The sequence below is a fragment of the Polaromonas sp. P4_F9 genome (assembly GCF_056401235.1).
This window is the reverse complement of the sequence record NZ_JBFUJT010000024.1, coordinates 1-56072: the sequence shown is the minus strand read 5'-3', so window position 1 is coordinate 56072 and position 56072 is coordinate 1. Positions and strand designations below refer to the sequence as shown.

Sequence of the window (56072 nt, the reverse complement as noted above, 5' to 3'; positions counted from 1 at the left end):
ATGCGGTCGGGCATGGGTGCGGCCGGCTGGCCGGTGATGGCGTACTGCAGCATGTGCTGGCCGACCAGAAACACGTTGTTTTCAAACAGGGCCGACTGGACCTCCATGCCCTTGCCGGTGATGCCGCGCTGAATCAGCGCGCCCAGCACGCCAATGGCGCCAAACATGCCGCCCATGATGTCGTTGACGCTGGTGCCGGCGCGCAACGGATCGCCGGGGCGGCCCGTCATGTAGGCCAGGCCGCCCATCATCTGCACCACTTCGTCCAACGCGGTGCGGTGGTCGTAGGGGCCAGGCAAAAAACCCTTGTGGCTGGCGTAAATCACGCGCGGGTTCGCGGCGCTCAGGGCGGCGTAGTCAAGTCCGTACTTGGCCATGGTGCCAGGCTTGAAGTTTTCGGCCACCACATCGGCGCTGGCGCAGAGCCTGCGCGCCACTTCCGCACCGGTGGGGTCGTGCAGATCGATGCCTATGCTTTTCTTGTTGCGGTTGAACATCGGGAAAAAGCCCGAGCCGGCGCCCAGCAGGCGGCGGGTCCGGTCGCCGTCGATCGGCTCGACCTTGATGACCTCGGCCCCCATGTCGGCCAGCACCATGCCGCAGGTGGGGCCCATGACCATGTGGGTGAATTCGACGACGCGCAAGCCGGCCAGTGGCTGGGGGGCGGCTGAGGCTGAGGTTTGATTGTTTTGCATGCCGCTATTCGTTCTTCGTTGATCTGGAGTGTTGATCTGGAGTGGTTATGCCGTGGCGGTGGTCCGCATGGTTTTCGGCAGGCCGGCGCGCCACAGGGTGCCGTGCAGGGTTTCGCCTTCCAGCCAGTGGGCAACCTGGGTGCGCAGGGCCATCAGCCTGTCGAAGTCGATGCCGGTTTCAATGCCCATGCTGGCGAACATGTAGGCCAGGTCTTCGCTGGCCACGTTGCCGCTGGCGCCCGGTGCGTGCGGGCAGCCGCCAATGCCGGCCAGGCAGGCGTCGAAACGCGTCACCCCTGTTTGCAGCGCGGCGTACACATTGGCTACGCCCATGCCGCGCGTGTCATGAAAGTGGCCGCAGGCCAGCCGGTCGCCGGCTATGGCGAACGCAGCCTCGAACAGGTCTTGCACCATGGCCGGGTCGGCATAACCCACGGTGTCTGCCAGGCCGACCCGGTCCACCCCGGCGTCCAGCACCAGCTGCAACAGGCGCAACACCTCGGACGGCTCGACCCGGCCCTGCAGCGTGCAGCCAAACGCCGTGCTAAAGCCCACCTCAATCAGGATTTTTGAGCCCGAGGCATCACGCGCCGCACGGATGCGGCCAATCTCCTGCACCACTTCATCGGGCGTCTTGCGCAAATTGGCCAGGCTGTGGGCATGGCTGGCCGACAGCGGCAGCAGCATCAGGTCGGCGCCCGATTCGATGGCGCGCTCGGCGCCCCTGAGGTTGGGCACCAGCACCGAGGTGACGAGTCCAGGCAGGGTTTTGGCATAGGCCACCAGCTCCGCCGTGTCGGCCAGTTGCGGCAGCAGCCGTGCCGGCACAAAAGAGCCGACTTCGATTTCGCGCTGGCCGGCGTCGTAGGCATCACGGATCCACGCCAGCTTGCGCGCGGTGGGCATGACGGTGGCAATGCTCTGCAACCCGTCGCGCAGGCCTACTTCGCGAATGCTGACTTGCCGAGGCAGGGCGGGCTTGGCGGATAGGGCGGACGGGGCGGCTTGGGGGGAAACCGAAGCGCTTGAAAGCATGTTCACTGACTGTCTCCAGGTATTTTGAAATTTAGAGGTGCAGTTTAGAATTTCCCGATTGGTTGTGGTTATCAATTTTGGAACCTTCTGCGTTCCGTATCAGAATATCTAAAGCGGATAAACGAGTCCTGCGCAACCGGAGCTGCCCCATGAGAGACCTGGACATGACCACTCTGCGGCTGTTTGCCGCCGTGTGTGAAACGCGCAGCATCGCCCGGGCGGCCGAGCAGGCCAACATCGTCGGTTCGGCCATCAGCAAGCGGCTGGCGCAGCTGGAAGACACGGTGGGTACCTCGCTGCTGGTGCGCCGGCGCCGCGGCGTCGAGCCCACACCCGCCGGTGAGAGCCTGCTGGAGCACGCGCGTACCATGCTGGCCAGCGCTGAGCAGATCGAGCGCGACATGGCCGCTTATGCGCTGGGCGTGCGCGGCCAGGTTCGCATCCTGGCGACGGCATCTGTCATGGCGGAGTCGCTGGCCGATGATGTGGCGGCCTTTTTGCAGGTACCGGCGCATCACGATATCCAGGTCAGCATGGAGGAGCGTGTCAGTCCTGACGTGATTCGAGGCATCAAGGAGGGCGTGGCTTCGGTCGGTATCTGCTGGGATGCCGCCGACCTGACCGGCCTGCAGTCGCGCGGCTACCGCCGCGACCACCTGGCCATCGTGGTCCATCCGTCGCATCCGCTGGCCCGGCACGAAACCCTGAGCTTCGAGCAGACGCTGGATTACGAGCATGTCAGCCTGCCGGTGCAAAGCGCCGTGCAGATGCTGCTGCAGCGCGCAGCCGCACTCAAGGGCAAGGCCATCATGCACCGCGTGATCGTGTCCAACTTTGAAGCCGTTTTGCGCGTGGTGCGCGCCAACCTGGCCATCAGCGTGGTGCCGCGCGAAGTGGCCGAGCCATATGCCCGCACTTATGGGTTGCGCGTGGTGCCCCTGCTCGATGCCTGGGCCAGTCGCCGCTTTGCCATCTGCTTTAGAGATGCATCCAGCCTGTCAGCGGCGGCGCAACTGCTGGTGAGTCATTTGGCCGCAAAGGAGAACGAGGGGGCGGAGTAGCGGTTTTATGGGGAAAACCGGTCAAAAAGCGGTGGGCGGCCCACGATGCACCATGCTCCTGCACCTCCGGTGGCCGGGGTCGCCGATACGGCTGAAAAGACCTGCTCCAAGCCGGGGAAAGCGGCCGAATTGCTTTTAGCGGTAAAATTGGTCTCCAACCCATGGCAGACAAGCACCGGAGGCTATAAAAAATATAGCATTCAGGGCACACCCAGACTATGCCGAAATGGCTCTGGCGACCGGCACAAGTAAACATGCGCCGGTGCTGCAAGTGCTTGTATTTGGGGAAGGAACCCCCAGTTTCTTTTCATGAACGCCACCAAATCACAGCCTCCCAAAACCAACCTCACGGTAACGCACGTGCTGGCCGAACTGCTTGAGCGGCTGGAGCACAGTGCCGAGCCGGTGGGTGCCGAGCAGTACCTGTCCGTGGTGCAGCACCTCGTCAATGAGCTCAGCGAAGTTGAGCCCGGCGTGGCGCTGGGCGCCTTGCTGGATACCCATCCGGCTGCCGCTGAACTCTATGAAAACGTCAACTACCAGTATGCGGGCCTCTGCCGCTCCGCACTGGACGCCTCGCTGGCTGCAGAGCGCGAGGCTAAAGCGGCCATTCATCAGGCCATGAACCGTTCAACAACCCAACCCAAGGAAGATCCAAACCATGGCAAGAGCTGACGCCAAAACCGCTGTCCTCGCTGACGGCCTGCGCTACAAGTCCAAGGTGTCGGGATCGCCGTTTGCCGCCACCACGTCTTTTGGTGCTGCCACCATGTCGTGTTTCATGTGCGGCAAGCATCGCGCCCGCTCCCTGATGGGCACCCGAAAGGTGCTCGGCAAATCCCAGGCGGTGTGCTCCCCCTCGTGCAAGGCGCTGGATGAGGCGCTGGAGAATGCGGCCGGCTAAGCCCCGCATTGATGCATTGATCATGGGGCTGCCCCTGGCGCATACTGCCTGAAAAATGCACAGATAAAGGCGCACGTAAAAGGTGACTGCCATGAAAACCCGGGACTCGCTGCTAGCTCCTGACGGGGCAACCGATCACATCCGTGGCCAGTCATTCGCCGCTGTCACGGTGATTGAGTACGGCGATTTTGAATGCGCGCTATGCCTGCAGGCCTACGCGGGGCTGAAGGTGATGCTCCCGCATTTCGGCCAGCAGTTGCGCTTTGTATTTCGCCACTTCCCGCTTCGGGAAATGCATCCGCACGCCGAGCTGGCCGCTGAAGCGGCGGAAGCGGCCGGCGCCCAGGGCAAGTTCTGGCCCATGTACGAGCTGCTTTTCACGCACCAGCAACACCTCACGGAAAAGCACCTGCTCGACTACGCGGAACAGGTGGGTCTGGACATGCCGCGGTACCGGAACGAAATGAGAGACCATGTCTACCTGCAGCGCGTGCAGGAGCACATACTGGGCGCAAGGCATCTGGACATACGCTCGACCCCCGCGTTTTATGTCAACGGCGTGGTCACCGATGTTTCATTTGGCCTGCAGCACCTGCACGAGGCAATCGACAAGGTGCTGCTGGCCGCCTGACGCTCTTCGCAGCTCAGCGAGCAGGCGCCACCAGTGCGTCGGCCAGCGCGGCATTCCTGCTGTGCAAACGTCGCGCCTGCAGTGTCGCGCCAATGAAGAACAGCACAAACAGTACCCCGGTCAGCACCTTCAGTTCCGGCGCTTCCGCGTTGGCCAGCAACGGTGCACCCAGCGGCAGGCGGGTCGATGTTTCAGTGATGGCGGGGATCAGGTGAAAGAGAAAAGTCGCCGAGTAGCTGACGGTTTCCACATAGGGCGATGCACGGCCCAACAGTTTGCCGCGGCCCGCCACGGCCGCCAGCAGTAATGCCAGCAGTGTGATGACGCCCAGCACATGGGGCTTGCCGAAGCCGCCATGCTGGAAGATGCCAAAACCGGTCAGGCAGGTGAGGATGGTGGTGACCACATAGACCTTGCCGAGCGTGGACCTGGCCAGAATTTCCTTGTCGCGGAAAAAAGCCATCACACCCGCGGCGACAGCAACCAGGCTGATTGCGGTGTGAATGGTTCCTAGAGGCGTTAAACCGAGCATGTCAATCTCCTTTGATAAAGGAAGTCGCGAGGTGCACAGGGCACGCGAAATCGCAAGCAAACCCTGTGCCGGGCAGATTGTGGCCTTTGCTGGCTGTTTGGCCTAGACCCGTGCCAGGGGCCGATAATCGGGTTCTTTTGAACCAGGCTGCGCAATTTTGATGCGCCTGCCGGCGGCATTCGCCACACACCTGACACACCAATGACACACCAGGGATACCCGTGAGAAAAACGTACCAACTCAACATCGAAGGCAAGAACCGCGACCGCCTGCTCGACGCCGCCAAGCACGACATCCGCAAATACATCAAACGCGAACGTGCCAAAGCCTTGCCGGCGGGCGTTGATTTCTGGGACTTTGACTGCAAGTCAGGCGCCAGCGAAGCCACGGCTTCCGGGGTGCCGTTTGCTGACTTGATCAGTTCCGTGGATGCCCTGGTGAAAGAGGGCGGCGACCAGTTTTATGTGGAGGTGGTGAGAAAGCACGGCCACCGCGCGGCCCGGCCCACCGCTGCCGGGAGCGAAGCCGATACGCAATAGGCGCAGCTTCGCTGTCCGCCTTGCTATTTATCCTGCGTCTGCGCGCGTGCGGCTGCTTCGCGCAGCTTGTCTTTTTTGCTCGGGCGTTTGCCCTTGATACCGCCGGTTGAGGCGGGATCAGCAGCGTTGGGCGCCTGCGTCTCAAGCGGTTCAAACCCTGCAACCTGTTCACGTGGCACCGTGATGCCCTGGCGTTTTTCGATCAGCTTGAAGTGCGCTTCAGTGCCCGCACTCACAAAACTCACAGCCAGCCCGCTTTCACCCGCCCGCCCGGTGCGGCCGATGCGGTGCGTGTAGTCCACCGCTGAGCGGGGCAGGTCATAGTTCACTACCACCGGCATCTGCGCAATGTCAATGCCACGCGCGGCCACGTCGGTAGCCACCACCACCTGCACGGCCTTGATCTTGAAGTCCCGCAAAACCTGGGTGCGTTTGCCCTGGCTCAGCTCGCCATGAAAGGGCTCGGCCTCGATGTGCACTTTACGCAGTTTGTCTGCAACGATTTCTGCGGCGTGTTTGGTCGCCACGAACACCAGCACACGCTCCCACTTTTCGGTTTGCACCAGGTGGCGCAGCAGTTGCGTCCGGCGGCTGGCATCGACCTCAATGGCGCGCTGCGCGATGTCGGGCTTGGCCTCGGGTGTCGCCTGCACTTCAATGCGCAGCGGGTTGTGCAGCATGCTTTCAGCCAGCGCCTCGATGGCTGGCGGGAACGTGGCCGAGAAAAACAGGTTTTGGCGCCGGGGTGGAAGCTGCTCAAGGATGCGGCCCAGTTCTTCGCCAAAGCCCAGATCCAGCAGGCGGTCTGCCTCGTCCAGCACCAACGTGCTCACTTCAGAAATTTTCAGTGCGTTGTGTTCAAGCAGGTCGATCAGGCGCCCCGGAGTGGCCACCACGATGTCCGCGCCACCGCGCAGGTTCATCATCTGCGGATTGATGGACACGCCGCCAAACACCACAGCTACCTTGACGCGCTGCGGCAGGTATTTGGCAAAGCCGGCGATGGCTTCACCCACCTGCGCCGCCAGCTCGCGCGTGGGCACCAGGATCAGGCCCCGGGTAGGCCGTGGTGTTCCAGTGGGCGCGTTTGCCAGTTGCTGCAGCATGGGCAATGCAAACGCGGCTGTTTTGCCCGAACCGGTTTGGGCCGAGCCCACCACGTCGCGCCCCAGCAGGATCGCCGGAATGGCTTGCGACTGAATGGCGGTGGGTGCACGGTAGCCTTTGTCGCCAATGGCGCGCAGAAAAGCCGGCAACAGCGCCGGCGAGAAGCCCAGTGAAGAAAATGGCATAGACAAAGGCTCAGGAAGGTGAAAGACGGGTGCGGGCCGACTTGCGGCGGGCGAGTGTGGTCGTCGGCTGGCGCGGTTTGTGGCCCCAGGGCAGGGGCGATACATTGCCGCCCGAAGCTGTGAGTTTAAGTCCGGTGCCCGCGGTGCCCAAACAGCGTTGGCATAAATGACGGCATGGGCGGCATGGGCGACATCGAGGTGTCATTTTCCTCGTGCAAGATTGAGCCTCGTCATTTTTTTTGTTTCACATGCTTCCCGCAATTTCTACCGTTGTTTCCCGTCTCATGATTCGTACACGCTCCATTTCCGTCAAAGAAGCTTCCATCATCGCCGTTGCCGCCTTGGACGACCTCGTGAATGATCTTGTCAAAGCGAGTTGCCTCAACATGTCGCCGGCGTTTCTGGATTGGGTAGCCGACGAAGCGACACCGCTGGTGGATCGGTATGTCGCGCATTTTTTCAATAGCCCGCGGTTTGCCAACAGCCTTCGCATGGGTGACCCGAGGATTGCCATGGCCCGCTGGGTGCGCCACTGGGTGTGCCCGTGGATAGTGGTTAATTTCGACCAACTGGCCGGGTACCTGCCGGAGTTTGCAGAAAGCCGGCCTGCGGGCTTGGCTTCAAGGGCGCCGGCTGCCGCATCATTTGCATGAATTGCCACGCCGCCGCCGCGCTGCGGCAGCGGGTCAGCTAGCGATTGTCGTGGTAAGTGAGGTCGCTGTGGGGCGCCGCCATGAATTCCGGCAGTTGCTCCGCCTGCAACGAGAATTCACGCAAAGCGGGGTAGCGGGTCATGGGTACCACTTCCGGATGCATCGCTTGCGTGAAGTGCCACGCCACCGCCGCGCTCACGCCATCCTGGCCGATGGTGTCGCGGCTCACTGCCAGCGGCTTGCGCTGAAGTTCCGACTCGAGCAAGTCGTAAGCCGCCATTAACTGGCCGGTGACGCGCGCCACCCAGGGTTGATGCAATTTTTCGGCAGGCCGGAGCTTGCGCTCATAGACGATCTGGACGCTTTTTTCACAGGCAGCGAGGGCCAGGCCGATCACGCGCAGGGCCTGCTGGCGTTCTGGAATTGCGGCGGGCATGAGGCTCTTGCGCGGGGCGGCGATCGCTTCGGCGTAGTCGATGATCAGCGTGGAATCCATGAGGACCTGGCCGTCATCACAGACCAGCGAGGGCGCTTTGACCACGGGGTTGATCTGCTGAAACTGGGCGAAGGTGCTGAACACGGAGACCGAGCGATGCTCGAAACGCAGACCGAGAAGCTGCAGGGAAATAGCTACGCGGCGAACGTAAGGTGAGTCAAGCATTCCGATGAGTTGCATGGTTTCTCCTGTTGGAACCGGTCACAAGGATTCAGGGCTTGCCGGCAATGGCGGGCTTGTCTTTTTGCGGAAGTGGCGACGACTGAACAATGAGATCGCGCATCGAACCGAGGGCCAGCGCCAGGAACGCGGCGGCGCACAGTTTGTAGGTGGCCTTGGCCCACCGCGTACCTGCGCGACGAAAGATTCTGTCAACAACTGCCGCGCAGAAGAAAGCCCACACCACCGACGACACCATGAACCCCAAAAAGAAGATGGCGTAGTCGGAGGCCTTTGGTTCATGGATGCCGATGGCCCCAAGGGCGCTTCCCAGGGCGGCCCAATAGGCAATGTTTTGCGGGTTGGTCACGGACAGGAGTACGCCGGCACGCATGGCCCGTTTGGGCTCGACCGTCGCCGAGCCGGTTAAAGAGAACTCCTGGCTGGCGGAAACCCAGGAATCCCGGGCAAGCCAGAAAAGGTACACAGCCCCGGCGATGCCGACGGGCCAGCGAATCCATTCCAATTGAAGGAGCAGTCCTATGCCTGCCAGCCCCAGCAGGGCCCAGAGCGCATCTCCAGCCAGCGATCCGATTTGCACGGCAAGGGCAGGCCGGAACCCGCCGCGTACGCCCTGGCGCACGGTTTCGGCAAACACGGCGCCGGGCGGGGCGTTGAACAGAAGCCCGAGCAGGAAAGCGGAGATGAAGAGGGCGGCCATGAAGATGAGGTGAAAAAAGAAGACCCGACGTTTATACCGCGCAGGCCGCGGCCAGCTCCTTGAATTTCTCAACCTGCCACGCGAACTCGCCCTCAAAAGCCGTCGGATCGGTGACCGCATAGCCGCCATAGCCATAGACGGCAGCGTAAGCCGCGTAGCTGGCCGCTTCAAGGGCACGGCCGGCCAGCGCGTTGGCTACGGCGTAGGTAGCAGAGACGGCCGCATGCGCCGAGCCGTCAATGGAGTTGGAGCCCCGGTGGCTGTTGGCAAGCGCGGCAATTTCCTGCGCGGCCTGTGCCAGGGCGGGCCTATCCAGTTTGCCGTCAACGATGGCCTGAAGCGTAGCAAGGTAATCGATGGCCTTGGGGTCTTCCAGCAGGTGCTGCACACGGGTGGCACAGGCAAGGCCAAAGGCCAGACGAAGCGCTTCGTGGCGTGGTTCATTGATGTGGATGGCGGCCGCTAGGCGCGATAGCTCGTGGTTCATGGCAATTTCCCCGGAGCATTTTGCCGAAATGATGGGCTGAATTTTCGGGGCAGGACTAGTGCCGCCAAATGCCGCTGGCGCCTGGTAATTTCCAGGATGAACAATGGGAGCAGCACGCCTGCGGCAAGGCTTGCCGCACTGTTGAGGTGGCCGTTGTGGCTGATGCGGGAAAGTATCAGGAAGGTCCGTCCCTGAGCGAGGTAATGAAACACCAGGATGAGCAGGCTGCCTGATCCTATGTAGGTCAGCGGACGCCGCAATACCGCATATTTCTGCAACAGCGAAGAGGTGCAGAGAACAATGTAGATGCCCAGGGCAGCCTGTAAGGAAGAAATGAGCGGGTCGCCGTAGAACCTCAGATTCAAATCCATGGTTTCGTCAAAGTAGTAATGCAGCAAGGCGAATGTGGTGGTCGAAACAAGAAACCCGATGGCGCTGAAATGCATCGATATCACCCGTTTCCTGAGCAGGAATCCGAACAGGATACAGGCCGAGCTGATGAATGTCAGGTCAAGGCTCCACGGAAGCCCGGGCAATCGGTTCAGGCCCATGAACGGCAACTGCGAGGTATCGATTTGCCAGAACCAGTCTATGAGCCGTATCCCGGTTACCAGAAGGGCCGAGGCAATCAGGAAGATCCAGGCCCGGCGGTTCCCGGCGGCCGTGGTGGCGCGCAGGATTGCCATGGACACGAGCGACGCCACGAAGAGATGCGGCAAAAACCATAGCGGCGCCCACGCGATGGTGGAGGCGGTGGCATAAATGACACCGGAAAAATAAGCAAGCGGGGATGCATCGGCTGTTGGGACGGCTGCCGGATCGAATGCCTCTGCGATGCCCAGAAATATCAACACAACGAAATACGGCTTCAAAAGGGCGTCTGCCCGGGACAGCGCAAACTTCCCCAGGCGGTCGGAGTCCTTGAGAAACAAGCCCGAGAGAAAAAAGAACAGGGGCAGGTGAAACGAGTAAATAACCCGGAAGAGCTCGCCCTTGTCCTGCAAAACCGCCCAGTTATGACCAAGCACAACCAGGATGATTGCGATGCCTTTGGTTATGTCTACGGTGGCGTTACGGCTGGTCATGGCGAGCGGTCAGTCAAGTGTCGTCATTTCATGCGCGCCAAGCCTCGTGGAGGCGGTGGCGGTAGAACTTGGACACACCATTTTTCCCCAGCTGGGTTTTTCACGGGATGGGCGGCCGATTCACCGTATTTAAATACTGCGGAAAGGGCACAGGCACAGGCGCTGTCCTGCTTTGCAGGAATTGCATTTTTGATACAAACTACTTAATAATCTATTCAATCTATTTAATATTCTTTTGAGTTTTGATGAGATGCCTCTAAATTCCCTACCTGTTCCAAAAAAAGAGCCCACCACGCTTGCGTAAAAGGTGAGGGGCATAACGGGTTTTCATGATCGAGCTCAAGGGTATTTTTCAAACGTACAAGGGGTCCACGGGCCCGGTCGAGGCGTTGAGGGGCGTCGACCTTCAAATCAATCCCGGCGAGGTATACGGCATCATTGGCCGCAGCGGTGCGGGCAAAAGTTCGCTGGTGCGGGTGATCAACCTGCTGAACCGGCCCACCGCCGGCCAGGTGCTGGTGGATGGCCGGGAACTGACCTCGCTGAACGGCGATGCATTGCGTGTGGCGCGGCGCGACATCGGCATCATTTTTCAGCACTTCAATCTGCTCTCGTCGCGCACGGTGTATGGCAACGTGGCCTTGCCACTGGAAATTGCGGGCCTGTCCGCTGCGGACATCAAGGCCCGCGTCGAACCGCTGCTCGACCTGGTGGGTCTGTCGGCGCTGGCAGACCGTTACCCGGCGCAGATCAGCGGCGGGCAAAAGCAGCGGGTGGGCATTGCGCGTGCGTTGGCCAACCGGCCCAAGGTGCTGCTGTCCGACGAGGCAACGTCTGCCCTGGACCCTGAAACCACGCGCTCCATCCTGGGTCTGCTCCAGCAGATCAACAAGGAGTTCGGGTTGACGATTGTGCTGATCACGCACCAGATGCAGGTGATCAAGCAGGTGGCCGACCGGGTGGCGGTGATTGATGCCGGGCGCATTGTCGAAAGTGGCCCGGTGATTGACGTTTTCACCCGCCCGCAACATGACACCACGCGCAGCCTGATTGCCGAGATCGTGCCGCAGGACTTGCCCGAGAGCGTGCTGGCGCGCATACGCACGCTGATGAGTGCCGAGCACCCCGAAGAAGGGCAGCTGTTGCGCCTGGCGTTTGCGGGCGACGAGTCTGACAGGCCCTTGTTGTCGGACGTGATTCGCCGCTTTGGCATTGACCTGTCCATCGTGCATGGCCAGATCGATGAGATTCAGGGCAAGCCGTTTGGCACGCTGGCGGTGTTTGCGCGCGGTGCGCGCGAGCAGCTCAACGCCGCGGTGGCGCATTTGCGCGGCGCCGGCGTGTATGTCGATCAGGTCCACAGCGCATCAACTTTGGAGCTCAGCCATGTTCAGTAATTTTTCGCAGGCCCTGCTGGAGCTGTTTGTCAGCTCGCTGTGGGAAACCATCGTCATGGTCGGCATTTCAGGCCTGGTGGGTGCGTTGATCGGCGTTCCGCTGGGCGTTTTCCTGCGGCTGACGGACGAGGGCGGCGTGCTGCAGAACGCGGGCGTGAACCGCGTGGTCGGCGGCATCGTGAACGCGGTGCGCTCCACGCCTTTCATCATCCTGCTGGTGGCCATCATTCCGCTGACGCGCCTTCTCACGGGTTCATCCATTGGCACGGCGGCAGCCGTGGTGCCGCTCACGATTGCGGCGGCGCCTTTTATTGCGCGGCTGGTGGAAACCTCGCTGCGCGAGGTCGATCACGGCCTGATTGAAGCGGCGCTGGCCATGGGCGCGACCACGCGGCAGATCGTGCTCAAGGTGCTGCTGCCCGAGGCGCTGCCCGGCATTGTGGCGGGCCTGACGATCACCTTTGTGAGCCTGACCGGCTACTCGGCCATGGCCGGCGCCATCGGCGGCGGCGGGCTGGGTGACCTGGGTATTCGCTACGGCTATCAGCGCTTTTTGCCGGAAGTGATGCTGGCGGTGGTGCTGGTGCTGATTCTGTTTGTGCAGGCGGTGCAAAGCCTGGGTGACTGGGCCGTGCGCAGGTTGAGCCACAAATGAATCTGGTCTTGAATTGGTTTTTCTCCCTCTCCCAAGGGGGAGAGGTGGCAAGACATGAATCGGCATTGCCACAGCGATGTTGATGAATGGTCAAGTTCCTCCCTCTCCCTCTGGGAGAGGGCAGGGGTGAGGGCCGGCGGCAGTCGATCTGCTGCCACCGGTGCCAACGCCGCGAACCCTCACCCCAACCCTCTCCCAGGGGGAGAGGGGGTAAGACACAACAATTTTTCAATCATCCAAAGGAAACACCATGAACAAACGCACCCTCATCCAGTCCGCCATCGCGCTGGCACTTGCAAGCTCCTTCACCGGCGCCGTGCTCGCGCAAGACAAGCCGCTGAAAATCGGCGTCACCGCCGGCCCGCACGCGCAGATTTTTGAGCAGGTCAAAAAGATTGCCGAAAAAGACGGCCTGAAAATCCAGATCGTCGAGTTCAGCGACTACATCCAGCCCAACGCCGCGCTGGCCGCCGGCGACCTGGACGGCAACAGCTACCAGCACAAGCCTTTCCTCGACCAGCAAGTCAAGGACCGCGGCTACAAGATCGTCAACGTCGGCTACACCGTCAACTTCCCGATTGGCCTGTATTCCAAAAAGGTCAAGAGCCTGGCTGAGTTGAAGGAAGGTGCGCGCTTCGGCATCCCGAACGACCCGACCAACGGCGGCCGCGTGCTGCTGGTGCTGCAGGACAAGGGCCTGATCAAGCTCAGGCCTGAGGCCGGCCTCAAGGCCACACCGCTGGACGTGATCGACAACCCGAAAAAACTCAGGTTTGTGGAACTGGACGCGGCGCAACTGCCGCGCTCACTGGACGACCTGGACGCCTCGGCCGTCAACACCAACTACGCGCTGTCAGCGGGGCTGAACCCCGCCAAGGACGCGATTGCGCAGGAAGCGGCCAAATCACCTTACGTCAACCTGCTGGCTGTGCGCGAGCAAGACAAGGACAAGCCCTGGGTGGCCAAGCTGGTCAAGGCCTACCACTCTGAAGAAATCCGCAAGTTCATCCAGACCGAATTCAAGGGGTCGGTGCTGGCCGGGTTCTGACAGGCCCTAGTACTACAACCCGAAAATATCGAAACATGAAAGCGCGTCTTCGCACCCATGGCGGCGTTGCAATTTTTGCGAAGGCGTAAAGCCTTCGCTGCAGCTTGCGCCTTGCCCTGGGCACGAATCCATCGCTTTCATTATGTTTCGCTACTTCCGGGTTGCAGTACTAGCGTTTTGTAACCGGCGCGGGTGCAGGCGATAAAAACATGGCGGCACAGGCTGCCGAGGCCAGCGCGCACAACACGGCTGCCAGCACCACCCAGCGAAACGCGTGGATCAGCGTAGGCGCGGGTGCGCCGTCCAGGGGCCCGCCCAAGGCTGCGGCAAACACCACGCCCAGCACGGCCACTGCGAGCAAGCCCGCCACCCGCGCCACCGCGTTGTTCACGCCTGAGGCCACCCCGGCGTGGGCCGACGACACCGCGTTCATCACGGTGGTGGTGAGCGGTGCAATGGCAATCGTCATGCCCAGGCCCAGCACCACCATGGCCGGAAAAAAGCCCGCCCAGTAAGACCAGCCCACACCCGGCAGCGCCATCAACGCCAGGCCGGCAGCGGCGATCACCGGACCGCAGATAAGCATGAGCCTGGCGCCAAAACGATCCATGGCCTTGCCGGCCGCAGAGGACAGCAAGCCCAAAATGATGGAGAAGGGCAGCAGCGTGGCACCCGCTGCGGTGGCCGAATAGCGGAAGGCGCCAATCAGCACAAAGGGCAGAAAAAACAGCACGCCGACCAGCGCAAAGTACAGCAGCAGTGTCAGCAGATTGGCACCGACAAAGTCGCGCGACCTGAAAAGCGCCGGCGGCATCATGGGCGCACGCACCCGCGCCTGCGCCACGGCAAAAGCAGCCAGCCCGACTACGCCAAACACCAGAGGCCACAGCACGCTCGCGTGGCCCCATCCGCGCTCGGGCGCCAGCGTCAGCCCATAGGTGAGGGCACCCAGCCCGCTGGCCACCAGCAACACACCGAGCCAGTCGAAATGCCGCGGCGCATCGGGGTCGCGGCTGTCGGGCACGGCATAGACGGCCAGCCAGATGGTGGCCACGGCCAGCGGTACGTTCAGGAAAAAGATGGCGCGCCACGACACTGCATCGACCAGCCAGCCGCCCAGTACCGGACCCGCCGCACCCGTGATGGACGCCCAAGCCGCCCAAGTGCCAATCGCCTTGCCGCGTGCGTCGCCTTCAAACACGTTGCCAATAATGGCCAGGCTGGCAGGCACCAGCAGCGCCGCGCCCACGCCCTGCAGCGCCCGCGCGGCAATCAGGGCCAGCGTGCCGGAGGCCAGCCCGCAGGCCGCCGACGCGGCGGTAAAAAGCGCAATGCCGGTGATGAAAATGCTGCGCCGCCCGAACCTGTCCCCCAGCGAGCCACCCACCAGCACTAGCGAACCCAGCGCCAGCAGATAGGCGTTGATGACCCACTGCATGGCCGCCAGGCCGGCGCCGGCGCTACTGGCAAAGTCGCGCTGGATGGCGGGCAGGGCAATGTTGACGACCGAGCCGTCGATGAAGGCCATGGACGAACCGAGGACGGTGGCGGCCAGGGCATAGCCTTTTCGGGCGGCGGCGTCTGCACCGGCAGAAGATGGCTGCGAAGTCAGTAGGGAAGAGGCCGAGGAAGTGCTGGGCAAGCAGCGTTGTGCCTGAATGACTCCTTTGTCACAAGGAGATTGCGCGTTACCCAGCATGGACTTTTTCGTTATTGGGGAGTTAAGTCGGGCATAGAACCGACAGCAGGCGGGAAGGCTCTGAATGCGCAGAACGCCCGAGCGCTGTGGCAGTTCTTTTGGGATTATGTCGGCGTCATGGCGGCGCTGTCTATCGCGCGCAAGCGTCGCGGCCCTCGTCGGCCAGTCAGCTGCCATCAAGCTTTTCGCCGTGCTTTTCAAGTTCCCACTTGAACGGCGTGCCGCTGGGCAAGCGGCTGCCTGATTGATTGAACGTGAATCAGCGTGATGAGGCGTATTGTTAGCTTCAGTCCTACAAAGCACTTGCTCGAAGTGCTTTACATATGGGGGCTGTCATTTCCATTCAATCAACGTCTGATCGATTTCCTGGAGAATCTCATGGCCAAATACACCATTGCCGTCGTCGTCGGCAGTCTTCGCAAGGATTCCTTCAACAAGAAACTCGCCAAGGCGCTGGAAAAGCTGTTTCCGGCCGAGTTCAGCTTTACCCATCTGCGCATTGACGATTTGCCGCTGTACAACCAGGACGACGACGGAAACCCGTCCGAGCAGGTCAAGCGCATCAAGGGCGAGATCGCCGCGGCGCAGGGTTTGTTGTTTGTCACGCCCGAGTACAACCGCTCACTGCCCGGCGTGCTAAAAAACGCCGTTGACCACGCTTCGCGCCCCTACGGCCAGAACGCATGGGCGGGCAAGCCCGCGGGTGTGATCGGAATCTCCGTCGGCGCCCTTGGCACGGCACTGGCCCAGCAGCACTTGCGCAACATCCTGGCTTACCTCGATGTGCCGGTACTGGGCCAGCCCGAGGCGTTCGTTCAGGCCAAAGAGGGGGTTTTCAATGCGGACGGCAGCGCTGGGGATGGCATCAAGAAGTTTTTGCAGGGCTGGGTGGACCAGTATGTAGCCTGGGTGAAAACGCACGTGGGTTAAGCACATGGGTTAATTTGATCCCGGTGGCAGGCTCGCTCGGACATGCAAAAAAAAAGCCCGCAACCGCAGGCTTTTTTGTGGGTGCCTGAAGACGTCAGGCGGCCAATGCGGCCAGGGGCTGGTTGGCTGCCACCGTGGTTTGTGCCTTGATTTCAACTTCAGCCGCTGCCAGCGCTGCGGCCTTGGCCCCTTCGCCCATGGCCAGACCTTCGGCGCGCACAAAGCGTACGTCGGTGATGCCGAAGAAACCAAACACCACCTTCAGGTAGCTTTCCTGGTGCTCCATGGCGCTGGCAGCGTCGCTGGTGGAGTACACGCCGCCACGGGTAGAGGCAACGATCACGGTTTTGCCGCCGGCCAGGCCAACAGGGCCTGTGTCGGTGTATTTGAAGGTGCGGCCAACTTGTGCCACGCGGTCAATCCAGGCCTTGAGCTGGCTGGGAATGGCGAAGTTGTACAGCGGAGCACCGACCACGATCACATCGGCCGCCACAAACTGGGACACCAGGGCTTCAGAAATGGCGTTTTCACGTTTTTGCGCGTCGTTCAGCTCAGCACCGGCAGGGGCCCGAAAACCGAGGGATTCGGCCGACAGGTGGCTGGGGGTCTCCATCGCCAGGTCCAGGTAGCTGACTTCAGTGCCGGGGTTGCTGGCGCGCCACGAGGCGACGATTTGTGCCGTGAGTTGGCGGGAAACCGAGTTGCCGCCAAGAATGCTGGAGTCGATGTGAAGCAGTTTGCTCATGATGAATTTCCTTGGGTTGAAGTTGAATCAGGTTGTTGGCCGTATTCACCATGAATCGCAGCCATGGATAGATTGTGCGGGTGTGTCGATTGTTTGATAAGTCGGCAAAAATGCGATAGATTGTCCTGCCTATGTGGCTAATCTGTGCCCTGAATCCCGCTACACCCGCTACACCCGCTACAAGATCAAAAACGGAGGAATTTCATGCAGGACCTGAATGACATGCTGTACTTTGCCGAGGTGGCAGAGCGGGGCGGTTTTGCAGCCGCGGGGCGCTCGCTGGGCCTGCCCAAATCGCGCCTGTCGCGTCGGGTGGCCGAGCTGGAGCTGCGACTCGGCGTGCGACTGTTGCAGCGCACCACCCGCAAGCTCTCGCTGACAGAAATAGGCGAGATCTACCTGCGCCACTGCAGTGCCATGCGGGATGAAGCCCTGGCGGCCGCCGAAGCGGTGGCCCAGATCCAGGTGGAGCCCCGCGGCACCGTGCGCATTACCTGCCCGGTCACGCTGGCGCAAAGCACGGTGGGCTACCTGGTGCCGCGCTTCATGGCGCTGCATCCCCAGGTCAAGATCGACATGCGCGTGACCAACCGGGTGGTGGATCTCGTGGAGGAGGGCATAGACATTGCGCTGCGGATAAGGCCCACGCTGGAAGACAGTGGCAGCCTGGTGGTGAAAAACCTGGGGTCGAGCGGCGGCGAATTGCTGGCCAGCCCAACGCTGCTGGCCCGCCAGGGAAGACCCGAAAAGCCCGAAGACCTGATGAAGCTGGACACCGTGGCCATGTCATGGGTGGATGGCCGTTCGTCCTGGACCCTGCTGGGGCCCGAGGGGCAAGAGTTCGTGTTGCAGCACCAGCCGCGCTATGTGGCTGACGATTTACAGACGCTCAAGCTGGCCGTGCTGGCGGGTACGGGCATAAGCTTTTTACCCAATTCGCTTAGCGCCGCAGAGCAGCAGGCCCAGTTGCTGGTGCCCGTGCTGCCCGGCTGGGCGCCCAGGCCCGGCGTGGCCCATGCCGTGTTTCCGTCGCGGCGCGGTCAGGTGCCTGCGGTGAGAAGTTTTCTGGATTACCTGGGGGAGCGTATGAGGGGTGATAGTCTGGCTTAAGGTTCAGGGCTCTTATTAGGCTGGTTGGCCGGGGGTGGGCCCAGCCAACAACCCCCAGAGGAGACCTCCCCCACCCGAAAGCACAAAACCAAGCCTGACGGCCAAACTTAAAACTATCAACCCAAAACATTGTTATGCAAAAGTAGAGATAAATTAAGAGATATATATTCTTTTGAGTTTTAACGCTTGCTCCCCACAATGCCTTTTTTAGTTCAGCAATCACAAGGAACAAACCATGGCAACTCTCCGACTCGGCGACATCGCCCCTGACTTCACACAAGACTCCACAGAAGGGAAGATTTCCTTTCACGAGTGGGCGGGCGATTCCTGGGTTGTGCTGTTTTCCCACCCCGCTGACTTCACGCCGGTATGCACCACCGAACTGGGCAAAACCGCAGCCCTGGGCAGCGAATTTGCCAAACGCAATGTCAAACCCATCGCAATCAGCGTGGACCCGCTGGAGTCGCACGGCAAGTGGGTGAATGACATCAACGAGACGCAAAGCACCACGGTGAACTTCCCCATCCTGGCCGATGCTGACCGCAAGGTGGCCAACCTGTACGACATGATTCACCCGAACGCCTTGAGCACCGGCCCCACGGCCACGGTGCGCAGCGTGTTCATCATCGACCCGAAAAAGGTGATTCGCACCACCTTCACTTACCCCGCCAGCACCGGCCGCAATTTCGACGAGATTCTGCGTGTCATTGACTCGCTGCAGCTGACCGACGGCTACAAGGTGGCCACGCCCGTGAACTGGAAAGACGGCGACGATGTGATCATCGTGCCCAGCCTGCAGGACCCGGCCGAGTTGGCCCAGCGTTTTCCCAAGGGATTCAAGGCCGTCAAGCCTTACCTGCGCATCACACCGCAGCCCAACAAGTAAATGGCCCCCACGTTTTTCGCTTCGCGTAATGCGCTGCCCCCCGAGGGGGCCGCTGCGCCTGCGGCCCGGCAAAGCCGGTTTCGCGGCCCCGGCTTGCAAACGGCAGTGCCGTTGCCCGCAGTGGCGCCTGGCGTGGCTCACTTGCTTGAAACCCGCTGAGGATCATCATTTTGCGCTTCATCATTGTTCCCGGCTGGCGCGACTCCGGCCCCGGCCACTGGCAGAGCTTGTGGGCCGAGCGCCTGCATGGCGCGGCGCGTGTGCAGCAGGACGACTGGATCACGCCTTCCCGCAAAGCTTGGGTGGACACCATCGCCCGTACCATCGCGCTGCAGGACGAACCGGTGGTGATCGTGGCGCACAGCCTGGGCTGCATTGCCAGCGCGCATTTGCCGCCTGAGGCGGTAGAGCGCATCAAGGGAGCCTTGCTGGTGGCGCCGGCCGACCCCGAGCGGCGTGCCGTGTTCAGCGACTTCGCTCCGGTGCCTCACCAAAAGCTGCCTTACCGCAGTGTGCTGGTGGCCAGCAGCAATGACCCGTACTGCCCGGTGCGCCTGGCCGGGGCCTATGCCCGCGCCTGGGGCAGCGAACTGGTGCGGATGCAGGACGCGGGCCACATCAACATCGAGTCGGGCCATGGCGAATGGCCGCTGGGCATGGCCCTGTTGCAGTCGCTGGCAGGCGATGCGCCCCTGACGGCGGCCCACCCTGGTTTTTCATCCTCATCCTTAACATCTTCTTCACCTTCTTCTTCCTCTCTTGGATCCCTGGAAACGGCATGACTTCAAAATTCAAAATCGCTCTTGCAACCCTGGCGCTGGTCACGGGCGGCATCTCCTCGGCGCAAACTTTGCTCAACGGCTCGTACGACGTGGCGCGCGAGTTCTACAAGGACTACAACGCAGCCTTCATTGCCCACTACAAGAAAACCACCGGCAAGGATGTGAAGGTCGACCAGTCGCACGGCGGCTCCAGCGCCATTGCGCGCTCCGTGGCCGATGGCCTGGACGCTGACGTGGTGACCATGAACACCAGCACCGACGTGGAGTTTCTGGCCAATGCCGGTGTCGTGGCCAAAGACTGGGCCAAGCGCTTTCCGGACAATGCCTCGCCCACCACCTCCACCATGCTGTTCCTGGTGCGCAACGGCAACCCCAAGGGCATCAAGGACTGGGATGACCTGGTCAAGCCGGGCATCCAGGTGATCGTGGTCAACCCCAAAACCGGCGGCAACGGCCGCTACGCTTACCTGGCGGCCTGGGGCTATGCGAAGAAGAAGGGCGCCAGCGACGCGCAGGCCGCCGAGTTTGTCGGCAAGCTCTACAAAAACGTACCCGTGCTGGGCAAGGGCGGGCGCGATGCCACCACGGTGTTCCTGCAACGCAATATTGGCGACGTGCTGATCACCTTCGAATCGGAAGTGCTGTCGGTGAACAAGGAGTTTGGCGAAGGCAAGGTGGACGCGATTTACCCGTCCATCAGCATCCTGGCTGAAAACCCGGTGGCCGTGGTGGAGCGTACCGTGGCGAAGAAGGGCACGGCAGACCTTGCCAAGGCGTATCTCAACTACCTCTACTCGGACGAAGGCCAGGAAATTGCCGCCCGCCATGCGCTGCGCCCGCGCTCGCAGGCCGTGCTCAAAAAGTACGCCAACACCTTCAAGCCCGTGCAGCTGTTCACTGTGCAGGAGTTGTTTGGCTCCCTGAGTGAAGCGCAAAAAGTCCACTTCAATGACGGCGGACAGTTCGACAAGCTTTACACCGTCAAGTAAGCCCACCAGTCATGACTGCCTTGTCTTCTGTTGCAGCGCCCGCCGCGGTGCTGCCGGGCTCGCCTGCGGGCGGCAAACGGGCTGCCCGGCGGGTGTTGCCCGGCTTTCACCTTACGCTGGGTTACACCGTGCTGTACCTCAGCCTGATCGTGCTGATCCCGATCTCGGCGCTGTTCTTCAAAACGTTCACGCTCAGCCTGGATCAGTTCTGGATAGCCGTGACCTCGCCGCGCGTGTTGGCCTCTTACCGCCTCACGTTTGGCGCGTCGCTGATCGCTGCGCTCGTCAACCTGGTGTTCGGCCTGCTGGTGGCCTGGGTGCTGGTGCGCTACACGTTTCCCGGCAAAAAGCTGGTTGATGCGCTGGTGGATTTGCCTTTTGCGCTGCCCACGGCCGTGGCCGGCATTTCGCTCACGGCGCTGCTGGCCGGCAACGGCTGGCTCGGCCAGTACCTGGAACCCATGGGCATCAAGCTGGCCTTCACGCCGGCCGGCGTGGTGATTGCGCTGATTTTTGTGGGTCTTCCGTTTGTGGTGCGCACGGTGCAGCCGGTGCTGGAAGATGCGGAGAAAGAACTCGAAGAAGCCGCAACGTCATTGGGCGCCACACGCCTGCAGATTTTCACCAAGGTCATCCTGCCGCACATCATGCCGGCGCTGCTGACGGGTTTTGCCATGGCCTTTGCGCGGGCGATTGGCGAGTACGGATCGGTTATCTTTATTGCCGGCAACATGCCCATGATTTCGGAGATCACGCCGCTCATCATCATCGGCAAGCTCGAGCAGTACGACTATGCCGGTGCTACCGCCGTGGCCGTGGTGATGCTGGTGCTGTCATTCATCCTGCTGCTGGTCATCAACGCATTACAGGCCTGGCAGCGCCGCAACGCAGGAGCGCCGGCATGAGCGATAAACAGGCCCCCACGCTTGTCGCTACGCGTGCCTCCGGCGTTGCGCTGCCCCTCGCCGACGGAAAAGGGGCTGTCCTTGCTCGGGGCGGTCCTTCGCAGCGCACTCCTGCCCAACCCGTTCGCCGTGTCACGGCCGGAACGACGGAGTCGCCTTGGGTGCGCTACACGCTGATCACGGGTGCTCTTTTATTCGTGTTCCTGTTTCTCGTGCTGCCGCTGGCCGCCGTGTTCACCGAAGCCTTGCGCAAGGGCTTTGGTGCCTACATCGCCGCGCTGCAGGAACCCGACGCCTGGTCGGCCATCAAGCTCACCTTGATTGCCGCCGCCGTGGCCGTGCCGCTGAATCTGGTGTTTGGCGTGGCCGCAGCCTGGGCCATTGCCAAGTACGAGTTTCGCGGCAAGTCGTTTTTGACGACGCTGGTGGACCTGCCGTTTTCCGTCTCGCCCGTGGTGGCCGGCCTGATCTATGTGCTGCTGTTTGGCGCCCAGGGCTGGTTTGGCCCCTGGCTGCAGGCGCACGACATCAAGATCATTTTTGCCGTTCCCGGCATCGTGCTGGCGACCGTGTTTGTGACCTTTCCCTTCATCGCGCGCGAGCTGATTCCGCTCATGCAGGCCCAGGGCAACGACGAAGAGCAGGCCGCCATTGTGCTGGGCGCCACCGGCTGGCAAACCTTCTGGCATGTCACGCTGCCCAACATCAAGTGGGGTTTGATCTACGGCGTGATCCTGTGCAATGCGCGGGCCATGGGCGAGTTTGGCGCGGTCTCCGTGGTGTCGGGCCACATCCGCGGGCAAACCAACACCTTGCCGCTGCATGTGGAAATTTTGTACAACGAATACCAGTCGGTGGCCGCCTTTGCCGTGGCTTCGCTGCTGGCCATTCTGGCGCTGGTCACACTGGCCATCAAGTCGGTGGCGGAATGGCGCCACGAAGCAGACATGAAGGCCGCGGCTGATTTGCCGCCTGAACGTCCCGTGTTATCCCCTCTCCCCCTGGGAGAGGGCTAGGGTGAGGGCGGCCCCACCCCGTAGCCAACGCCGGCCCTCACCCCAACCCTCTCCCGGTGGGAGAGGGAGCAAGAAAAAGAGAAAATTATGAGCATCGAAATCCGTAACGTCAGCAAACACTTTGGCGACTTCCAGGCGCTGGGCGACGTGAGCCTGGACATTGAATCGGGCGAACTCGTCGCCTTGCTCGGCCCCTCGGGCTGCGGCAAAACCACGCTGCTGCGCATCATTGCCGGTCTGGAAACGGCAGACCGCGGCAGCATTCTGTTCAGCGGAGAAGACACCACCGACGTGCATGTGCGCGAACGGCAGGTGGGCTTCGTCTTCCAGCACTACGCACTGTTCCGTCACATGACGGTGTTTGAAAATGTCGCTTTCGGCCTGCGCATAAAAAAACGTTGGTTCGGGCCGCGCGGACAGCACCCCAGCGACGCGCAGATCAAGGAGAAAGTGCATTCGCTGCTCAACCTGGTGCAGCTCGACTGGCTGGCCGACCGCTTTCCGTCGCAGCTTTCAGGCGGGCAGCGCCAGCGTATTGCGCTGGCACGCGCCCTGGCCGTGGAGCCCAAGGTGCTGCTGCTCGACGAGCCATTTGGCGCCCTTGATGCCAAGGTGCGCAAGGAATTGCGCCGCTGGTTGCGCCGCCTGCATGACGACCTGCATGTGACCAGCATCTTTGTGACGCACGACCAGGAAGAAGCCCTGGAAGTGGCCGACCGCGTGGTACTGATGAATGCCGGCAAGGTCGAACAGATTGGGTCCCCGCAAGAGGTCTGGGACCACCCGGCCAGCCCGTTCGTCTACGGCTTTCTGGGCGACGTGAATCTTTTTCACGGCCGCGCCCATGAAGGCGAAGTGCATCTCGAAGGCCTGCGCATCGATTCCCCCGAGCATGCCGACGCACAGGACGCCAGGGCCTTTGCCTATGTGCGTCCGCACGACCTGGAAGTGCAGCGTTATTCACCGGGCGCCGAAGGCATCGTCGCGCATCTGGAGCGCGCCATCGTGATCGGCCCGATTGCGCGGCTGGAGCTGATGCCGGTCGAAGGCTACGAGCAGAAAGGGAACGCGTCAGGCGACTCCCTCATTGAAGCCCAGATGCCGTCGCAGCAGTTTAAGGACATGGGCTTGCGGGAAGGCGACATGCTGGTGGTGACGCCGCGCAAGGCGAGGGTGTTTGTGGAGGGATGACGTTTGACATGAGCGGCGGCACAAAGCCGAAGGCTTTGGGGCGTCCGCTCGATGTATGGGTCAGGCCGCGAGCCTCACTTGTTGCTGCGCTTACTTGCAGATTTCTTAGCTGGGACGGTATTTGGCAAATCTTCGGACTCCTCCGATGAAGCCGCTTTTGGAACCGCTGATAAGCGAATTCTTTTTCCGTGTAGCTTATGCCGTCAATCATTGATCCGTAGCGGTGCCCCACGATCACGACGTAGTAGTCCGTCTCGTCGATTTGTCGCGCTATTAACTTCCATTGCTCCTCGTCGGCAGCGCTAAACATTTCCATCCCCACGGGAATGTGCCCCATTTCAAGGATCGCTTTTATTACCTGCGAACGCTCCTCTTTGAGGTCGTCAAACGTAGAGCTAATGAAGATCTGATATTTGGTGCTCATGTTGCCTCTTGTACTTTTTGGAGTGGGGACGCTGCTTCCACGAGCAGCCTAACTTTGATATATCCCGCAAAACTGCGGAATAACGTGCCCGCCTGCGAAATAACACGGCGCGCCAAACTTGAAATAACTGTTTTTTGACATGGAGTTGAGACGCTATGCTGGATAAATGAGTAGGTATATTGCTTTCGCCAAAGTCGCCGCCCATATGTTTTCCACGGTTCACCTTGCGGGGCAAGCTGCGGGACACAGGCACTATGCCTGAAAAAGGGCCAAAACCGACTATGCTGTGCGCGGTTTTCCTGCTTTGACTTCTCTTGATGCCTCTTCGCAACACGAGCATCCTGCAAAAGGGGAAATCGCGAACTCATTGCCCAAGGCGCTTGCCATCAACCAGTTGGCGCCGCCCGGGAACTTCTAGCCGCCCAGGCTCACGAACCAGCGGACAATTCGTATATTGATTAAAGGGAAGCTGATGTTTTTGACGTATTTCGACGCGCTGCCACGCCGTGTGCTGGCGCTGGTGTGTCTGGCTTGTGTGGCCATGCTGGCTTTTGGTTTGTATCTGCAGCATGTGGTGGGCCTAGAGCCTTGCCCCATGTGCATCGTGCAGCGCTACGCGCTGGTGCTGGTGGCTGTGGTTGCAGGTATCACCGCAGTAGCCAAAAGCAGGGGGCTGCTGATCACGGGCTCGGGCTTGCTGGTGCTGCTGTCCGGCTTTGGTGCCTTTGTGGCGGCCCGCCAGAGTTTTCTGCAGTGGTACCCACCTGAGATTGCCTCCTGCGGCCGTGACTTTTACGGAATGATCGAAACCTTTCCGCTCAAGCGCGCGATTCCCATGATCTTCAAGGGCAGTGGCGACTGCACCAAAATTGACTGGACCTTTCTGGGCGGCTCGATTGCCAACTGGTCCTTCCTGTGCTTTGTGACGATTGGCCTGGTGGGGCTGGTCCTGATCGCCCGCCTGGCACGCCAGCGCTGAGCGCAACGCCTTCTCATCAAGCGCCGGGTCGGCTGCACCCTGGCGCTTTTTCCCTTTTCCATTTTCTTTTCTCAATGAAGTCAGTCCCTTGACAGGGGAGGGCGGCGCACGCCCGAGCCGGGCGAAGGGGTAATTGCACGGGGCTTGAATCAGGCAATATACTGTGTTTATATCCAGTTATTTGGCTGGGTGTTTTACCCGATTGAGCCCATCCCATGCTTTCTCCGATTCCTGTGGCCCGCACCGTGCCGGACCTCGCCCACGTGTGGCGCGCGGGCGAGCTGGGCAGCGCGAGCCTGCAGACCGTGGACACGGGCTATGCGGCGCTCAACCATGTGTTGCCCGGCGGCGGCTGGCCGCAGGGTGCGTTAGTGGAAGTGCTGCAGCCGCAAGCCGGACTGCATGAATGGGGTTTGGTCGTGCCGGCCCTGGCTTGCGTGCAGGCGGCGGTGCCTGATTTGTTGACGGTGCTGGTGGGCGTGCCCTGGCAGCCCTTTGGCCCGGCGCTGGGCGCGCGCCAGTTGAATATGCAGCGCCTGCTCAGCATTCACGGAAAACCCGGTGACGCGCCGTCGCTGCTGTGGGCCACGCGTGAAGCCTTGCAGTGCGCCGACGTGCACAGCGTGCTGGCCTGGCTGCCCGATGCGCGCAGCGCGCACGTGCGCCGTCTGCAGATTGCGGCCCATGCGCACAACAAGCTGCTGTTTGTCTTCAGGCCGCTGCGGGCGCAGCATGAGTCGTCGCCCGCGCCGCTGCGTTTGCTGATTGAAGGCGCGGTGAACGAGGCGGGCCAGTTGCTGGTCCGTGTGCTCAAACGCCGTGGCCCGCCTCTGGCCGCGCCGGTGCTGCTCGATACCCGGCCGGCCCGGCTGGCGGAGCTGCTGGCCGCCAGCCGCGAAAGAGCGCGGCGCCAGCGGGAAGAAGCCGGCGTTCCGGCGCTCATGCTGCTGCCTTCGCTGGTGTCGCCTCCTGTCACTTCACCTCAGGGCCCCATCCATGCGCTGCTGGATCGCATTGCATATCTCGACCACCACTGAGCCGGGCCCAGCCGCCCGCCAGGTGCTGGACGCCGCTGCGGTGCAACGGGCGGTGGCCAGCATGGCACTGGGCTTTACGCCGCGTGTGGCGCTGGTGGACGAGGCCGTGCTGATGGACGTGACGGGCAGCCTGCGCCTCTTTGGCGGCTTGGCGCGGCTGATGCAGCTGCTGGAGCAGCGTTTGGCTGTTTTTTTTGAAGAAAACGGGTTGCAGGCTCAGGTAAAACGGGCGCAAGGCGCGACGTCCTTGATAGCGCTTGGCCGTTTGCGGCTGCAAGATGGACAGACTCAGACTCAGACTGATATCGTCGTGAAAAAGCGCGTGGCCGACCTGCCCATGCACACCCTGACGGCTGCCCGCCCGCATCTGGGCGTGCTGGAGCGCATTGGCTGCCGCAACTGGGACGACCTGCTGCGCCTGCCGCGTGACGGCGTGGCCCGGCGCTTTGGCGCGGAGTTGCTGGAGGCGCTGGACCGCGCCCGCGGCAGCACGCCCGACAACTACGAGTGGCAGGTGCTGCCCGAGCACTTTGAGGAAAAACTGGAACTCAACGCACTGGTCACCCACGCCCCCGCGTTGATGGCGGGCGTGGAGCGGCTGCTGGTCCATCTGCACGCCTGGCTGCTCGGGCGCCAGAGCGGGCTGTGCGCCCTGAAAATCATCTGGCACCTGGACAAGCGCCGCGACGTGGCGCCGACCGGCGAACTGGAGATCCGCACGGCCCAGCCCGCACAAGACCTTCGCCATGTGGCGCGGCTGGTGGCCGAGCACCTGGCCCAGCAAAAGCTGCCGGCGCCGGTGCACAGCCTGACCTTGCAGTCACTGGCCACCGAGTTGCTGGCCGACTCGGCCGCCGCCACCGGTAGCCTGCTGATGGAGGTGCGCCAACAGGGTGACAGCGTGGTGGAGCTGGTCGAGCGGCTGAGCGCCCGCCTGGGCGATGCGCAGGTGCAGGCCTGGCAGCCTTGCGCGGACCATCGGCCGGAGCTGATGCAACGCTGGGTTCATGCCAGGGGGGCGATTCAATCGATCGCTGCGCATAAAAATCCTGTCCGGGCTGGAGGTTTGAAACGTTCAAGAGATGCTTCAAAAACCTCCTGTCCGGAGATCAAGACCGAAGCTTTGTACCCGACCTGGTTGCTGCCCGAGCCGCTCAAGCTGGCCACTGTCGGCAACAGCCCGGTCTATCAGGGCAAGCTGCACCGCCTGACGGGGCCGCAGCGGCTGGAGGCCGCCGAATGGCTGCTGGCCGACAGCAACACCGCCCGCGGCGCCGGGCTGTGTGAAAAGCCGTGGGCGCTTCGCGACTACTTCATTTACCGCAGCCAGCAGGGCGCCTTGCTCTGGATTTACAGCGAGAGGCTGGGCGCCACACCCGAGGCCGCGCGGCAGCGCGCCTGGTACCTGCACGGTTTTTTTGCCTGAGGGGAACGCATGTCCGCCTACGTGCTGCCCGATTACGCCGAACTGCATGCGTTGAGCAATTTCAGCTTCCAGCGCGGCGCCTCGCATGCTCAGGAGCTGGCCGAGCGGGCTTTCAAGCTGGGTTACAAGGCGCTGGCCATCACTGACGAATGCTCGGTGGCCGGTGTGGTGAGGGCGCATGAAGTGACCCGGGAGCTCGGTCTGCAGTTGCTGCCGGGGGCCGAGTTCCTGGTGCAGGACGGCCATGCGTTCAGGCTGGTGGTGCTGCCCCACAACGCCGCGGGCTGGGGCAACCTGTGCGAGTTCATCACCGAGGCGCGCCGCGCCGGTGACGAGGTGGAAAAAGGCAGCTATCGCGTTGCCATGGGTAAGACGGATTTTTCCCGGCTGGCCGATTGCGAAGTCCTGCTGTCGCCCTTGCCCGACGCCATCGATGTGCAAGCGCTGGGCGCGCACGCTGCCTGGGCCAAAGGACTGTTTGGCCCGAATGCCTGGCTGGCCGTCGAACTGCTGCAGGGCCTGGACGACGCGCTGCGCCTGCAGCAGCTGCAGGAGGTTGCAGAGCACACTGGCATACGTCTGGTGGCGGCCGGCAACGTGCTGATGCACAAGCGCTCGCGCAAGCCGCTGCACGACGTGATGACGGCCATCAAGCTGGGCAGGCCGGTGCATGAATGTGGCTTTGCGCTGCAGGCCAATGCCGAGGCGCACCTGCGCCCGCGCATGCGGCTGGCCGGCATTTACCCGGCCGCGCTGCTGCGTGCCACGCTGGAGGTGGCGGCGCGCTGCAGCTTCAATCTCGACGAGATCCGCAACCTCTACCGCTACCCCCGGGAAGACATGGTGCCGCCTGCCGAAACGCCCGCACGCTGGCTCAGGCGGCTGACCTGGCAGGGGGCCCACACACGCTATCCGCGCGGTATTCCCCGGAAAATCGGGGCGCAGCTTGCGTTTGAACTGGCGCTGATCGAAGAGCTTGAATACGAGATGTTCTTCATCACCGTGCATGACATCGTGCGCTTTGCGAATGAGCAGAAAATCCTGTGCCAGGGGCGCGGCTCGGCGGCCAATTCGGCGGTCTGCTACTGCCTGGGCGTCACGGCCGTCAACCCGGTTGAAAGCAATCTGCTGTTTGAGCGCTTCATCAGCCGCGAACGCAGCGAACCGCCTGACATCGATGTGGACTTTGAGCACGAGCGGCGCGAAGAGGTCATCCAGTACATCTATAAAAAGTACGGGCATGACCGCGCCGCCATTGCCGCCACCGTCATCCGCTATCGGCCGCGCAGCGCGATTCGCGATGTGGGAAAGGCGCTGGCGATGGCGCCCGAGTTGATCGACCAGTTCGCCAAAGAGCATTTCTGGTTTGACGGCAGCGAGGTGCTGGAAGAAAAAATCAGGCAAGCCGGCCTGGCGGGCCAGGCGGGGCCGGTGTTGCAGTGGCTTGATTTGTCGGCGCAGCTGATTGGTTTTCCGCGCCACCTCAGCCAGCACGTCGGTGGTTTTGTGCTGACGCAGGGCAAGCTCACGCGGCTGGTGCCGGTGCAGCCTGCCTCGATGGAAGACCGCCGCATCATCCAGTGGGACAAGGACGACCTGGAGGCGATGGGTTTGCTCAAGGTCGATGTGCTGGCGCTGGGCATGCTGTCGGCCATCAGACGTTGCCTGGGCCTGGTCAATGAAACCCGGCAATGCGATGACCAGATGCACACCCTCCCGCTGGAAGACCCGCAAACTTACGACATGATCTGCGAGGCCGACACGGTGGGCGTGTTCCAGATCGAAAGCCGCGCGCAGATGTCCATGCTGCCGCGCCTGCAGCCGCGCAATTACTACGACCTGGTGGTGGAGGTCGCCATCGTCCGGCCGGGGCCTATCCAGGGCGGCATGGTGCACCCTTATCTGAAGAATCGCGAAATCCTCCGGACGGGCGGCGAGATCAAGCCTGAATACCCGGCGCTCAACCCGGCCCTGGAACGCACGCTGGGCATCCCGATCTTCCAGGAGCAGGTGATGCAGATCGCCATGATCGCCGCCGACTTTACGCCCGGTGAGGCCGACGACCTGCGCCGCTCCATGGCGGCCTGGAAACGCAAGGGCGGGGTGGACCGCTTTCATGGCCGCCTGGTCAATGCCATGGTCAACAACGGCTACAGCGCCGAATTTTCAGAGCGCATCTTCAGCCAGATCCTGGGCTTCGGCGACTACGGCTTTCCCGAAAGCCACGCCGCCAGTTTTGCCAAGCTGGTCTACGTGAGCTGCTGGCTCAAGTGCCACGAACCGGCCTGCTTTCTGGCGGCCATGGTCAATTCGCAGCCCATGGGCTTTTATTCGCCCTCGCAACTGGTGCAGGACGCCATCCGGCACGGCGTGGAGGTGCGCGCCGTGGACGTGATGTACAGCGACTGGGACTGCACGCTGGAGCCGGCGGCTGCGCAACCTGTCATGCCCCGCCATCCCGGCATCCATGCAGGGCAGCCAGCGGTGCGGCTGGGCCTGCGCCTGGTGTCCGGCCTGCGCGAAGACGCTGCCATTCGTCTGGTGGAGGCGCGAGCGCAGGCGGCTTTCAGCTCGACGGAAGACCTGGTGTCGCGCGCCCGACTCAATACGCTGGAAATCAACGCGCTGGCCGCCGCCGATGCCTTGCTGCCCCTGTCCGGCCACCGGCGCCAGCAGGTGTGGGACGCCTCGGCCATCAAGCCGGCGCCGGGCTTGCTCAAGTCCGTGCCCACGCATGAAACACCGCTGGCGCTGCCCGATACGCCCGAAGGCGAGAACATCCTGTTCGACTACAAAGCCACGGGCCTCACGCTGCGGCGCCACCCGGTCGCGCTGCTGCGGGAACGGCTGGCGCGCAAGGGCCTGCTGACCGCCAGCGAGCTCAATGCCTTGCCCGACGGCGAAGAGGTGGCCGGCTGCGGCATCGTCACCGTGCGCCAGCAGCCGCAAACGGCCAATGGCACCATCTTCGTCACGCTGGAAGACGAAACCGGCCCGGTCAACGTGATCGTGTGGAAATCATTGCGGGAGGCGCAACGCGCCGAGGTACTGCATGCCCGCCTGCTGGCGGTGTATGGGGTGTGGCAGCGCAGTGAAGAAAGCGGCACCGCCAAAGGCTATGGCGCAGTGCGCAACCTGGTGGCGCACCGGCTGGAAGACCTCACGCCGCTGCTGGGGCGGCTGGGCACCTCCAGCCGGGACTTTCATTGAGCCGTCCGGCGTCCGGCCCCCCGCCAAGAACCAGGCGTTTACTGCCTTCGCGCTTCGTCGATCTCGACCGTGCCCTGGTGCACGGCGTGCTCCAGCAGCTTGCTGTAGTTGTCCAGTTTTTTATACAGCAGACGGACTTCCAGCATGTTGTGGATGCGCGTTTTGACTTCAACCAGGTCAAAGGGCTTGCTGATGAAGTCCTTGGCACCGGCTTCCAGGGCGCGCAGCTTGTGGCCCGGCTCCGCGGTCAGGACGATGACAGGCAGGTAGTCGTCGCTGGTGTTTTTCTTGAGCTCCTGCATCACCTGAAAGCCGTCCATGCCGGGCATTTTCAGGTCCAACAGGATCAGGTCATAGCGGTGTTCCGCGTGCAGACCGGCCACCTCCAGCGGGTCCATGGTGGAGCGGACGCGGGTGTAGCCGGTGTTGCCCAGAAACTGCTCCAGCAGCTGCACATTGGCGGCCTGGTCGTCCACCACCAGGATGCTGGCGTTCAGGATGTCGAATTCGGTGTTCATGCGGTTTTCTCCGGTACGGGAGGGCGTCGGGACTTTGTTTTGGAAAACTTCAGCGCCAGGTCCAGGGTGTCCATGAATTCATTGATCCGGATGGGTTTGGTGAGGTAGCGGAAGAAGCCGGCCTCCATGCCTTTTTCAATGTCGCGGGGTATGGCGTTGGCACTCAGCGCCACCACCGGAATATGCGCCGTCAAGGGGTCCGCGCACAGAATCTGCACCGCCTTGATGCCGCTGATGCCCGGCAGGTTGATGTCCATCAGGATGATGTCGGGCTGCGAGGCCTTGGCCATCGCGATGCCGCTGATGCCATCCCGGGCCGATAGCAGCCGTATGTCGGAGCGGCGCGCGATGAGGTCTTCCACCAGCATCAGGTTGGCCGGGTTGTCTTCCACATACAGCAGGGTGTGGGCGCGGGGATCCGTCGGCACCTGGCTTTGCAGGGCCGGCGCCAGGCTGGCCAGCTCCGGGTGAAGCTCACGTTCCTCGGTGAGGTCCATTTCGATCCAGAACACGCTGCCTTGGCCGACAATGCTCTCCACGCCGATGACGCCGCCCATCAGCTCGATCAGCCGCTTGGTCATCACGAGGCCAATGCCGGTACCTTGTTCGGTATTGGCCTCCTGGCCCAGGCGGTTGAAGGGCTGGAAGAGCTGGGCGATTTTGGCCGGGTTCAGGCCTTCGCCGGTGTCTTCCACGCAGATGCGTATGCGTTGGGGCGAAACGTTCACGCATTTGAGCGCCACCGTTCCGCCGCTGGTGTTGTACTTGATCGCGTTGGACAGTAAATTGATCAGCACCTGCTTGAGCCGTGTGCGGTCGGCGCTGACGAAGCAGGGCAGGGAAAATTGCGGAAAAGCCACGCGGATGCCGCGCTTGGCGGCCTGCGATTCGACCAGGGTTTCACATTCGAGCATGACTTCCGCCAGCGACACCGGCTCCAGCGACAGCGACAGCCTGCCGGACTCGATCAGCGCCAGGTCCAGAATTTCGTTGATCAGTTCCAGCAGGTACCAGCCGGCCTGGAGGATCTGGTCCACGCTGCGCTTTTGCGACGGCGTCGGCTGCGGCGTGCCGGACTCGATCAGCTGCGCAAAGCCGAGGATGGCGCTGAGCGGCGTGCGCAGCTCATGGCTCATGCTGGACAGAAAATCCGATTTGGCGAGGTTGGCCTTCTCGGCCACCGCCATCGCTTCTTTCAAGGCCACTTCGACCTGCTTGCGCACCGAGTTGTCGGTGCCGATCAGCAGGTAGCCGATGATGGTGCCGAAATCGTCACGCAGGGCGGTGATCGACACAATGGCCGGAAAGCGGCTGCCGTCCTTGCAGATGTAGGTCAGCTCGTAAATGTCCTCAATGCCGCGCGAGGCCTTGAAGGCCAGCGCCTCGAAGCCCGGCGTGATGGTGGTGGCGAGCTCCACGCTCAGCGCCTGCGCCCGCGCCATCACTTCCTGCGGGTCGTGGATGTCGCTGGGGTTGATCTTGTTGACGACTTCGGCCGCCATATAGCCCAGCATGCGCTCGGCACCGACGTTGAAGAGCTGGATGATGCCTTTCTCGTCGGTCGCGATGATGGAGAAATTTTCGCTGGTCAGGATGGCGGTCTGCAGCGCGCCGGTCTTGAGCAGGGCTTCCTGGCGCTTGACCTCTATGCCGTCGGCTTTGGCAATGGCGTCAAGAACGCTCAGATTTGAAATGGGTGACATGGGCCATGTTTCTGTAAAAGTAACGACGATCCTGCGAAGTGCCGACTGTGGGCGGCGCTTCCAGGATCCTGGCCGGGGAGGGTGAGAAGTCTTTCAAGGACTCCGGAAGTTTTACAGATGCGCTGTGAAAAGTCCGTGCGCCAGCGCACATACCAAGCCCCGAAGATACCACGGGCGAACGAAATGAGGCCCACACCCCGATTCTCGACAATCCGGGGCAGATGAAGGAACTGATACCTGGTTGATCCCTGGCGAACGCCGGGATTAGACGCCGGCATTAGATGCCGGAGGGGAAGGTTTCGGGCGCCTCACCGGTGTTCCAGACCGGGCCTTTGTCCAGGGGCTCCAGCGCACCGGTCTCGTCCAGGTGGATCACCGCATCAAACTGGCTGGCCAGGTGGGTGTGAAAGTAGTGGCTGTGGCGTTCCGTTTCCGGCCGGTAGATCACGCCGATGGCCCGCTGCAGCCGCAGCGGCGCCAGCAGGGGGCGCAGAGCCGCGTTGTCACGCAGCGCCAGCATGAAGCGGGCCGAGCCCGTCTGGTGAAACATGTCCTCCCAGCTGCCGGGCAGACCCGGACGCACCCGCTTGCGGTGTGCGGCTTCACCCCAATCCGATGCGGCCGTGACCCAGCCATGATGGGTGCTGAAGCCCACCAGTACGGCGTCGCCCGCGTAGCGGTCGCGCATGAGTTGACCCACATTCCATTCGCCCCGCTCGCCCTTCTGGGTGGCCGAGGCATCACCCAAGTGAGAGTTGTGCGCCCACACCGCGATACGCGGCGGCGGGCCATTGGCGCTCAGGTGGCGGTCCAGCGCCTGGAGGGTCTCCACCATGTGGCTGTCGCGCAGATTCCACGAGGAGACACGCCCATGAAACATGGTGCGGTAGTACTCTTCGGCGTTGTGCACCAGGCGTGCGTTCTGCTGGGCGTGGAAAGCCTCGTCCCACTCCAGGCCGTTAACCGGCGAAAACTCACTGGCGCGGCGGTTCATGTCGCGCAGCTGCTGCACCGCCTCGTCCTCGCAGCTCGCTCCCAGGCCAAAGGCGGCGGCGTAGCCGTAGGCCTGGCTGTCTTCCGCCGCGTGGTCGAAGCAGGCATAGCGGTAGCGGGCGCGGCGCGCGGCTTGCGGATCGGTTCTGTCAAGATAGGCGAGTACTGCCTGGATGGAGCTGAACAGGCTGTAGAGGTCCAGCCCGTAAAAGCCGGCCTGCTGTCTGGGGTCTCGTCCGCTGTTGTGATCGCGCAGCCATTCGACGAAATCGACCACCACCGTGTTGCGCCACATCCAGGCTGGAAACCGCTGGAAGCCCGACAGCGCGGCAACCGCGTCCGTATCGTCCGACACGCCGCGCACATAGCAGTTAACACGCAAGGCGTCGGGCCAGTCGCCTTCGATGACCACGGCGTTAAATCCTTTCTCGGTGATCAAGCGTTTGGTGATTTCGGCCCGTTCGCGGTAAAACTCCTGCGTGCCGTGAGAGGCCTCGCCGAGGAGCGCGAAGCGGGCCTGCCCGATCAGCTGCATCAAGGGGTCATGGGCGCGGTCATGGTCTGCCAGCGGCAGAAGGTGCCCGCGCAGCCCTTCGAGCACCGCAGTGTCGCTGAGGCCGTGCCGGGTCTGGTGCTGGTTCATGGCAGATCCCCTGGCTTCTGGTGCTGCGGGCTGGCAGCTCAATCAATGGCTGGAATACGAGCTGACGATCGGGTTGCCCGTACGTTGTTCCCGTCGGGCCACTTTCAGCAGCAGACTGACTTGTTCGTCAGTGGCCTGGGGGAATGCCTCGTAGTGCAGCCCGACTGCACGAAACGGCTCGGGTTGGGCCGGGCAGATCACCTCGTCGGCGTGTCTGCGCAGCATGGCGCAGGTGTCGCGCGCGCCCACGGGCACGGCCACCACCACCCGCAGGGGATGCCGTTGCCGAATGGCCTGCACCGCTGCCTGCATGCTCATGCCCGTGGCCAGGCCGTCATCCACCACAATGACCGTGCGGCCCTCCAGCGGCAGGGCTGGCTGTTGCTGGCGGTAGAGCTGCTCGCGCCGCACCAGTTCGGCCTGTTCACGTTCGAGGGTTTCGGTAATCTCGTCCGGCCTGATCTGCATGCCGGACAGGGAACTCAGCACCTGTACGCCACCGCTGGCAATGGCGCCCATGGCGTATTCCTCCTGGCCGGGATAGCCAAGCTTGCGCACGACAAGGATGTCCAGCGGCGCGTGCAGTTTGTGGGCCACCTCGTAGCCTACGGCAACGCCGCCACGCGGCAGGGCCACGACGACGAGGCCGTCGCGCCCACGGTAATGCGCCAGTTTGCCGGCCAGCACCCGGCCCGCATGCCGCCGGTCACGATAAGGCAGGTGTACGTCTGCCGTGCCATGCGCCAGGGCCCGGCCCAGGTGAAGGCTGAACCAGGAAGTAGCCAGTTCTGCGACTTCCTCCAGGGCTCCGGCTTCTTCAAACAGATGGGTGGCGTCGGGCACGATGACGAGGTTTTTCTCGCCTTGCAGGTAGGGGTAGGCCGACTGGTTGAGTTCAATCACCTGGGGGTCGGCCCCGCCGACGATCATCAGCGTAGGCGCCCTGACGGCCGCCAATGCCGCCGGCCCGGCCAGATCGGGGCGTCCGCCGCGGGAAACGACGGCCGCAACACGGTCTCCCAGCCGGGCAGCCGCAATGAGTGCGGCCGCGCTGCCCGTACTGGCGCCGAAGTAGCCAATGGCGGCGTGTTGTAGCTCGGGCTGGGTGGTGGCCCAAAGGGTCGCGTCCTGCATCCGCCGGGTCAGCAAGGGAATGTTGAAGCGGTGATGGCGCGTCTGCACCTCTTCCTGCTCCTCCTGCGCCGTCAGCAGGTCAAACAGCAGGGTGGCAATGCCCGCGTCCTGCAGGTGCCGGGCCACCTGCCGGTTGCGTGCACTGTGGCGTCCGCTGCCGCTGCCGTGGGCGAACAGCACGAGGCCTTCGAAGCCGGACGGCAGTGCCAGATCACCGTAGAGCCAGGTGTTCTCCCCTACGGGAATGCGGACTTCCCGAACGACAACGCGGCTGTCACGGTCAGGCATTTTGTTTACCTCGTGAAAATCAGTTCCAACCTCAAATTCTTTTTCGATTGCGACCATTAGTCGCGACAAGGAATGCTGTATTTAATGTAGGACAAGCTGCGTTACTTGCGGGCGCGAAACGGCGCGCACTGTGCGGCGGCATTTGTGTTGGATCAACGGTGGCGTGAAAAATTCCAAAAAAAGCCTGGCAACCCAGGCACCACCGTCGAAATCAGGGGGCCATGCCGCAGCCTGATGGCTTGAAGATACGTTCCTTCGAGGCGGGATATTTGGCCAGCATGTCCGCCGGACGCCGCGGCCGCACGGCAAACTCGCCACCGCAGTTCGGGCAAACCCCCTTGAGCCGGGTGCTGACGCAATCGGCGCAAAACGTGCATTCAAACGTGCAGATGCGTGCTTCGGTGGAGTCGGCAGGCAGATCCTTGTTGCAGCATTCGCAGTTGGGACGGAGTTGAAGCATGGTGTTTCCCCGGTTTGATGGTTAGGTATCTGGCAATCGCCGGCCCGCATCGCCGCATCGGCTCCTTGCGTCATCCCCGCCGCAAAGTCATGACCGCACTCAGGCCAGCTTTTTCACCAGCACCTGGCTTTTCCGGTCCCAGTTGTACTTGCGTTTGCGCGCTTCGGGTAGCCAGTCCGGGTCGACCTGCACAAAGCCGCGTTTGATGAACCAGTGCATGGTGCGGGTGGTCAGCACAAAAATGCTTTGCAGGCCGGCGGCGCGGGCACGCTGCTCGATGCGTTTGAGGATTTTTTCGCCGTCACCCTGACCCTGGCTTTGCGGTGACACCGTCAGGGCGGCCATCTCGGCGGTTTTGGCTTCGGGGTAGGGGTAAAGCGCGGCGCAGGCAAAGATCACGCCGTCGTGTTCGATGATGGTGTACAGGTCGGCATCACGCTCGATTTCCGTTCGGCCGCGCTTGACCAGGGTACCGTCCTTTTCAAACGGCTCGATCAGCTGCAGGATGCCGCCCACGTCGTCGGCGGTGGCTTCGCGCAGGGACTCCAGCTTTTCATCGACCACCATGGTGCCTATGCCGTCGTGCACATAAATTTCGAGCAGCAAGGAGCCGTCCACGGCAAAGGGCAGGATGTGGCTGCGCTCTACGCCCGCCTTGCAGGCCTTGACGCAATGCTGCAGGTAAAACGCCGTGTCGGTCGGGCGTTCGCCGTTGGGCAGGGTGGCCAGCAGCTTTTCGGCCGCGGCCAGGGGCAACTCGGTGTCTATCGGGTTGTCCTCGCTTTCAGGCTGGTCGTGGTGGATGCGGATGCCGGGGATTTCGGTCAGGAAAATCAGTTTGTCGGCCTGCATGGCAGCGGCTACCGAGGTGGCGACTTCTTCCATGGTCAGGTTGAAGGCTTCCCCCGTCGGGGAGAAGCCGAACGGCGACAGCAGCACCATGGCCCCGAAATCCAGCGTGCGGGAGATGCCCGCCACATCCACCTTGCGCACCATGCCGGAATGTTTGAAATCCACCCCGTCCAGGATGCCCACCGGGCGCGCGGTGAGGAAGTTGCCCGAAATCACACGCACGGTGGAGCCCGCCATGGGCGTGTTGGGCAGGCCCTGGCTGAAGGCGGCCTCGATTTCATAGCGCAACTGGCCGGCGGCTTCCTGGGCGCAGTCCAGCGCCACTTCGTCGGTAATGCGCATGCCGTGGGAATACCTGGCTGCGTGCCCTTTGGCCCTGAGCTGTTCGTTAACCTGGGGGCGAAAGCCGTGCACCAGCACGATCTTGACGCCCATGCTCTGGATCAGGGCCAGGTCCTGCGCGATGTGCGGCAGCTTGCCGGCGGCAATCGCCTCGCCCGCAATGCCCACGACAAAGGTCTTGCCGCGGTGTGTGTGGATGTAGGGCGCCACCGAGCGGAACCAGGGGACAAAGGTGAAATTGAAAACGGTGGACATGGCGCGCTTTCGGGGTCAGGAGAAAATTGGGCAAAAGCAAATCGGGCAAAATACAGGCAGGCAAGAAGCGTGACTCGTCACCACCCTGGCGCTCTCTGGCGCTGTTTGCCCGCCAAAACGAAAAAGTGCAATGAGTGTAAGGGAGGTAGCCGGGGAGCCAAGGCGGGTCGGGATAATCCCGTCTACCTGCAAGCTTTCTTTCAGGTATCGTTCACGTTCATGGAACAATTCGCCATCGGGTTTTGGGGCTGCTATTTCGGGGCGACAGGTTTGATGCTGGCCGGCTCGGTCTTTGCCTTCATCCGTTCCCTGCGACGCATCTCGTTCAATGCCGCGCTCGCGGCCATCGCGTCGGCCCTGTTTGTGGTGGCCTTTCTGGGCGGGCTTCCGATGGAGAGCGCCGACTCCCTGGCCCGGCTTCTTGCGCATGTTGCCAGCGTGGTGTCTGCGCTGCTGGCCTATCTGCTGTTTTCCTTCCTGGGTATCCTGCGGCAGCCCGAGGCTCGGTGGTACACCATCAAGGCTTTGCTTTTACTGGCGGTCGCGGTCATCGTGATCGGCTGGCTGCTGCCACCCCAACAGGCGCTGGCCTTGAGCCTCGCCATGGCTTACCTGCTCGGGGTGACCGCGTTGGTCCTCAGCATCCGCAGCGCGCTGCGCGGCGACCGGCTCGCATGGGTGGCGGTATCGGGAGTCTCCTTCATGCTGGTGGCCATTGCCGGGCTGGGCTGGATTGCGCTGTATCGCGCCCATGCGCCCTGGCAGGTCCATGCCGTGAGCGCTCTGGCCGGGACCGCTTACCTGGCCACCATGGCGTCGGTGCTGTGGATGCGTTATTCCTACCTCATCGAACTCAACCAGGTGATGGCGCATGGCCCCAGCTATGACCCGGTCACCCGCATGCGCTCGCACAGCGAGACGGGAAACATGGTGGGCGCGGCCTTCAAGCTCTACCGCGACGAGCCCGTGCCGCTGGGCGTGATTGTGGTGTCCATCGCTAACCTGTATGTGCTGGAAAAGCTCTACGGACTGGCGGCGATGAACCACGCGCTGTTTGTATGCGCCGGCCGCCTGCGGCGCACCGTGCCGGCCCATGTCGAGATGGGCAGGCTGGGCAGGGACGGTTTCCTGCTCCTGGTGCGCAATTGCACGGACAGCGGCCGGCTGATTCACCTGGCGCATACGGTTCAGGCGCGTTTGTCCCGGTCAGTGGTGCTCAATACCAGTCCGGACGCCGGGCTGCCTGGCCAGCAGCAAACGGTGTGGGCGGCGGAGATCGGGTTGGGGGTGCAGCGGGTGTCCAAGACCGATGCGCGTGCAGCTACCGCGGTGGCCATGGGCCGGGGCATGTCGCGCACGGCCTGGAGCTACCCGAGCCGGATCGCCTGGTATGACGAGAAAAGCGGAGAAATTGTCGACATGCCCGTTCTCGCGGCCTGACAGCGCGCGTCGCCGGCCTGCTGCCCACCGCCACGGCGCCTGACGCACCGAAAAGCGCTTGCACGCCTGCGCTGGCAAGAACACCGATTTGAAGAACACCGATAATTGGCAGCTTTGATTGCTGGTTCTTTCTTGTCGCTTTCCTCGCCTCCTTCCCTGCCGCCCCTGGCCATCACCTTTCCCGAGTCGCTGCCCGTCTCCGGCAAGCGCGACGACATCACCGCTGCGCTTCAGGCGCACCAGGTCATCATCGTCTGCGGCGAAACCGGTTCAGGGAAAACCACCCAGCTACCCAAAATTGCGCTGGCCATGGGACGTGGCAAGCTCAACTACCCGGCGGGCCAGGGCAAGCTGATCGGCCACACCCAGCCGCGCCGCATCGCTGCCTCCAGCGTGGCCAAGCGGATTGCCGAAGAGCTGAAAACGCCGCTGGGCGAGGTGGTGGGCTACAAGGTGCGCTTTCAGGACCGGCTGAGCCGGGATGCCTCCGTCAAGCTCATGACCGACGGCATCCTGCTGGCCGAGACGCAGACCGACCCGCTGCTTCGGGCCTACGACACCCTCATCATTGACGAGGCGCACGAGCGCAGCCTGAACATCGACTTTTTGCTCGGTTACCTGCGCCAGCTGCTGCCGCGCCGGCCCGACCTCAAAGTCGTCATCACCTCGGCCACCATTGATGCGCAGCGTTTTGCTGACTACTTTGCGTCAAGCGCGCCGGCGCCGGGCCGCCCCAAGCCGGGCGCAGCCTCCTCGGGGGGCAGCGACGACGCGCAGCGCGGAGCGTGGGGGCCAAAGATTCCAGCACCGGTCATCATGGTGTCAGGGCGCATGTTTCCGGTTGAGCAGCGCTACCGGCCGTTTGAAGAGTCGCGCGACTACGACCTGAACGACGCGATCGCCGACGGCGTTGATGAACTCTGGCAAAACCCGCACAGTGCGGGCGACATCCTGGTGTTTCTGCCCGGTGAGCGCGAGATCCGCGAAGCCGCTGACCATTTGCGCAAGCACCTGGCCCACCAGCCGCTGACTCGCAACGCCGAAGTGCTGCCGCTGTTTGCACGCTTGAGCCAGGCCGAGCAGGACCGGATTTTTGACGGGCACACCGGCCGGCGCATCGTGCTGGCCACCAACGTGGCCGAAACTTCGCTCACGGTGCCGGGCATCCGCTATGTCATTGACGCCGGTACGGCGCGCGTCAAGCGCTACAGTTTCAGGAGCAAGGTGGAGCAGCTCATGGTGGAGCCGGTGTCGCAGGCGGCGGCTAACCAGCGCGCCGGGCGATGCGGACGCGTGGCCGACGGCATTTGCATACGCCTCTATGACGAGCAGGACTTCCTGGGCCGGTCCCGCTTTACCGACCCTGAAATCCTGCGCAGCTCACTGGCGGCGGTGATTTTGCGCATGAAGGCCCTGCACCTGGGCGCAGTGGAAGACTTTGCCTTCATCGAGCCGCCGCAGCGCCGCGCGATAGCCGACGGCTACCAGCTGCTTGCCGAGCTGGGCGCCGTGGACGATGACAACGAACTGACCCCGGTGGGCCGTACGCTGACCAAACTGCCGCTGGATCCGCGCGTGGGCCGAATGATCCTCGAGGCGAAGGACCGGCAGGCGATGGACGAGGTGCTGGTGATCGCCAGCGCCCTGAGCGTGCAGGATGTGCGCGACCGGCCCATGGACAGGCAGGCGCAGGCGGACCAGGCGCATGCCAAGTTTGACGACGAGAAAAGCGAATTCAGCGGTTATTTGAAGCTGTGGAAATGGCTGGGTGACTCACGCGGCGGGAAGCCCCTACCCCTACCTCTACCCTCCCTCAGAGGGGGAGGGAGCCATTCACCATCTTTACTCCCTCTTCCCTTGGGAGAGGGCAGGGGTGAGGGCTCCCCGGCCCACAAAATTTCCAACCGCCAGTACGAAAGCCTGCTGCGCGAGAACTTCATCAACATCCGCCGCGTGCGCGAGTGGCGCGACATTCATTCGCAACTGCACAGCGTGGTGGGCGAGCAGGGCTGGCACCTGAACGACCGGCCCGCCAGCTACGAGCAGCTGCATTTGTCCATGCTCTGCGGCCTGCTGGGCAACATTGGGTGCAAGAGCGACGAGGACGACTGGTACCTGGGCGCACGCGGCATCCGGTTTTACCGGCACCCGGGCGCCAAACTCAGTAAAAAACCGGGGCGCTGGATCGTGGCTGCCGAATTGGTGGAAACGACCCGGTTGTTTGGCCGCGGCATCGCCAACATCGAGCCGCAGTGGATAGAGCAGGTGGCCGGCCATCTCCTGAAGAAGCAGTTGCTGGACCCGCACTGGGAGAAGAAGGCCGCGCAGGTCACGGCGCTGGAGCGCGCCACGCTTTACGGGCTGGTGGTTTACAACGGCAGGCGCGTCAACTTTGGCCGGGTTGACCCGGTGTCGGCGCGTGAGATTTTCATTCGCGAAGCGCTGGTAGCCGGCAACTGGGACACGAAATTGCCGTTCCTGGCGGCCAACCTCAAGCTGATCCAGCAAGTGCAGGACCTCGAGCACAAGGCGCGCCGGCAGGACGTGCTGGTGGACGAAGAGCTGATTTACGCCTTTTACGACCAGCAGCTGCCTGCCGACGTGTGCAGCGGGGCCAGTTGTGAGAGCTGGTACCGGGACGAGGTCAAAAAGCAGCCGAAATTGCTGCTGCTCACGCGGGAAGAGTTGATGCGCCACGAGGCGGCGGGCATCACCACCCAGGCCTTCCCCAAGACCTTGCGCCTGGGCGGCGTGGACTGCACGACGACCTATCTGCACGAGCCGGGCGACGCCAAAGACGGCGTGACGGTGGATGTGCCGCTGTTTGCGCTCAACCAGGTCAATGAAGAGCGCTGCGAGTGGCTGGTGCCCGGCATGCTCAAGGACAAGGTGCAGGCGCTCATCAAGACCCTGCACCAGCGCCCGCGCTCACGCCTGGTGCCGCTGCCCGAAACTGCGGCGCGCATGGCCGAGCAGCTGCTGCAGCCCCCGGTGTTTGGCAGTGGCTCGCTAACCGATGCCGTACTCAAGCTGGTGCGCGATGCGACCTCGCTCGATGTCAAACGCGCAGACATGAAGCTGGACATGCTGCCCGCCCACCTGTTCATGAATTTCCGTGTGGTTGACGAACATGGCCGGCAGCTGGGCACAGGGCGCAACCTGGGTGCGCTCAAAGGCGAGCTGGGCTCCCAGGCGCGTGGTGCGTTTCAGGCGCTGGCAGGGCTGAAAAACCTGGCGGTGCTGGTTGAGCCGAACCCCGCTAGAAATACCGATTTCACCCCGAATTCAGTATCAAACAGGCCTCAAACCAAAGCAGGACAGGCGCAAGCAGTTCTTGAAGAGACAGCACCTAAAGCGCCTGATCGCTACACCAGCTGGAGTTTTGGCGAGCTGCCGGAACTCATGGAAATCCGCAAGGGAAGCCAGACATTGATCGGTTTTCCGGCCCTCATCGACCTTGGGGATGCCGTGACCATCGAGGTGTTTGACGAACCCGACCTGGCTGCGGTCAAACACCGTGCCGGCTTGCGGCGCCTGTTCTCGCTGCAGATCAAGGACGCGCTCAAGTACCTCGAAAAAAATCTGCCTGATTTGCAGAAAATGGCCACGGCCTACATGCTGGTCGGGCGTGCCGCCGACAATTCCGGCGGCGGGACGCTGGAGGAGCTGCGTGCGCAAATCATCGAGGTGGCGCTGGACCGGGCGTTTCTGCTCGATCCCTTGCCGACGGGCGAGGCTGATTTCAAGCGACGGGTGGACGACGGGCGAGGGCGCCTGACCTTGATCGCCAGCGAAGTGGCACGGCTGGCCGCCGGCATTCTGGCCGAATACGCGGTGGCCCAGCGCAAGATCAAGGACACCAAAAATGCGGCGGACGCTGTGGCCGATGCCAGCCAGCAGCTGCAGCGCCTGGTGCCCAAACGCTTTTTGACCACCACACCCTACCCGCAGCTGCAGCACTTTGTTCGCTACCTGAAGGCGATCACGCTGCGCCTGGAGAAATGGCGAGCCGACCCGGCCCGTGACGCAGCGCGGCTGGCAGAGTTGCGCCCGCAGGAGCAGCGCTACTGGCGCCTGGTGGCCGAACGCAAAGGCGCGACCGATGCACGCATGCAGGAGTTTCGCTGGCTGCTGGAGGAGTTGCGCGTGAGCTTCTTCGCACAGGAGCTGCGAACGCCACAGCCGGTGAGCCTGAAACGGCTGGAAAAAGCCTGGCAGCAACTGAATAGTTGATGTCAGCCTTTCAGTAAAGGCTAGCAACTGCTGAAGGGTGTGATGCCGTCACCACAAGGCCTGGGCGCAGATCAACAGTTAAAGCCAGGGCTTCGCAGCGCGAACCAACAGTGAACCGGGCGTTCACCGGGTGCTTGCCACGTGCTTGCCATGCTGTCGCTCAACGGATTGGCGTGGACCATACGTCGATTCGATTGCTCAAAAAAAAGACCTTGCAATGGCAAGGCCCTTTTGTTGCGCGAGAAACACAATCTGGATGCTAGATGCGTCCCATCAGCAGCAGTATGACCAGGATGAGCACCACGAGGCCCAAGCCACCGCTGGGGCCGTAACCCCAGTTTCTACTGTGACCCCAGGTTGGGAGGGCGCCGATCAGGATCAGGATCAGGATGATGAGCAGTATGAGGGAGATGGACATGGAAGGGCTCCTTGTTGTATGCCTTGATTCTTGCCCGGGGCAGAGCAAAATCAAGCAGGAAGGAGGCCCGTTCGACCGTCAGGAGGCGCCTACAGTTTTGCCAGGCGGTCCCGCGCAGCGTGCAACGTCTCGTCTTTTTTCACAAGGCAGAAGCGCACCACGCGCAGGTCAAAGCCGTTGCCGTAAAAGGCCGACAAGGGAGTCGCTGCCGTGGCAGTGATCTCCAGGCTCGCGTAGTCAGGGGTGGTCAGAGCAACATGGGTTGAAGTCACGATTCGAAAAAGTGCTTGACCCGAAATTCAACCCAGACGCGCAAGCGAGCCGTTTCAATGAATAATCGTCACTGCTGACGGCATCACTGCCTTCAAGCCATCAAGGTAAATGTAATTAAGATAATTCGGCATTTCAGTCTTGCTTGTCAGCTTGTTCCTGATTGCCCACCGTGCCTCGTCCTCCAGGGCCAGTATCAAGCCCTGGTCCAGGGCCATGTTGAACCGGTACGACGGCCACGACGCTTTCAACTTCGTCGCATCCAGCATACCCGCAGCAATCAGTTCGCGTGCCGCATCGGGCGCGTCGCTGCAAAATCGCGCACCCTTGACCAACGCGCGCAGGACTTTTTTGATGGTTTCCGGGTGGCTGACGACATAGGCCCGCATTCCGGCAACGTTGTATAGGCTTTCGTAGATGCCCTGAGCGTAGTGAATCACGCCGTTGCCACCGAGCGCTGTCAACGACGTGTCCAGAAATGGTTCCCACGTCGCAATGGCGTCAACATCGCCTTGCGCGAGCGCTGTGGGAAGATCCTCCGGTTTATAGTTGCGCACCGTCACTCCATCTGACGACAACCTGTGCCGGCTGAGGAAAGCATGGAGTGTGAAGTGCCCTGAAGTGCTCAGCGTAACGCCTATGCGTTTTCCCTTGAGGTTCCCGGGCGTCACGACATCCCTGTCCCTTCGCCCGACAATCCCATGATCCCTCTCCGCCTTGAATATTGTGGCGATGACAGATACAGGTTGATCGCTCATGCCAGCAAACATGATGGGAATGTCGGCAACGGTCGCCAAATTGGCCTGTCCCTGCAAGACCGCTTCCATGGCAGCCTTGCCGCTGGAGTGAGGTTGAACAACGGCAAGTATTCCCTCGCTCGCGAAATAACCTTTTTCTCGAGCCACGGTGACCGGACAGCTTCCAACATAGGCGGTATTTGTCGCGATGGTTACCTGTTCCGGCGGTTCTGCCTGAGATGCTGGCGACGTGCGGGTAAGCCATCCATAGCCTCCGGCCAGTAACGCTACCGCAATGAGCAAGCCCGCGATCGCGCCAGCTTTGCCGCCGAATCGCCTTTCCGATTTTCTTGTCATCATGAATCTCCTTCAAGTCGTCAGAGTGCTCGCTGTCGTGAACAGAGGTACCGCGGCAAGCGCTACAGGAAGACAAAGTTGCCGAAACTCAAGGAACTGGCCGTCGATGCAGCAGGGTTTTCAATAGAACGGAAAATAAAGGCAAACTGAAGCCTCAATACGTGCGAGCAAGTTTCCAGGTCAAGAAAGGCTTGCGCCCGACTCTAACTCTTTCAATAAGCCTGGACAAGCAATTGCAGTTTTGTTGTGATTTTTTCCCTCACGCCACGCCGCGTCAAAGCCGAAACAGCGGCAATGTTTGTTCCAGAAGAGCTCTGGACGGTGAAGAAATTTTCGAATATGCCGGCTCCTCTTTCGCATGGTATTTGAGGGCGGGCATCTCCGTTCAGGCCGGCCCTTTGTTTACAGCTTCGCCAGCCGCTCCAGCGCCGAGTGCAGCGTTTCATCTTTCTTGGCAAAGCAAAAGCGCACCACGCGCTGGTCAAAGCCGTCGCCATAAAACGCCGACAGCGGAATCGCTGCCACACCGATCTCGGTGGTGAGCCATTGGCAAAAGTCAGCTTCATTCAGGTCGCTAACCTCTGAAATGTCCACGCACTGGAAGTAGGTGCCCTCGCTGGGCAGCAGCTTGAAGCGGGTTTTGGCCAGCCCGGCGCGAAAGAGGTCGCGCTTGCGCTCGTAGAACGCGGGCAGGTCCAGGTAGGGCTTGGGGTCGGCCATGTAAGCGGCCAGGCCGTATTGCACCGGCGTGTTGACGGTGAAAACATTGAACTGGTGCACTTTGCGGAATTCGGTGGTCAGTGCTGCCGGCGCTGCGACATACCCCACCTTCCAGCCGGTCACATGGTAGGTCTTGCCGAAGCTGCTGACGATGAAGGCACGGGCCGCCAGGCCGGGGAAGCGGGCGGCACTCTGGTGCATCTGCCCCTTGGCCGCGTCAAACACCATGTGCTCATATACCTCGTCGCTGATCAGCAGCACATCGGTGGGTGCAAGGATCTCCTGCAGCTTGAGCATGTCGGCTTCGGTCCAGACCGTGGCACTGGGGTTGTGCGGCGAGTTGACCACGATGGCGCGGGTTTTTGACGTGATGGCGCCCGAAATCTTGTCGAAGTCGGGACGGAACGTGCCAGGCGTCAAGGGGACGCGTACCACCGTGCCGCCGGCGAGTTCGATATTGGGCACGTAGCTGTCGTAGCAGGGCTCCAGCACGATCACTTCGTCGCCGGGGTGCACCACGGCCAGGATGGCCGTGAGGATGGCTTGTGTGGCGCCCGCAGTGACGGTGATCTCGGTGTGGGGGTTGTAGCTTCGGTCGTGCAGTCGGGCCAGCTTTGCGGCAATGGCTTCGCGCAGCACGGGAACGCCTGTCATGGGTGGGTACTGGTTCAGCCCCTTGAGCATGGCATCGGTCACCGCATTGACCAGCCGGGGATCGCATTCAAAGTCCGGAAATCCCTGGCCCAGATTGACCGCCTGCTTTTCGGCAGCCAGCGCGGACATCACGGTGAAGATGGTGGTGCCAACGGCCGGCAGCTTGCTGGTGAGCTGGGGAGTACGGGCGGCGTTTGCGCTGGTGGGGGTTGAGAGGTTGGCCGAAAGGGGGGCAGTCATCTGCGTGTTCATGCTTCGTAGTCGTTGATGCGGCCAGCCATGGCCTTGGTGATAAGGGCGCGGTCCAGCTTGTCGCTGAGCAGCTCGGCAAATTTATAGACGAAATTGCGCAGGTAGGCGCTGCGCTTGAAAGCCACGCGGGCCACGTTCACGCCAAACAGCGGACCGGCCGGTTTGGCCACCAGGTCTGCGTTGGTGCCGTCGTCCTTGAGCGCCATCTCGGCCACAATCCCGACACCCAGCCCGAGGCGCACATAGGTCTTGATCACATCGGAGTCGATGGCTTCAAGGGCAATGCGGGGCTGCAGGCGCCTGGCCGCAAAAGCCTGGTCGACCTTGGTGCGCCCGGTGAAGGAGGGGTGGTAGGTGATCAGCGGTTCCTGGGCCAGATCCTCCAGCGTGATGTCGTCCTTTTTGGCCAGGGGATGGTCGATCGGCATCACGAGCATATGCTGCCATTCGTAGCAGGGCAGGGTCACCAGTTCTTCGTAGTGGGTCAGTGATTCCGTGGCGATGCCGATTTCAGCGACTTCGTCGATGACCATGCGGGCCACCTGATCGGGTGAGCCCTGATGCAGGCTGACGTTGACCTTGGGGAAGGCTTCGCGCAGCCTGGCCACCGGTTGCGGCAGCACGTAGCGGGCCTGGGTGTGCGTGGTGGCGATCGACAGCGTTCCACTGTCCTGCGCCGAAAACTGCTCCCCGATACGCCGCAAGTTTCCGACCTCGCGCATGATGAGTTCTATGCTTTTGAGTACATGCTCGCCGGGTTCGGTCACACGTTTGAGACGCTTGCCATGGCGCGCAAAAATCTCCACGCCGAGTTCTTCTTCGAGTTCGATGATGGCCTTGGACACCCCGGGCTGCGACGTGTGCAGGGCGCGAGCGGTTTCGGTGAGGTTCAGGTTGCGCCGTATGGCCTCTTGAACGAAACGGAATTGGTGAAGGTTCATATCAAATTCAGGCTAATTATTGACTTTATTATGCCTGCTTGTGCTAATGAATTGATGGTTGCGCGCGCTGATTTTTCGTCGCCTGAAGAAGGTCAGGACAGGGCGATGTCGGCCATCAGGGTGGTGAGCTGCTGGTATTCGCCGGCAGTCGGCAGAAGTTCAACCGTCACGCCGGGATGCGCGGCCCTTATTTGCTCGACAAGCAAGGGAAAATCCTCGCGTGCATGTTTGCCAACGCCAAGAAAAAGTGGAAATACCCTTATTCTTTGAACGCCTTCAGCTATCAAATTAGTAGCGGCTTCGGGCAGTGACGGTGCACTCAGCTCGAGGTAGGCACAGCGTACGGGTGTGCCGGGCTGGCGCGAGCGGATCTCCGTGGCGACGGCCTCAATGGGGGCCCGCCAGTGGGGGTCACGCGAGCCATGCGCAAACAGGACAATGCCTGTGCCTGCCGGCGTGGGGTTGGAAGGAGTCATGTTTGTCTTGCGGTGAGTGTGCGCCGGCCCGTCAGCGCCGCAGGACCAGCCAGCCAAATGCCCCCAGTGAAACGGCCATGTACATCAGCCCGGGTGTTGCAGCGGCCAGCCAGGGCTGCCAGTTGCGCAGGTTGCCGATGTAGCCGAACACGTTGTTAAGCAAAAAGAAGCTGATGCCAATCATAACGCCCGCAAAAACATAGCTGGCGATACCGCCGGAACGGAAATGCAGGTAGGCAAAAGGCAGTGCCAGCATCACCATCACCAGGCAGCTGAGTGGATAAAACACTTTTTTCCAGAATTCAATTTCATAGCGCTGGGCCGTCTGGCCGTTGGCGTTGAGGTGGCGGACGTAGTTGAAGAGGTCCAGGGTGCTCATGCGCTCGGGCTTGAGCAGCGCCACCGACACCATCTCCGCGCTGATCTCGGTGGGCCAGCGAAAGGTCTGAAGGGTCGTCCGGCTGACCCTCGCGCCGTTCTGCGGTTTGCTGATATCGGCAGGGCTGGCGGGAACGTCAAATTCTGCGCGGCTAGCCTGCTTGAGCATCCAGGCGTCGCCTCCGGTGAACACGGCCACGGGGGCCTGGGTGGTCGAGACAATCAGGCCTTTGTTGTCGAATTCGAAAATCTGCACGCCCTTCATTTCGTTGTTGGGCGTCAGCTCTTTGACGTTGACGACATAGTTGTTGTAGGGCTGTTTCTCCTTGAGCCAGGCGCCGGTCTGGCCGACGGTAATTTTGCTTTGATAGCGGGCTTTGAGCAATTGCGCCGCCCGCTCGCTGGCGGGGGCCACGTAGTCGCCCACGGCAAAGCTGAGGGTCACAAAAACGGCACCCAGGACCAGAAGCAGCCGCAGTGCCCGCCACGGCCCCAGTCCGCTGGTGCGCAGAATCGTGTACTCCGAGCTCTGGGCCAGCCGCGCCATGACAAAAATGGTGCCGATCAAAACGGAAATCGGCAGGAGCTCGTAGAGGTGATTGGGAATCAGCAGGGCCACATACAGCAGCGCATGGCGAATTTGGTAAATGTCGGTTGCGGCGCTCAGGCCATTGTTTTTGCCGAGGTATTGCAGCTCGTCGACAAGGTCAAAAAAGAAGAACAGGGCCAGAAAACCCAGCGCCACCAACGCAATGGCGGTTAGTACTTCCCCGTAAATCAGCCGGCGTATGGTCTTCATGCGCTGCTTCCAAAGTCGGTGTCGCGCACGCCCAGGGGGGCATGCACAACGCGCCGGGCGGGCCGAAGCACCCAGTTGAAATGCCGTTTGGCCAGCCACAGCAGCCCCAGCAACAGCACACCGCCATGCAGCACCACCAGGAAGTTGGTGAAACTGATCAGGCCCACAAAAATCCAGCTTTGCCCCAGATTCACCAGGTTGTTGTAGACGACAAACGTCAGCAGCACAAAAATCATGTTCCCGCTGCGCCCGCCGCGCGGGTTCACGCTTGCCAGTGCGACCGCCAGAATGACGAAATTGACTGCGGCCATGGCCAGACCCAATCGCCATGCCAGCTCACCCAGGTTGCTGCGCGTAGGCTCCTTGATCAGCGAGCGTGTGGACAGGAGCTTGGCTTCGGGTGTGCGTTCGCCAAGGTAGGCGGAGTCGCCCGTCCGGGTGCCGTACTCTTCAAAATCGCTGATCTTCAGGGCCGACTGCCCCACCACGTTTTCAAGCCGCTGGCCTTTTTCGAGCATCAGGAACTGGGCGTCGCCCCGGGTCTCAATACGGCCTGAACGTGCCGTGGTGACGGAGCTTTTTCCTTTTTCGGTCGCAGCAATAAAAACGTTGCTGCTGCTTTGCTCGCTTGCCAAATCCCGATCAATGAAAAATACCCGGTTGCCGCTGGATGATTCCTGGAACTGGCCCGGGGCGACCCGGCTCAAGTCGCCGCGCTGTGCGTAGCGGTTTTGCATGTCCTTGGTCTGCTGGTTGGCCCATGGCCAGACAAAAAGCGCCATCAGCGCAATGACCAGCAGAACTGGCCAGGCGAAGCGAAAGAGCGGCTTCAGGAAGCCCCCCAATCCCTGTCCGCTGGTGAACCAGACCACCATTTCACTGTCGCGGTACATGCGTGACAAGGTACTGACCATGGCAATGAAGAGCGACAGCGTCAGGATAGTTGGCAGGCGCCCCAGGGCCGAGTAAGCCATGAAGAGCATCACGTCCTGGGGACTGATGGAGCCGCGCGAGGCTTGGCCCAAGGTGCGGATCAGCACAATGGTCATCACGATGGTGACCAGCACCACCAGTGTTGCGCCGAAACTGCGCGCCAGCTCTTTGCGAATCGAAGATTGGAATAACATGACTGACTATTGCCGTTGCTCTGCTTTATTGTTGTTTTATTTGCTCAACCCTGAATTATGGACTTTGAACTCAAACTGCTTCCCCGTGCCCGTCTTTGCAGCGAAAAATGCGATGCACTGGTGGTGCTCATACCCCAGGACCTGAGCGCTGGCGATGACCCCCTGTCGACGCTCGCCGCACTTGCCCTCAAGGCGGGGGACCTGGAAGCCAAGCCGGGCAAGCTGCTGAGCGCTTACCGTACGCCGGGCATCGCGGCAACGCGGGTATTGCTGGTGGGGGCCGGTGACGGGAGTCCCCGAAATGTCCGTACTGCCGTGAATGCCGCGTTGGGAACCCTCAAAAACGGCAATACGCAACGGGTCGTGCTCGGTCTCGGTGCCCTGAACAACCCGCAGCCGGATGCCGTGCGGGCCGCAGTGGTGGCCTGCAGCGACGCTGCTTACGTGTACAGCACCACCAAATCCAAGCCAAGCCCGGTAAAACTGCACCGCATAGTGGTCGGTGTGAACGATCTTTCGGCTGCCAGGCCGGGGTTTGACAAGGGTATCGCGTTGGTCAAAGGTATTGACTTTGCAAAGGAGTGGGCCAATCGGCCCGCCAACCATGCCACGCCGACCCTGTTGGCTGGCGCGGCCCGGGAACTGGCCCGATTGCGCAACATCAAGGTGGAGGTTCTGGGCCCCAAGGAAGTCGCCAAACTCGGCATGGGCTCGTTCATGGCGGTGGCCCAAGGCACGTCAGAGCCCCTGCGCTTCATCGTGCTGCGGTATGACGGCGCGGCCAAGTCGGTGGCGCCCGTGGTGCTGATCGGCAAAGGCATCACTTTCGATACGGGTGGCATTTCGATCAAGCCGGCCGCCGAGATGGACGAGATGAAGTTCGACATGTGCGGCGCAGCCAGCGTGCTGGGCACGTTCCGGGCACTCGCCGAATTGCAGCCCTCGCTGAATGTCGTGGGGCTGATTCCGGCTTCCGAGAACATGCCCGGTGGACGGGCCCTCAAGCCGGGCGATGTAGTCACCAGCATGAGCGGGCAAACGATTGAAATTCTGAACACCGATGCGGAAGGACGCCTGGTGCTGTGCGACGCCTTGACCTACGCGGAACGCTTCAAGCCGAGGGCTGTGATCGATATCGCCACGCTGACCGGCGCCTGCGTGGTGGCTTTGGGTGGTGTTCGCAGCGGGCTCTTTTCAAGCAACGACGAGCTGGCCGGGTCGCTGGCTGCGGCGGGGGAGTCGTCTCTCGACCTGTGCTGGAGGATGCCGCTGGACGATGATTACGCGGAAGGGCTGAAAACGAATTTTGCCGACGTGGCAAATGTCGCTGGACGGGCGGGTGGCGCCGTGACGGCGGCGAAGTTCCTGCAGCGTTTTGCCGCCAGTTTCCCGTGGGCGCACCTGGACATCGCCGGAACGGCCTGGAAAGGCGGAGCGGCCAAAGGCGCGACCGGCCGGCCGGTGCCCTTGCTGCTGGACTATCTGCTGGACCATGTCACCGAGGCCGTCCCGCGTAAGGTCGAACCCAAGGCCAGGGCGGCAAAAAGAAGCAAACCTGCATCCAGAACCCGGGCATGACCGAGATCGCCTTTCATTTCAACGTACCCGACAAGCTGGCCTACAGCTGTCGCCTGCTGCGCAAGGCCTATCTCAGCGGCGCCCGCGTGGTGGTAACGGCCGAATCAGAGGTCCTGGCGCAGCTTGATCAATGGTTGTGGAATTTTTCCCCCACGGAGTTTGTGCCGCATTGCCGGACCGATGCCGGAGAAGACAGCGTGGCGGTCACGCCTGTGCTGCTTGCCGAGTCGCTGCAGGACTGTGCTCATCATGGCGTGCTGGTCAACCTGGGGCGGGGTATCCCCGTTGAATTTGAGCGCTTTGAGCGTTTTATCGAGGTGGTTGCACGGGACGACGGCGACCGCCTGGCAGCGCGCAGCCGCTGGAAACATTACACCGACAGGGGGTACGCCATGAAGCGGCACGACCTTGCAACGGCCGGAGAGGGTGCATGAAGAGTTCGTCCGTTCCGCCCCGTTTTGTGCCGACGCTGACCGAGGTGGTCCGGCCTACGGCACCGCCAGCAACTGCCCCGGGCAAGGCAGCAGCAAAGGCAGCGCCTTCGACCGATGCTTCCGGGCTCGAAGACCAGATGGTGCAACGCGTCATGCAACGGGTCGACCTGATTCTGGAACGGCGTTTGCGTGAAGTGGTCGGGCAACTGATCCTGGAGCATACCCAGACGCTTGCCCCCCGCCTTCGCGAAGAAATCGAAATGGTCGTACGCGAATCGGTGAAGCAGGCCTTTGAACAGGAAGCGCCCAAATAGCGGCTCGGCCCTGGTCCGGATGCCGGCCGACGCACCCTGTTTTCGCGCCCGCGTCGCAGCGCGGGACGGGTGGTGAAACCCACATTCACATAAGACGATCTACTCCTCGGGTAAACCCCCTCATCCAAATGAACCTAGGGCCGTTGCTATGGTGCGGGCCCGAAAATTGCGTTATGTTCGGCCCCGTTGAGTTATAAAAATTGTTCTCAACCTTTAACGGTAATTTCCTAATCGGAGTGTTTTTATGCAAATGAAATTAAAACTCACAGTAGTGGCTGCTCTCGCTGTTGTGGCGGGTTTTGCTTCTGCACAAGATGTAGTGGTCAAAATCGGTCACGTCGCGCCGCTGTCGGGCTCACAGGCCCATTACGGCAAAGACAATGAAAACGGCGTGCGTATGGCCATTGAGGACCTGAACGCGCAGAACGTTGTCATCGGCGGCAAGAAGGTCAAGTTTGAAATCGTTGCGGAAGACGACGCCGCCGATCCAAAACAGGGCACCGCTGCTGCACAGAAACTGTGCGACTCCAAAGTAGCCGGTGTAGTGGGGCACCTCAATTCAGGCACTACGATTCCTGCTTCCAAGGTTTACAACGATTGCGGTATTCCTCACATTACGGGCGCCGCGACTAACCCGGACCTGACCAAGCCTGGCTACAAAACCACCTACCGTATTCTCGCCAACGACAACGCGCTCGGCGCCGGCTTGGCTTTCTACGCGGCTGACGCACTCAAACTGAAAAAAGTCGCCATCATTGATGACCGCTCAGCTTACGGCCAGGGCGTTGCTGGAGTCTTCAAAAAGACGGCTATGGCAAAAGGCATGACCGTGGTTGACGAGCAGTTCACCACCGACAAAGCCACCGACTTCATGGCCATCCTAACGGCTGTCAAATCGAAAAATCCCGATGCAATTTTCTTCGGCGGCATGGACCCGCAAGGCGGCCCGATGCTGCGCCAGATGGAGCAACTCGGCATGGCCAACGTGAAGTACTTTGGTGGTGATGGCATCTGCACGGCTGAACTGGCCAAACTCGCCGCTGGCGCCAAGACCCTCAACAATGTGGTCTGCGCTGAAGGCGGTGCATCGCTCGCCAAGATGCCTGGCGGGGAAGCCTGGAAAAAGCGTTACGACGCCAAGTACCCCAACCAGTTCCAGGTTTACAGCCCTTATACCTACGACGCGACCTTCATTTTGGTTGACGCCATGAAGCGCGCCAACTCGACCGATCCAAAGGTCTACACCCCCGAGTTGATTAAAACCAACTTCAAGGGCGTAACCACCACGATCGCTTTCGAGCCCAATGGCGAATTGAAAAACCCCGCCATCACCTTGTACGTCTACAAGGACGGCAAGAAATCTGCCCTGAACTGATAGGTTCACGCGCATCAAAAAGCCACCGCAAGGTGGCTTTTCTTATGCTCTGCCGTCAGCTATCTTTGGAGGATGGCGTTTCTGGAAACCGATAGATTCCACACGCGCAGATTGCTTTCCCCGTTTGAATAGATGTTAATCAAAACAATCAAACGTCTAAAACCATTCAGGCACCGAGACCGGCATGGATAGGGGCTTTTCGGGGTTTTGTCCGCCCTGCAGGGCGGTTAAAGCATTGCTGATTTTGTTAATGTTGTACAGCGTTTTCGGTGTTAGATTCAGGCATGTGCCGTCGCGACTCTAGCGCGGTCAAAACGGCCTTGTTTCAGTCATACTTTAGCTATGCAATCGAGCACCGACACTCATCATGGCCAGACGCCGGAAATCATCTGGGCCGAGATTTTCGGAAGCATGTACCTTTCGCTCTCAAAGGGCGAGGGTGACCTCCATAGCCTGATTGACAGGGGCCACGAACTTTGGCCGACGCATGGTGCACGGGATGCCGTTGAGGTCGCGAAGGAAGAGTTTGCCAAGGACAATCCGTGATTGTGGGGCCCGCCGTCGATGTGACGAAGGGTTTTGTAAGTGTTTTTTCAGGTCAGCTAGCCCGCCGCATGCGGGTTTTCTTTTGGCTGAGATTGGGGAAAAGCTGGCCGTGGCTGTCTTGCAGGACGCGCGTCATGGGCAGAGGGTTTTGTAACGAAGCCCTGGGGCAGGCCGTGCAATACTGTCCACATCGCAATTGAAAAGAGGCTTGCTATGGTCGGACTTACTGAGAAATTGACTACTTACGAAGCTCTGTTCAAGATCCATCAAGATCAAGTCGACAAGTTCTTCAAGATGGCAGAGCATCCCTTCAACGAGGAATCTTTTCCTTCAATTCGGGTTACGCGCAGAGAGCCTGGCGAAGGCGTACTGGTAGCGCTAGGCACAAAGTACGAACTTAGCTTTCGATTCGTAGTCCTGGCGCATCCTACGAGTATCCTGGAAGTGTCTCTTCCGGCGACAACACACACTGACAAACAGCGGCTAGCACTATGGTACGTCGATGACTTGGGAAATGTGCGGGCTATGGTAGACAGTTCTTCCAGCTTGGCGAACATCAACGATAAGTCCTTCCTTGTCGCTCTCGTGGACAGGGCCCAAACAGCTTACTTTGCACTCGTCAAGAAAACGCTGTCGACCACACAATAGCTAGCGGGTCACCCAAAACAGACGGTTGATCGAGTGACATTGCCCAGATAGTAGGCATTTTGTGGGAACAGAAAGCAAAAACGGGGCGCGAGGCCCCGTGTTTACTTTATCTCTGGCGGAAAGGGCGGGATTCGAACCCGCGGTGGGTATAACCCCACGCACGCTTTCCAGGCGTGTGACTTAAACCGCTCATCCACCTTTCCGCGAAGCCTTTGATTGTAGCAGTGCCAGAACACTTGTCAGAATGTGCCGGCTCTTAGAACCTGTTTACGATTTAAACGAGGCCGCGTTGGGGTGCAATCGGGATGAGTGGGCCGCCCGGGACCGCCGCATGGGCTAATGCCCATACAAGGGCCTGTGGGGGGCTCAATCGCCCGATTTCACCCCAACCCGGAGGGCAAGCGCCTTCTCGGGCGGTCTGCGGCGTTGCGGCGCTTGCCCATAGCCCAAGCTATGGGCGGCGCACCG

Annotated in this window: 52 protein-coding genes, 1 tRNA gene and 2 pseudogenes (1 of these 55 running past the window's edge); 28 read left to right on the top strand and 27 right to left on the bottom strand. The window is 61.6% G+C overall.

All coding sequences use genetic code 11. From position 1 onward, the window contains the following. On the bottom strand, nt 1-695 hold the 5' portion of the coding sequence (locus AC1DUB_RS19770; RefSeq protein ID WP_477730923.1) for a CaiB/BaiF CoA transferase family protein. It extends 520 nt beyond the left edge of the window; 695 of the gene's 1215 nt are visible here — the first part of the coding sequence; it begins with the start codon at nt 693-695; its stop codon lies beyond the left edge, outside the window. Between the two features lie 45 nt (nt 696-740). Then, the gene (locus AC1DUB_RS19765) at nt 741-1736 is read right to left on the bottom strand and encodes a hydroxymethylglutaryl-CoA lyase (protein WP_477730922.1); all 996 of its coding nucleotides are present in this window, start codon (nt 1734-1736) and stop codon (nt 741-743) included. A gap of 143 nt (nt 1737-1879) precedes the next feature. Between AC1DUB_RS19765 and AC1DUB_RS19760 the strand changes: the two genes are divergently transcribed. The 4 genes from AC1DUB_RS19760 to AC1DUB_RS19745 all read left to right on the top strand — a co-directional run bounded on the left by AC1DUB_RS19760 (nt 1880) and on the right by AC1DUB_RS19745 (nt 4326). Beyond that, complete coding sequence (locus AC1DUB_RS19760) at nt 1880-2791, top strand: LysR family transcriptional regulator (RefSeq protein ID WP_477730921.1); 912 nt, start codon at nt 1880-1882, stop codon at nt 2789-2791. Between the two features lie 309 nt (nt 2792-3100). Continuing rightward, nucleotides 3101-3466, top strand: coding sequence for a hypothetical protein (locus tag AC1DUB_RS19755; protein ID WP_477716798.1), 366 nt, complete (start codon nt 3101-3103; stop codon nt 3464-3466). After that, a complete protein-coding gene (locus AC1DUB_RS19750; RefSeq protein ID WP_011483276.1) occupies nt 3453-3695 on the top strand; it encodes a hypothetical protein in 243 nt (80 codons plus the stop codon). Before AC1DUB_RS19755 ends, AC1DUB_RS19750 begins: the two co-directional genes overlap by 14 nt. A 91-nt stretch (nt 3696-3786) precedes the next feature. After that, nucleotides 3787-4326 (top strand): DsbA family protein, encoded by a 540-nt coding sequence (locus AC1DUB_RS19745; RefSeq protein ID WP_011483277.1) that lies wholly within the window; start codon nt 3787-3789, stop codon nt 4324-4326. Between the two features lie 13 nt (nt 4327-4339). Here AC1DUB_RS19745 and AC1DUB_RS19740 read toward each other — a convergent pair whose 3' ends face one another. Next, on the bottom strand, nt 4340-4858 hold the full coding sequence (locus AC1DUB_RS19740; protein ID WP_477730920.1) for a hypothetical protein: 519 nt from the start codon (nt 4856-4858) through the stop codon (nt 4340-4342). 221 nt (nt 4859-5079) lie between these two features. Here AC1DUB_RS19740 and AC1DUB_RS19735 point away from each other — a divergent pair, with 221 nt between their 5' ends. After that, nucleotides 5080-5397 (top strand): DUF6172 family protein, encoded by a 318-nt coding sequence (locus AC1DUB_RS19735; RefSeq protein WP_477730919.1) that lies wholly within the window; start codon nt 5080-5082, stop codon nt 5395-5397. Between the two features lie 23 nt (nt 5398-5420). On the opposite strand, the gene AC1DUB_RS19730 is transcribed toward AC1DUB_RS19735, so the two are convergent. Further along, complete coding sequence (locus AC1DUB_RS19730) at nt 5421-6689, bottom strand: DEAD/DEAH box helicase (protein WP_477730918.1); 1269 nt, start codon at nt 6687-6689, stop codon at nt 5421-5423. Between the two features lie 239 nt (nt 6690-6928). Here AC1DUB_RS19730 and AC1DUB_RS19725 point away from each other — a divergent pair, with 239 nt between their 5' ends. Continuing rightward, nucleotides 6929-7342, top strand: coding sequence for a hypothetical protein (locus AC1DUB_RS19725; protein ID WP_477730917.1), 414 nt, complete (start codon nt 6929-6931; stop codon nt 7340-7342). Nucleotides 7343-7379: 37 nt separating this feature from the next. Here AC1DUB_RS19725 and AC1DUB_RS19720 read toward each other — a convergent pair whose 3' ends face one another. The 4 genes from AC1DUB_RS19720 to AC1DUB_RS19705 are packed head-to-tail and all read right to left on the bottom strand — an operon-like array spanning nt 7380 to nt 10290. Next, nucleotides 7380-8018 carry a glutathione S-transferase gene (locus AC1DUB_RS19720; protein WP_477730916.1) on the bottom strand — a complete coding sequence of 213 codons (639 nt, stop codon included), beginning with the start codon at nt 8016-8018 and terminating at the stop codon, nt 7380-7382. A 31-nt stretch (nt 8019-8049) separates the two neighbouring features. After that, nucleotides 8050-8718 (bottom strand): LysE family transporter, encoded by a 669-nt coding sequence (locus AC1DUB_RS19715; RefSeq protein WP_477730915.1) that lies wholly within the window; start codon nt 8716-8718, stop codon nt 8050-8052. A gap of 31 nt (nt 8719-8749) precedes the next feature. Next, nucleotides 8750-9205 carry a putative immunity protein gene (locus tag AC1DUB_RS19710; protein ID WP_477730914.1) on the bottom strand — a complete coding sequence of 152 codons (456 nt, stop codon included), beginning with the start codon at nt 9203-9205 and terminating at the stop codon, nt 8750-8752. Next, a complete protein-coding gene (locus AC1DUB_RS19705; protein ID WP_477730913.1) occupies nt 9202-10290 on the bottom strand; it encodes an acyltransferase family protein in 1089 nt (362 codons plus the stop codon). The genes AC1DUB_RS19710 and AC1DUB_RS19705 overlap by 4 nt, the downstream gene beginning before the upstream one ends. A 329-nt stretch (nt 10291-10619) precedes the next feature. Here AC1DUB_RS19705 and AC1DUB_RS19700 point away from each other — a divergent pair, with 329 nt between their 5' ends. The 3 genes from AC1DUB_RS19700 to AC1DUB_RS19690 all read left to right on the top strand — a co-directional run bounded on the left by AC1DUB_RS19700 (nt 10620) and on the right by AC1DUB_RS19690 (nt 13390). Further along, nucleotides 10620-11687 (top strand): methionine ABC transporter ATP-binding protein, encoded by a 1068-nt coding sequence (locus AC1DUB_RS19700; RefSeq protein ID WP_477730912.1) that lies wholly within the window; start codon nt 10620-10622, stop codon nt 11685-11687. Then, entirely contained in the window at nt 11677-12342 is a 666-nt protein-coding gene (locus AC1DUB_RS19695; RefSeq protein WP_477730911.1) for a methionine ABC transporter permease, read from the top strand. The genes AC1DUB_RS19700 and AC1DUB_RS19695 overlap by 11 nt, the downstream gene beginning before the upstream one ends. Before the next feature lie 250 nt (nt 12343-12592). Further along, a complete protein-coding gene (locus AC1DUB_RS19690; RefSeq protein WP_477730910.1) occupies nt 12593-13390 on the top strand; it encodes a MetQ/NlpA family ABC transporter substrate-binding protein in 798 nt (265 codons plus the stop codon). Between the two features lie 169 nt (nt 13391-13559). Here the strand turns inward: AC1DUB_RS19690 and AC1DUB_RS19685 are convergent, their stop codons facing one another. Next, nucleotides 13560-15089 carry an MFS transporter gene (locus AC1DUB_RS19685; RefSeq protein WP_477730909.1) on the bottom strand — a complete coding sequence of 510 codons (1530 nt, stop codon included), beginning with the start codon at nt 15087-15089 and terminating at the stop codon, nt 13560-13562. A 378-nt stretch (nt 15090-15467) separates the two neighbouring features. Between AC1DUB_RS19685 and AC1DUB_RS19680 the strand changes: the two genes are divergently transcribed. Then, entirely contained in the window at nt 15468-16019 is a 552-nt protein-coding gene (locus tag AC1DUB_RS19680) for an NADPH-dependent FMN reductase (protein WP_477730908.1), read from the top strand. Between the two features lie 94 nt (nt 16020-16113). On the opposite strand, the gene AC1DUB_RS19675 is transcribed toward AC1DUB_RS19680, so the two are convergent. After that, nucleotides 16114-16764, bottom strand: a complete 651-nt coding sequence (locus AC1DUB_RS19675) for an FMN-dependent NADH-azoreductase (protein WP_477730907.1) — start codon at nt 16762-16764, stop codon at nt 16114-16116. Between the two features lie 204 nt (nt 16765-16968). Between AC1DUB_RS19675 and AC1DUB_RS19670 the strand changes: the two genes are divergently transcribed. From AC1DUB_RS19670 to AC1DUB_RS19640, 7 genes are all read left to right on the top strand, one after another. Continuing rightward, on the top strand, nt 16969-17874 hold the full coding sequence (locus tag AC1DUB_RS19670; RefSeq protein WP_477730906.1) for a LysR family transcriptional regulator: 906 nt from the start codon (nt 16969-16971) through the stop codon (nt 17872-17874). Between the two features lie 235 nt (nt 17875-18109). Next, nucleotides 18110-18760, top strand: a complete 651-nt coding sequence (locus AC1DUB_RS19665) for a peroxiredoxin (protein ID WP_477730905.1) — start codon at nt 18110-18112, stop codon at nt 18758-18760. Nucleotides 18761-18930: 170 nt separating this feature from the next. Then, nucleotides 18931-19542: an RBBP9/YdeN family alpha/beta hydrolase gene (locus tag AC1DUB_RS19660; RefSeq protein WP_477730904.1), complete on the top strand. Its 612-nt coding sequence runs from the start codon at nt 18931-18933 to the stop codon at nt 19540-19542. Continuing rightward, nucleotides 19539-20531, top strand: a complete 993-nt coding sequence (locus AC1DUB_RS19655; protein ID WP_011483295.1) for a sulfate ABC transporter substrate-binding protein — start codon at nt 19539-19541, stop codon at nt 20529-20531. The genes AC1DUB_RS19660 and AC1DUB_RS19655 overlap by 4 nt, the downstream gene beginning before the upstream one ends. Nucleotides 20532-20542: 11 nt before the next feature. Beyond that, nucleotides 20543-21436, top strand: a complete 894-nt coding sequence (gene cysT, locus AC1DUB_RS19650; RefSeq protein WP_477730903.1) for a sulfate ABC transporter permease subunit CysT — start codon at nt 20543-20545, stop codon at nt 21434-21436. Beyond that, nucleotides 21433-22452, top strand: coding sequence for a sulfate ABC transporter permease subunit CysW (gene cysW / locus AC1DUB_RS19645; RefSeq protein ID WP_477730902.1), 1020 nt, complete (start codon nt 21433-21435; stop codon nt 22450-22452). Before cysT ends, cysW begins: the two co-directional genes overlap by 4 nt. Nucleotides 22453-22539: 87 nt before the next feature. Continuing rightward, nucleotides 22540-23643: a sulfate/molybdate ABC transporter ATP-binding protein gene (locus AC1DUB_RS19640; RefSeq protein WP_477730901.1), complete on the top strand. Its 1104-nt coding sequence runs from the start codon at nt 22540-22542 to the stop codon at nt 23641-23643. Here AC1DUB_RS19640 and AC1DUB_RS19635 read toward each other — a convergent pair. Further along, nucleotides 23567-24067 (bottom strand): DUF4062 domain-containing protein, encoded by a 501-nt coding sequence (locus tag AC1DUB_RS19635; protein ID WP_477730900.1) that lies wholly within the window; start codon nt 24065-24067, stop codon nt 23567-23569. The two genes, AC1DUB_RS19640 and AC1DUB_RS19635, sit on opposite strands and share 77 nt — an antisense overlap. Before the next feature lie 472 nt (nt 24068-24539). Between AC1DUB_RS19635 and AC1DUB_RS19630 the strand changes: the two genes are divergently transcribed. From AC1DUB_RS19630 to AC1DUB_RS19615, 4 genes are all read left to right on the top strand, one after another. Continuing rightward, the gene (locus AC1DUB_RS19630; protein ID WP_477730899.1) at nt 24540-25046 is read left to right on the top strand and encodes a disulfide bond formation protein B; all 507 of its coding nucleotides are present in this window, start codon (nt 24540-24542) and stop codon (nt 25044-25046) included. Between the two features lie 215 nt (nt 25047-25261). Further along, the gene (imuA, locus tag AC1DUB_RS19625) at nt 25262-26083 is read left to right on the top strand and encodes a translesion DNA synthesis-associated protein ImuA (RefSeq protein WP_477730898.1); all 822 of its coding nucleotides are present in this window, start codon (nt 25262-25264) and stop codon (nt 26081-26083) included. After that, nucleotides 26043-27509, top strand: a complete 1467-nt coding sequence (locus AC1DUB_RS19620) for a Y-family DNA polymerase (RefSeq protein WP_477730897.1) — start codon at nt 26043-26045, stop codon at nt 27507-27509. Before imuA ends, AC1DUB_RS19620 begins: the two co-directional genes overlap by 41 nt. A 9-nt stretch (nt 27510-27518) precedes the next feature. Continuing rightward, nucleotides 27519-30719, top strand: a complete 3201-nt coding sequence (locus AC1DUB_RS19615; RefSeq protein WP_477730896.1) for an error-prone DNA polymerase — start codon at nt 27519-27521, stop codon at nt 30717-30719. A gap of 38 nt (nt 30720-30757) precedes the next feature. On the opposite strand, the gene AC1DUB_RS19610 is transcribed toward AC1DUB_RS19615, so the two are convergent. The 7 genes and pseudogenes from AC1DUB_RS19610 to argA form a co-directional block, all read right to left on the bottom strand. Then, nucleotides 30758-31237 carry a response regulator gene (locus tag AC1DUB_RS19610; RefSeq protein WP_477730895.1) on the bottom strand — a complete coding sequence of 160 codons (480 nt, stop codon included), beginning with the start codon at nt 31235-31237 and terminating at the stop codon, nt 30758-30760. Next, nucleotides 31234-32940, bottom strand: coding sequence for a PAS domain-containing hybrid sensor histidine kinase/response regulator (locus AC1DUB_RS19605; RefSeq protein WP_477730894.1), 1707 nt, complete (start codon nt 32938-32940; stop codon nt 31234-31236). The genes AC1DUB_RS19610 and AC1DUB_RS19605 overlap by 4 nt, the downstream gene beginning before the upstream one ends. 277 nt (nt 32941-33217) lie before the next feature. Beyond that, nucleotides 33218-34576: an erythromycin esterase family protein gene (locus AC1DUB_RS19600; protein ID WP_477730893.1), complete on the bottom strand. Its 1359-nt coding sequence runs from the start codon at nt 34574-34576 to the stop codon at nt 33218-33220. 42 nt (nt 34577-34618) lie between these two features. Continuing rightward, complete coding sequence (locus AC1DUB_RS19595) at nt 34619-35263, bottom strand: phosphoribosyltransferase (RefSeq protein ID WP_477730948.1); 645 nt, start codon at nt 35261-35263, stop codon at nt 34619-34621. Nucleotides 35264-35329: 66 nt separating this feature from the next. Continuing rightward, nucleotides 35330-35998: pseudogene (locus AC1DUB_RS19590) on the bottom strand (dienelactone hydrolase family protein); the annotation flags it as partial. 211 nt (nt 35999-36209) lie between these two features. After that, on the bottom strand, nt 36210-36458 hold the full coding sequence (locus tag AC1DUB_RS19585; RefSeq protein ID WP_477730892.1) for a DUF1272 domain-containing protein: 249 nt from the start codon (nt 36456-36458) through the stop codon (nt 36210-36212). Between the two features lie 99 nt (nt 36459-36557). Then, a complete protein-coding gene (gene argA / locus AC1DUB_RS19580; RefSeq protein WP_477716764.1) occupies nt 36558-37907 on the bottom strand; it encodes an amino-acid N-acetyltransferase in 1350 nt (449 codons plus the stop codon). A gap of 219 nt (nt 37908-38126) precedes the next feature. On the opposite strand from argA, the gene AC1DUB_RS19575 reads away from it, so the two are divergent. Then, nucleotides 38127-39347 carry a 7TM diverse intracellular signaling domain-containing protein gene (locus AC1DUB_RS19575; protein ID WP_477730891.1) on the top strand — a complete coding sequence of 407 codons (1221 nt, stop codon included), beginning with the start codon at nt 38127-38129 and terminating at the stop codon, nt 39345-39347. Between the two features lie 132 nt (nt 39348-39479). Next, nucleotides 39480-43580 (top strand): ATP-dependent RNA helicase HrpA, encoded by a 4101-nt coding sequence (gene hrpA / locus AC1DUB_RS19570; RefSeq protein WP_477730890.1) that lies wholly within the window; start codon nt 39480-39482, stop codon nt 43578-43580. 259 nt (nt 43581-43839) lie between these two features. Here the strand turns inward: hrpA and AC1DUB_RS19565 are convergent, their stop codons facing one another. The 8 genes and pseudogenes from AC1DUB_RS19565 to lptF all read right to left on the bottom strand — a co-directional run bounded on the left by AC1DUB_RS19565 (nt 43840) and on the right by lptF (nt 50709). Further along, nucleotides 43840-43998: a DUF3309 family protein gene (locus tag AC1DUB_RS19565; protein ID WP_477730889.1), complete on the bottom strand. Its 159-nt coding sequence runs from the start codon at nt 43996-43998 to the stop codon at nt 43840-43842. An 89-nt stretch (nt 43999-44087) separates the two neighbouring features. Continuing rightward, nucleotides 44088-44207 (bottom strand): annotated as a pseudogene (locus tag AC1DUB_RS19560) (methionine aminotransferase); the annotation flags it as partial. 117 nt (nt 44208-44324) lie between these two features. Further along, nucleotides 44325-45365, bottom strand: coding sequence for an NrtA/SsuA/CpmA family ABC transporter substrate-binding protein (locus tag AC1DUB_RS19555; RefSeq protein ID WP_477730888.1), 1041 nt, complete (start codon nt 45363-45365; stop codon nt 44325-44327). A 399-nt stretch (nt 45366-45764) separates the two neighbouring features. Next, nucleotides 45765-46976 (bottom strand): pyridoxal phosphate-dependent aminotransferase, encoded by a 1212-nt coding sequence (locus AC1DUB_RS19550; protein WP_477730887.1) that lies wholly within the window; start codon nt 46974-46976, stop codon nt 45765-45767. An 8-nt stretch (nt 46977-46984) separates the two neighbouring features. Further along, nucleotides 46985-47929: a CysB family HTH-type transcriptional regulator gene (locus tag AC1DUB_RS19545; protein WP_477730886.1), complete on the bottom strand. Its 945-nt coding sequence runs from the start codon at nt 47927-47929 to the stop codon at nt 46985-46987. A 92-nt stretch (nt 47930-48021) separates the two neighbouring features. Beyond that, a complete protein-coding gene (locus tag AC1DUB_RS19540) occupies nt 48022-48405 on the bottom strand; it encodes a sirohydrochlorin chelatase (protein ID WP_477730885.1) in 384 nt (127 codons plus the stop codon). A 31-nt stretch (nt 48406-48436) separates the two neighbouring features. Next, on the bottom strand, nt 48437-49582 hold the full coding sequence (gene lptG, locus AC1DUB_RS19535; protein ID WP_477730884.1) for an LPS export ABC transporter permease LptG: 1146 nt from the start codon (nt 49580-49582) through the stop codon (nt 48437-48439). After that, complete coding sequence (lptF, locus tag AC1DUB_RS19530) at nt 49579-50709, bottom strand: LPS export ABC transporter permease LptF (protein ID WP_477716754.1); 1131 nt, start codon at nt 50707-50709, stop codon at nt 49579-49581. The genes lptG and lptF overlap by 4 nt, the downstream gene beginning before the upstream one ends. A 57-nt stretch (nt 50710-50766) precedes the next feature. On the opposite strand from lptF, the gene AC1DUB_RS19525 reads away from it, so the two are divergent. From AC1DUB_RS19525 to AC1DUB_RS19505, 5 genes are all read left to right on the top strand, one after another. Next, a complete protein-coding gene (locus AC1DUB_RS19525) occupies nt 50767-52287 on the top strand; it encodes a leucyl aminopeptidase (protein ID WP_477730883.1) in 1521 nt (506 codons plus the stop codon). Next, nucleotides 52284-52721, top strand: coding sequence for a DNA polymerase III subunit chi (locus AC1DUB_RS19520; RefSeq protein WP_477730882.1), 438 nt, complete (start codon nt 52284-52286; stop codon nt 52719-52721). The genes AC1DUB_RS19525 and AC1DUB_RS19520 overlap by 4 nt, the downstream gene beginning before the upstream one ends. Continuing rightward, entirely contained in the window at nt 52718-53035 is a 318-nt protein-coding gene (locus AC1DUB_RS19515) for a hypothetical protein (protein ID WP_477730881.1), read from the top strand. The genes AC1DUB_RS19520 and AC1DUB_RS19515 overlap by 4 nt, the downstream gene beginning before the upstream one ends. Before the next feature lie 244 nt (nt 53036-53279). After that, nucleotides 53280-54410 (top strand): branched-chain amino acid ABC transporter substrate-binding protein, encoded by a 1131-nt coding sequence (locus tag AC1DUB_RS19510; RefSeq protein ID WP_477730880.1) that lies wholly within the window; start codon nt 53280-53282, stop codon nt 54408-54410. A gap of 342 nt (nt 54411-54752) precedes the next feature. Then, the gene (locus tag AC1DUB_RS19505; protein ID WP_477730879.1) at nt 54753-54956 is read left to right on the top strand and encodes a hypothetical protein; all 204 of its coding nucleotides are present in this window, start codon (nt 54753-54755) and stop codon (nt 54954-54956) included. Between the two features lie 761 nt (nt 54957-55717). On the opposite strand, the gene AC1DUB_RS19500 is transcribed toward AC1DUB_RS19505, so the two are convergent. Continuing rightward, nucleotides 55718-55807 (bottom strand) — tRNA-Ser (locus AC1DUB_RS19500). Between the last annotated feature and the right edge of the window lie 265 nt (nt 55808-56072).

Bases quoted from the DNA above. Each gene is read 5' to 3' on its own strand.
- AC1DUB_RS19760 (WP_477730921.1), top strand. From the start codon at position 1,880: ATGAGAGACCTGGACATGACCACTCTGCGGCTGTTTGCCGCCGTGTGT.
- AC1DUB_RS19755 (WP_477716798.1), top strand. From the start codon at position 3,101: ATGAACGCCACCAAATCACAGCCTCCCAAAACCAACCTCACGGTAACG.
- AC1DUB_RS19750 (WP_011483276.1), top strand. From the start codon at position 3,453: ATGGCAAGAGCTGACGCCAAAACCGCTGTCCTCGCTGACGGCCTGCGC.
- AC1DUB_RS19745 (WP_011483277.1), top strand. From the start codon at position 3,787: ATGAAAACCCGGGACTCGCTGCTAGCTCCTGACGGGGCAACCGATCAC.
- AC1DUB_RS19740 (WP_477730920.1), bottom strand. From the start codon at position 4,858: ATGCTCGGTTTAACGCCTCTAGGAACCATTCACACCGCAATCAGCCTG.
- AC1DUB_RS19730 (WP_477730918.1), bottom strand. From the start codon at position 6,689: ATGCCATTTTCTTCACTGGGCTTCTCGCCGGCGCTGTTGCCGGCTTTT.
- AC1DUB_RS19720 (WP_477730916.1), bottom strand. From the start codon at position 8,018: ATGCAACTCATCGGAATGCTTGACTCACCTTACGTTCGCCGCGTAGCT.
- AC1DUB_RS19715 (WP_477730915.1), bottom strand. From the start codon at position 8,718: ATGGCCGCCCTCTTCATCTCCGCTTTCCTGCTCGGGCTTCTGTTCAAC.
- AC1DUB_RS19710 (WP_477730914.1), bottom strand. From the start codon at position 9,205: ATGAACCACGAGCTATCGCGCCTAGCGGCCGCCATCCACATCAATGAA.
- AC1DUB_RS19705 (WP_477730913.1), bottom strand. From the start codon at position 10,290: ATGACCAGCCGTAACGCCACCGTAGACATAACCAAAGGCATCGCAATC.
- AC1DUB_RS19700 (WP_477730912.1), top strand. From the start codon at position 10,620: ATGATCGAGCTCAAGGGTATTTTTCAAACGTACAAGGGGTCCACGGGC.
- AC1DUB_RS19695 (WP_477730911.1), top strand. From the start codon at position 11,677: ATGTTCAGTAATTTTTCGCAGGCCCTGCTGGAGCTGTTTGTCAGCTCG.
- AC1DUB_RS19690 (WP_477730910.1), top strand. From the start codon at position 12,593: ATGAACAAACGCACCCTCATCCAGTCCGCCATCGCGCTGGCACTTGCA.
- AC1DUB_RS19685 (WP_477730909.1), bottom strand. From the start codon at position 15,089: ATGCTGGGTAACGCGCAATCTCCTTGTGACAAAGGAGTCATTCAGGCA.
- AC1DUB_RS19680 (WP_477730908.1), top strand. From the start codon at position 15,468: ATGGCCAAATACACCATTGCCGTCGTCGTCGGCAGTCTTCGCAAGGAT.
- AC1DUB_RS19675 (WP_477730907.1), bottom strand. From the start codon at position 16,764: ATGAGCAAACTGCTTCACATCGACTCCAGCATTCTTGGCGGCAACTCG.
- AC1DUB_RS19670 (WP_477730906.1), top strand. From the start codon at position 16,969: ATGCAGGACCTGAATGACATGCTGTACTTTGCCGAGGTGGCAGAGCGG.
- AC1DUB_RS19665 (WP_477730905.1), top strand. From the start codon at position 18,110: ATGGCAACTCTCCGACTCGGCGACATCGCCCCTGACTTCACACAAGAC.
- AC1DUB_RS19655 (WP_011483295.1), top strand. From the start codon at position 19,539: ATGACTTCAAAATTCAAAATCGCTCTTGCAACCCTGGCGCTGGTCACG.
- cysT (WP_477730903.1), top strand. From the start codon at position 20,543: ATGACTGCCTTGTCTTCTGTTGCAGCGCCCGCCGCGGTGCTGCCGGGC.
- cysW (WP_477730902.1), top strand. From the start codon at position 21,433: ATGAGCGATAAACAGGCCCCCACGCTTGTCGCTACGCGTGCCTCCGGC.
- AC1DUB_RS19640 (WP_477730901.1), top strand. From the start codon at position 22,540: ATGAGCATCGAAATCCGTAACGTCAGCAAACACTTTGGCGACTTCCAG.
- AC1DUB_RS19635 (WP_477730900.1), bottom strand. From the start codon at position 24,067: ATGAGCACCAAATATCAGATCTTCATTAGCTCTACGTTTGACGACCTC.
- AC1DUB_RS19630 (WP_477730899.1), top strand. From the start codon at position 24,540: ATGTTTTTGACGTATTTCGACGCGCTGCCACGCCGTGTGCTGGCGCTG.
- imuA (WP_477730898.1), top strand. From the start codon at position 25,262: ATGCTTTCTCCGATTCCTGTGGCCCGCACCGTGCCGGACCTCGCCCAC.
- AC1DUB_RS19620 (WP_477730897.1), top strand. From the start codon at position 26,043: ATGCGCTGCTGGATCGCATTGCATATCTCGACCACCACTGAGCCGGGC.
- AC1DUB_RS19615 (WP_477730896.1), top strand. From the start codon at position 27,519: ATGTCCGCCTACGTGCTGCCCGATTACGCCGAACTGCATGCGTTGAGC.
- AC1DUB_RS19610 (WP_477730895.1), bottom strand. From the start codon at position 31,237: ATGAACACCGAATTCGACATCCTGAACGCCAGCATCCTGGTGGTGGAC.
- AC1DUB_RS19605 (WP_477730894.1), bottom strand. From the start codon at position 32,940: ATGTCACCCATTTCAAATCTGAGCGTTCTTGACGCCATTGCCAAAGCC.
- AC1DUB_RS19600 (WP_477730893.1), bottom strand. From the start codon at position 34,576: ATGAACCAGCACCAGACCCGGCACGGCCTCAGCGACACTGCGGTGCTC.
- AC1DUB_RS19585 (WP_477730892.1), bottom strand. From the start codon at position 36,458: ATGCTTCAACTCCGTCCCAACTGCGAATGCTGCAACAAGGATCTGCCT.
- argA (WP_477716764.1), bottom strand. From the start codon at position 37,907: ATGTCCACCGTTTTCAATTTCACCTTTGTCCCCTGGTTCCGCTCGGTG.
- AC1DUB_RS19575 (WP_477730891.1), top strand. From the start codon at position 38,127: ATGGAACAATTCGCCATCGGGTTTTGGGGCTGCTATTTCGGGGCGACA.
- AC1DUB_RS19565 (WP_477730889.1), bottom strand. From the start codon at position 43,998: ATGTCCATCTCCCTCATACTGCTCATCATCCTGATCCTGATCCTGATC.
- AC1DUB_RS19555 (WP_477730888.1), bottom strand. From the start codon at position 45,365: ATGATGACAAGAAAATCGGAAAGGCGATTCGGCGGCAAAGCTGGCGCG.
- AC1DUB_RS19550 (WP_477730887.1), bottom strand. From the start codon at position 46,976: ATGACTGCCCCCCTTTCGGCCAACCTCTCAACCCCCACCAGCGCAAAC.
- AC1DUB_RS19545 (WP_477730886.1), bottom strand. From the start codon at position 47,929: ATGAACCTTCACCAATTCCGTTTCGTTCAAGAGGCCATACGGCGCAAC.
- AC1DUB_RS19540 (WP_477730885.1), bottom strand. From the start codon at position 48,405: ATGACTCCTTCCAACCCCACGCCGGCAGGCACAGGCATTGTCCTGTTT.
- lptG (WP_477730884.1), bottom strand. From the start codon at position 49,582: ATGAAGACCATACGCCGGCTGATTTACGGGGAAGTACTAACCGCCATT.
- lptF (WP_477716754.1), bottom strand. From the start codon at position 50,709: ATGTTATTCCAATCTTCGATTCGCAAAGAGCTGGCGCGCAGTTTCGGC.
- AC1DUB_RS19525 (WP_477730883.1), top strand. From the start codon at position 50,767: ATGGACTTTGAACTCAAACTGCTTCCCCGTGCCCGTCTTTGCAGCGAA.
- AC1DUB_RS19520 (WP_477730882.1), top strand. From the start codon at position 52,284: ATGACCGAGATCGCCTTTCATTTCAACGTACCCGACAAGCTGGCCTAC.
- AC1DUB_RS19515 (WP_477730881.1), top strand. From the start codon at position 52,718: ATGAAGAGTTCGTCCGTTCCGCCCCGTTTTGTGCCGACGCTGACCGAG.
- AC1DUB_RS19510 (WP_477730880.1), top strand. From the start codon at position 53,280: ATGCAAATGAAATTAAAACTCACAGTAGTGGCTGCTCTCGCTGTTGTG.
- AC1DUB_RS19505 (WP_477730879.1), top strand. From the start codon at position 54,753: ATGCAATCGAGCACCGACACTCATCATGGCCAGACGCCGGAAATCATC.